General features: G+C 67.3%; 47 protein-coding genes (1 of these 47 cut by a window edge). 21 read left to right on the top strand and 26 right to left on the bottom strand.

What is annotated here, in order from left to right; genetic code table 11:
- Positions 1 to 1,067, bottom strand: a 1,067-nt coding sequence (locus VGV37_RS27165; protein WP_326882943.1) for an IPT/TIG domain-containing protein, incomplete at its 3' end; no start/stop codon positions are given.
- 505 nt (positions 1,068 to 1,572) lie between these two features.
- Here VGV37_RS27165 and thpR point away from each other — a divergent pair.
- Positions 1,573 to 2,109: an RNA 2',3'-cyclic phosphodiesterase gene (gene thpR, locus VGV37_RS27160; protein WP_326882942.1), complete on the top strand. Its 537-nt coding sequence runs from the start codon at positions 1,573 to 1,575 to the stop codon at positions 2,107 to 2,109.
- Here thpR and VGV37_RS27155 read toward each other — a convergent pair whose 3' ends face one another.
- A complete protein-coding gene (locus VGV37_RS27155; protein WP_326882941.1) occupies positions 2,110 to 2,730 on the bottom strand; it encodes a TetR/AcrR family transcriptional regulator in 621 nt (206 codons plus the stop codon).
- A 102-nt stretch (positions 2,731 to 2,832) separates the two neighbouring features.
- Here VGV37_RS27155 and VGV37_RS27150 point away from each other — a divergent pair, with 102 nt between their 5' ends.
- Both VGV37_RS27150 and VGV37_RS27145 read left to right on the top strand, forming a co-directional pair.
- Positions 2,833 to 3,777, top strand: a complete 945-nt coding sequence (locus tag VGV37_RS27150) for an NAD-dependent epimerase/dehydratase family protein (protein ID WP_326882939.1) — start codon at positions 2,833 to 2,835, stop codon at positions 3,775 to 3,777.
- A gap of 75 nt (positions 3,778 to 3,852) precedes the next feature.
- Complete coding sequence (locus VGV37_RS27145; protein WP_326882938.1) at positions 3,853 to 4,833, top strand: hydroxyacid dehydrogenase; 981 nt, start codon at positions 3,853 to 3,855, stop codon at positions 4,831 to 4,833.
- An 8-nt stretch (positions 4,834 to 4,841) separates the two neighbouring features.
- On the opposite strand, the gene VGV37_RS27140 is transcribed toward VGV37_RS27145, so the two are convergent.
- Both VGV37_RS27140 and VGV37_RS27135 read right to left on the bottom strand, forming a co-directional pair.
- On the bottom strand, positions 4,842 to 5,168 hold the full coding sequence (locus VGV37_RS27140) for an NIPSNAP family protein (RefSeq protein ID WP_326882937.1): 327 nt from the start codon (positions 5,166 to 5,168) through the stop codon (positions 4,842 to 4,844).
- A gap of 22 nt (positions 5,169 to 5,190) precedes the next feature.
- Entirely contained in the window at positions 5,191 to 6,342 is a 1,152-nt protein-coding gene (locus tag VGV37_RS27135) for a pyridoxal phosphate-dependent aminotransferase (protein ID WP_326882936.1), read from the bottom strand.
- A 137-nt stretch (positions 6,343 to 6,479) separates the two neighbouring features.
- Between VGV37_RS27135 and VGV37_RS27130 the strand changes: the two genes are divergently transcribed.
- The gene (locus VGV37_RS27130; protein WP_326882935.1) at positions 6,480 to 6,725 is read left to right on the top strand and encodes a hypothetical protein; all 246 of its coding nucleotides are present in this window, start codon (positions 6,480 to 6,482) and stop codon (positions 6,723 to 6,725) included.
- A 98-nt stretch (positions 6,726 to 6,823) separates the two neighbouring features.
- Positions 6,824 to 8,047, top strand: coding sequence for an NO-inducible flavohemoprotein (gene hmpA, locus VGV37_RS27125; RefSeq protein ID WP_326882934.1), 1,224 nt, complete (start codon positions 6,824 to 6,826; stop codon positions 8,045 to 8,047).
- A 276-nt stretch (positions 8,048 to 8,323) separates the two neighbouring features.
- Here the strand turns inward: hmpA and VGV37_RS27120 are convergent, their stop codons facing one another.
- The 4 genes from VGV37_RS27120 to VGV37_RS27105 form a co-directional block, all read right to left on the bottom strand.
- The gene (locus VGV37_RS27120; RefSeq protein WP_326882933.1) at positions 8,324 to 9,148 is read right to left on the bottom strand and encodes a sulfotransferase domain-containing protein; all 825 of its coding nucleotides are present in this window, start codon (positions 9,146 to 9,148) and stop codon (positions 8,324 to 8,326) included.
- 69 nt (positions 9,149 to 9,217) lie between these two features.
- Positions 9,218 to 9,868, bottom strand: coding sequence for a 3-oxoacid CoA-transferase subunit B (locus VGV37_RS27115; RefSeq protein WP_326882932.1), 651 nt, complete (start codon positions 9,866 to 9,868; stop codon positions 9,218 to 9,220).
- Positions 9,869 to 9,887: 19 nt separating this feature from the next.
- Entirely contained in the window at positions 9,888 to 10,598 is a 711-nt protein-coding gene (locus VGV37_RS27110) for a CoA transferase subunit A (RefSeq protein ID WP_326882931.1), read from the bottom strand.
- A gap of 213 nt (positions 10,599 to 10,811) precedes the next feature.
- Positions 10,812 to 12,914: a phosphocholine-specific phospholipase C gene (locus tag VGV37_RS27105; RefSeq protein WP_326882930.1), complete on the bottom strand. Its 2,103-nt coding sequence runs from the start codon at positions 12,912 to 12,914 to the stop codon at positions 10,812 to 10,814.
- A 306-nt stretch (positions 12,915 to 13,220) separates the two neighbouring features.
- Here VGV37_RS27105 and VGV37_RS27100 point away from each other — a divergent pair, with 306 nt between their 5' ends.
- Genes VGV37_RS27100 through VGV37_RS27090 form a run of 3 tightly spaced genes read left to right on the top strand, consistent with a single transcriptional unit; the run spans position 13,221 to position 16,607 of the window.
- Entirely contained in the window at positions 13,221 to 14,168 is a 948-nt protein-coding gene (locus tag VGV37_RS27100; protein ID WP_326882929.1) for a glycosyltransferase, read from the top strand.
- Positions 14,169 to 14,215: 47 nt separating this feature from the next.
- Positions 14,216 to 16,180 (top strand): hypothetical protein, encoded by a 1,965-nt coding sequence (locus VGV37_RS27095; RefSeq protein WP_326882928.1) that lies wholly within the window; start codon positions 14,216 to 14,218, stop codon positions 16,178 to 16,180.
- 7 nt (positions 16,181 to 16,187) lie between these two features.
- Positions 16,188 to 16,607, top strand: a complete 420-nt coding sequence (locus VGV37_RS27090) for a GtrA family protein (protein WP_326882927.1) — start codon at positions 16,188 to 16,190, stop codon at positions 16,605 to 16,607.
- A 117-nt stretch (positions 16,608 to 16,724) separates the two neighbouring features.
- Here the strand turns inward: VGV37_RS27090 and aroQ are convergent, their stop codons facing one another.
- Both aroQ and VGV37_RS27080 read right to left on the bottom strand, forming a co-directional pair.
- Positions 16,725 to 17,159, bottom strand: a complete 435-nt coding sequence (gene aroQ / locus VGV37_RS27085; protein WP_326882926.1) for a type II 3-dehydroquinate dehydratase — start codon at positions 17,157 to 17,159, stop codon at positions 16,725 to 16,727.
- A 104-nt stretch (positions 17,160 to 17,263) separates the two neighbouring features.
- Positions 17,264 to 17,950 (bottom strand): glutathione S-transferase family protein, encoded by a 687-nt coding sequence (locus VGV37_RS27080; protein WP_326882925.1) that lies wholly within the window; start codon positions 17,948 to 17,950, stop codon positions 17,264 to 17,266.
- 247 nt (positions 17,951 to 18,197) lie between these two features.
- On the opposite strand from VGV37_RS27080, the gene VGV37_RS27075 reads away from it, so the two are divergent.
- Both VGV37_RS27075 and VGV37_RS27070 read left to right on the top strand, forming a co-directional pair.
- The gene (locus tag VGV37_RS27075) at positions 18,198 to 18,563 is read left to right on the top strand and encodes a YciI family protein (RefSeq protein WP_326882924.1); all 366 of its coding nucleotides are present in this window, start codon (positions 18,198 to 18,200) and stop codon (positions 18,561 to 18,563) included.
- Entirely contained in the window at positions 18,560 to 19,819 is a 1,260-nt protein-coding gene (locus tag VGV37_RS27070; protein WP_326882923.1) for an RNA polymerase sigma factor, read from the top strand. Before VGV37_RS27075 ends, VGV37_RS27070 begins: the two co-directional genes overlap by 4 nt.
- Here VGV37_RS27070 and VGV37_RS27065 read toward each other — a convergent pair whose 3' ends face one another.
- Both VGV37_RS27065 and VGV37_RS27060 read right to left on the bottom strand, forming a co-directional pair.
- Positions 19,820 to 20,611, bottom strand: coding sequence for an ABC transporter substrate-binding protein (locus tag VGV37_RS27065; protein ID WP_326882922.1), 792 nt, complete (start codon positions 20,609 to 20,611; stop codon positions 19,820 to 19,822). It lies immediately after the preceding gene.
- A gap of 91 nt (positions 20,612 to 20,702) precedes the next feature.
- A complete protein-coding gene (locus tag VGV37_RS27060) occupies positions 20,703 to 23,108 on the bottom strand; it encodes a hybrid sensor histidine kinase/response regulator (RefSeq protein WP_326882921.1) in 2,406 nt (801 codons plus the stop codon).
- 299 nt (positions 23,109 to 23,407) lie between these two features.
- On the opposite strand from VGV37_RS27060, the gene VGV37_RS27055 reads away from it, so the two are divergent.
- Positions 23,408 to 24,169, top strand: coding sequence for an SDR family NAD(P)-dependent oxidoreductase (locus VGV37_RS27055; RefSeq protein WP_326882920.1), 762 nt, complete (start codon positions 23,408 to 23,410; stop codon positions 24,167 to 24,169).
- A 7-nt stretch (positions 24,170 to 24,176) separates the two neighbouring features.
- Here VGV37_RS27055 and VGV37_RS27050 read toward each other — a convergent pair whose 3' ends face one another.
- Both VGV37_RS27050 and VGV37_RS27045 read right to left on the bottom strand, forming a co-directional pair.
- Positions 24,177 to 24,716 (bottom strand): DUF1697 domain-containing protein, encoded by a 540-nt coding sequence (locus VGV37_RS27050; RefSeq protein ID WP_326882919.1) that lies wholly within the window; start codon positions 24,714 to 24,716, stop codon positions 24,177 to 24,179.
- A gap of 6 nt (positions 24,717 to 24,722) precedes the next feature.
- Complete coding sequence (locus tag VGV37_RS27045) at positions 24,723 to 25,058, bottom strand: 4a-hydroxytetrahydrobiopterin dehydratase (protein ID WP_326882945.1); 336 nt, start codon at positions 25,056 to 25,058, stop codon at positions 24,723 to 24,725.
- Positions 25,059 to 25,121: 63 nt separating this feature from the next.
- Here VGV37_RS27045 and VGV37_RS27040 point away from each other — a divergent pair, with 63 nt between their 5' ends.
- Both VGV37_RS27040 and VGV37_RS27035 read left to right on the top strand, forming a co-directional pair.
- A complete protein-coding gene (locus VGV37_RS27040) occupies positions 25,122 to 25,523 on the top strand; it encodes a metallopeptidase family protein (protein WP_326882918.1) in 402 nt (133 codons plus the stop codon).
- A 110-nt stretch (positions 25,524 to 25,633) separates the two neighbouring features.
- Positions 25,634 to 26,176, top strand: coding sequence for a PAS domain-containing protein (locus VGV37_RS27035; RefSeq protein WP_326882917.1), 543 nt, complete (start codon positions 25,634 to 25,636; stop codon positions 26,174 to 26,176).
- Here the strand turns inward: VGV37_RS27035 and VGV37_RS27030 are convergent.
- From VGV37_RS27030 to VGV37_RS27020, 3 genes are read right to left on the bottom strand one after another with little or no spacing between them, the layout of a single operon-like run.
- Positions 26,173 to 26,853 (bottom strand): TetR/AcrR family transcriptional regulator, encoded by a 681-nt coding sequence (locus VGV37_RS27030; protein WP_326882916.1) that lies wholly within the window; start codon positions 26,851 to 26,853, stop codon positions 26,173 to 26,175. The genes VGV37_RS27035 and VGV37_RS27030 overlap by 4 nt on opposite strands.
- A 43-nt stretch (positions 26,854 to 26,896) precedes the next feature.
- Entirely contained in the window at positions 26,897 to 27,286 is a 390-nt protein-coding gene (locus VGV37_RS27025) for a hypothetical protein (protein ID WP_326882915.1), read from the bottom strand.
- Between the two features lie 51 nt (positions 27,287 to 27,337).
- Positions 27,338 to 27,949 carry a uracil-DNA glycosylase family protein gene (locus tag VGV37_RS27020; RefSeq protein ID WP_326882914.1) on the bottom strand — a complete coding sequence of 204 codons (612 nt, stop codon included), beginning with the start codon at positions 27,947 to 27,949 and terminating at the stop codon, positions 27,338 to 27,340.
- 90 nt (positions 27,950 to 28,039) lie between these two features.
- Here VGV37_RS27020 and VGV37_RS27015 point away from each other — a divergent pair, with 90 nt between their 5' ends.
- From VGV37_RS27015 to cobB, 3 genes are read left to right on the top strand one after another with little or no spacing between them, the layout of a single operon-like run.
- The gene (locus VGV37_RS27015) at positions 28,040 to 28,639 is read left to right on the top strand and encodes a GNAT family N-acetyltransferase (protein WP_326882913.1); all 600 of its coding nucleotides are present in this window, start codon (positions 28,040 to 28,042) and stop codon (positions 28,637 to 28,639) included.
- A complete protein-coding gene (locus VGV37_RS27010; RefSeq protein WP_326882912.1) occupies positions 28,636 to 29,667 on the top strand; it encodes an LLM class flavin-dependent oxidoreductase in 1,032 nt (343 codons plus the stop codon). The genes VGV37_RS27015 and VGV37_RS27010 overlap by 4 nt, the downstream gene beginning before the upstream one ends.
- 17 nt (positions 29,668 to 29,684) lie before the next feature.
- Complete coding sequence (cobB, locus tag VGV37_RS27005) at positions 29,685 to 30,443, top strand: Sir2 family NAD+-dependent deacetylase (protein ID WP_326882911.1); 759 nt, start codon at positions 29,685 to 29,687, stop codon at positions 30,441 to 30,443.
- Here the strand turns inward: cobB and VGV37_RS27000 are convergent.
- The 4 genes from VGV37_RS27000 to VGV37_RS26985 form a co-directional block, all read right to left on the bottom strand.
- Positions 30,397 to 31,311 carry a hypothetical protein gene (locus VGV37_RS27000; RefSeq protein ID WP_326882910.1) on the bottom strand — a complete coding sequence of 305 codons (915 nt, stop codon included), beginning with the start codon at positions 31,309 to 31,311 and terminating at the stop codon, positions 30,397 to 30,399. The two genes, cobB and VGV37_RS27000, sit on opposite strands and share 47 nt — an antisense overlap.
- A 49-nt stretch (positions 31,312 to 31,360) precedes the next feature.
- Positions 31,361 to 32,206 (bottom strand): SDR family oxidoreductase, encoded by an 846-nt coding sequence (locus tag VGV37_RS26995; RefSeq protein WP_326882909.1) that lies wholly within the window; start codon positions 32,204 to 32,206, stop codon positions 31,361 to 31,363.
- A 6-nt stretch (positions 32,207 to 32,212) separates the two neighbouring features.
- Positions 32,213 to 33,331 carry an alanine dehydrogenase gene (gene ald, locus VGV37_RS26990; RefSeq protein WP_326882908.1) on the bottom strand — a complete coding sequence of 373 codons (1,119 nt, stop codon included), beginning with the start codon at positions 33,329 to 33,331 and terminating at the stop codon, positions 32,213 to 32,215.
- A gap of 75 nt (positions 33,332 to 33,406) precedes the next feature.
- The gene (locus VGV37_RS26985; protein WP_326882907.1) at positions 33,407 to 34,729 is read right to left on the bottom strand and encodes an aspartate aminotransferase family protein; all 1,323 of its coding nucleotides are present in this window, start codon (positions 34,727 to 34,729) and stop codon (positions 33,407 to 33,409) included.
- A gap of 160 nt (positions 34,730 to 34,889) precedes the next feature.
- Here VGV37_RS26985 and VGV37_RS26980 point away from each other — a divergent pair, with 160 nt between their 5' ends.
- The 4 genes from VGV37_RS26980 (at position 34,890) to VGV37_RS26965 (ending at position 38,475) form a co-directional block, all read left to right on the top strand.
- Positions 34,890 to 35,438: a cupin domain-containing protein gene (locus tag VGV37_RS26980; RefSeq protein ID WP_326882906.1), complete on the top strand. Its 549-nt coding sequence runs from the start codon at positions 34,890 to 34,892 to the stop codon at positions 35,436 to 35,438.
- 187 nt (positions 35,439 to 35,625) lie between these two features.
- Complete coding sequence (locus VGV37_RS26975) at positions 35,626 to 36,642, top strand: substrate-binding domain-containing protein (protein WP_326882905.1); 1,017 nt, start codon at positions 35,626 to 35,628, stop codon at positions 36,640 to 36,642.
- Between the two features lie 73 nt (positions 36,643 to 36,715).
- Positions 36,716 to 37,537 (top strand): alpha/beta hydrolase, encoded by an 822-nt coding sequence (locus VGV37_RS26970; protein WP_326882904.1) that lies wholly within the window; start codon positions 36,716 to 36,718, stop codon positions 37,535 to 37,537.
- Positions 37,538 to 37,686: 149 nt separating this feature from the next.
- Positions 37,687 to 38,475: an SDR family oxidoreductase gene (locus VGV37_RS26965; protein WP_326882903.1), complete on the top strand. Its 789-nt coding sequence runs from the start codon at positions 37,687 to 37,689 to the stop codon at positions 38,473 to 38,475.
- A gap of 66 nt (positions 38,476 to 38,541) precedes the next feature.
- Here the strand turns inward: VGV37_RS26965 and VGV37_RS26960 are convergent, their stop codons facing one another.
- The 5 genes from VGV37_RS26960 to VGV37_RS26940 form a co-directional block, all read right to left on the bottom strand.
- A complete protein-coding gene (locus VGV37_RS26960) occupies positions 38,542 to 39,699 on the bottom strand; it encodes an FkbM family methyltransferase (RefSeq protein ID WP_326882902.1) in 1,158 nt (385 codons plus the stop codon).
- Between the two features lie 74 nt (positions 39,700 to 39,773).
- The gene (locus VGV37_RS26955) at positions 39,774 to 40,982 is read right to left on the bottom strand and encodes a hypothetical protein (RefSeq protein ID WP_326882901.1); all 1,209 of its coding nucleotides are present in this window, start codon (positions 40,980 to 40,982) and stop codon (positions 39,774 to 39,776) included.
- A complete protein-coding gene (locus VGV37_RS26950) occupies positions 40,979 to 43,357 on the bottom strand; it encodes a putative bifunctional diguanylate cyclase/phosphodiesterase (protein ID WP_326882900.1) in 2,379 nt (792 codons plus the stop codon). Before VGV37_RS26950 ends, VGV37_RS26955 begins: the two co-directional genes overlap by 4 nt.
- A 1-nt stretch (position 43,358) precedes the next feature.
- Positions 43,359 to 44,024, bottom strand: coding sequence for a hypothetical protein (locus tag VGV37_RS26945; protein ID WP_326882899.1), 666 nt, complete (start codon positions 44,022 to 44,024; stop codon positions 43,359 to 43,361).
- A 102-nt stretch (positions 44,025 to 44,126) separates the two neighbouring features.
- Entirely contained in the window at positions 44,127 to 45,197 is a 1,071-nt protein-coding gene (locus VGV37_RS26940) for an ABC transporter substrate-binding protein (protein WP_326882898.1), read from the bottom strand.
- A gap of 278 nt (positions 45,198 to 45,475) precedes the next feature.
- On the opposite strand from VGV37_RS26940, the gene VGV37_RS26935 reads away from it, so the two are divergent.
- Positions 45,476 to 45,819, top strand: the 5' portion of a protein-coding gene (locus tag VGV37_RS26935) for a nuclear transport factor 2 family protein (protein ID WP_326882897.1). The gene runs 97 nt beyond the window's last position; 344 of the gene's 441 nt are visible here — the first part of the coding sequence; it begins with the start codon at positions 45,476 to 45,478; its stop codon lies off the right edge, out of view.

The following is a 45,819-nucleotide window of genomic DNA, read 5'->3' as shown; positions in this document are numbered from 1 at the left end:
CCGATGGTGACGGCCGTCGCTCCGGTAAAGCCCGTACCCGTTATCGTGACGGAGGTCCCGCCCAGCGTGCTGCCCGACGTCGGCGAGACGGCGCTCACGGTCGGCGGCGTTACATAGGTGAACAGGCTGTTCGCGGCGTTGGTGCCGCCTGACGTCGTGACCAGCACGCTTGCCGAGCCGGCGGAGCCTGCCGGCGTCGTCGCCGTGATCGAGGTCGCGCTGACTACGGTGACGCCGGTCGCGGCCGTGCCGCCGATGGTGACGGCCGTCGCTCCGGTAAAGCCGGTGCCGGTGATCGTGACGGACGTCCCGCCCAGCGTACTGCCCGTGGTCGGCGAAATGGCGCTCACCGTCGGCGGCGCTACATAGGTGAAGAGGCTATTGGCGGCATTGGTGCCGTTCGTGCTCGTGACCAGCACGCTTGCCGTGCCGGCGGCATGAGCCGGCGTCGTTGCCGTGATCGAAGTAGCACTGACCACGGTGATGCCGGTCGCGGCCACGCCGCCGATGGTGACGGCGGTCGTGCCGGTGAAGTTGGTGCCTGTGATCGTGACGGGCGTTCCGCCCAGCGTGCTGCCTGAACCGGGCGAAATGCTGCTCACCGTGGGCGCGCTGGAGGCCGGCAGGGTGACCTGAATATCGATCGGCGTGCTCGCGGTGCCGCTCTCGCCCGGGTCGATGTAGAGCCGCACGAAATCGCTGCCCGAACCGACCAACTGGGTGATCGAGACGGCGTAGATCGTCCTTTGGCCGTTGACCGCATCCGCGTAGCCCGTTTGGGTAAAGGTATAGTGCGTGCCGCTGTTGCCGACCGCCGTGACGGTTTCGGTCGTGCTGACGACCGTTTCGTTCTGTGTGTGCAGTCCCTGGTCATTGTCGTCGCAGGTACTGCCCGACTGGTCGATGTCGGTCAGCGTGATCGACGGGGTCGATCCTACGGTCGCGAAGACCACCGGATCCGGGGTGATGCAGTTGGCGTTCACGGTGGTGGCGAACGCCATCGAGGGCGAGAGGGCCGCCGTCAAGAGACCGAGGAACAGCAGGACTTGCGGCGAAAGCCCGCGCACGATCCGAGGAAGCATCGTCCGAGCGGGAGAGGGCGCCATCGAAGGGGTGGAAGTCCCGGTACGCGACAGACGCTGTAGGAAGCGCAACATTCTTGTGATCCCTTGGACTGCAATCGGCGGCGATTCGACCCGACGGGGCGAATCAGGTGCTTCCATTCAACCGGACGATGCTCGATCGGCCTTCGCGCAATTTTCTTCGGGATGTCACTCCGCGCCCCCACGCTTGGCGGGCATTCCTTAAGTCCACATTAAGTTTTTTCCACCTCTGCATGCTCTTTTGCCATTCTCCTCTTCCAAAGCACGAAAATGTTCGAGCGATGCCAATTGGTTGGAAGCGCCCGGGCCATATTGGCCGCGAAAATGAAATCTTCGATCGCGAATGGTTTTCCAACCACAGGCTGTCGGCAACCTGAACAGGGTGAGACGGCATCGCCGGATCCGCCCGTGACAAGCGATCGAATTTTTCCCCTTTCCGAGCGCAGCGATTTTCGTGTGTCATGGCGCCATGCTGAGACTGTTCGTCGGCATCGATCTGCCGCCCGAAACCAAGCTGGCATTGTCCGTCATCGCGCAGGGCCTGCCCGGCGTGAAATGGGTCGATCCAGGCAACTACCACGTCACCCTGCGCTTCATCGGCGAGGTCGACGAGGCCATGGCCGCCGACATCGACGTCGCCCTCGCGGAACTGCGCGCGCGCCGCTTTCCGATGCTCATTGCCGGCGTCGATCTGTTCGGCACGGTCGACAAGCCGCGCATCCTCTATGCCGGGGTCGAGCGTTCCGCGGCCCTGGTCGAGCTGCGCGACAAGGTCGGCCAGGCGTTGGGCCGCGCGGGCGTGCCGCCGGAGGGCCGGCATTTCACGCCCCACGTCACGCTCGCGAACATCCGCGCCGGGCATCTGACCGACCTCGGGCATTATCTCGAAGGCAACAATCTGCTGCGCCTGCCGGAGATCGCGGTCGACAGGTTCCAGCTGGTGCGGAGCTATCTGACCCGGGCCGGCTCGCTCTACGAGGCGGCGGCGGAATATCCGCTGGCGTGACTAGGCCAGCATCCCGTCGAGCAGGCTCGCGACCAGCGCGGGCACCAGCACCTCGACCGGCGTTGCCGGAAAGCCCGGACAGGTGAGCTTCAAGCTGACCACGCCGTGGAGCGAGGCCCAGAAGACGTCGGTCAGGACCATCGGATCCGCCGTAGGCGCCAAGTCGCCGGCGGCCTGCAGCGCGAGGAAGCCGCCGGCAATCAGCCCATAGGCCTGGGTGCCGGGATCGTCGGGACCACCGGCCTCCGGCCGGTCGTAGATCGCACTGACGATGGTCGGGTCTACCATGAAGATCAGGCGATAGGTCTCCGCCTGCTCCAGTCCGAAGCGGACATAAGCCTCCGCCAGCGCCTCGATCCGGGCACGCGGCTCGGCCACGCTCGCGACCGGCGTCAGCGCCGCGACAAGGTCGCGGAAGCCGGAGATACAGAGATCGCGGGCGATCTCGTCCCGTCCGGCGAAATGCAGATAGAGCGTGCCCGGCGAATATTCGATCGCCTGGGCGATTTTGCGCATGGTCAGGCCGGCGAACCCGTCGGTCAGCACGATGGCCCGCGCCGCCTCCAGGATGCGCGCGCGCAGATCGGCCTTCTGACGCGCCTTGCGTTCGGAAATCCCCATGGAGATGAATTTAACCCTTGACCGACGGAACCGGCAATACTAAATGAACATCGTTTACTGAACATTGTTCATAAATAGATCGTCGTTCAACAGGAGAGTCGCATGAGCAAGGTCGCGTTGGTCGGTGCCGCCGGTGCCATCGGGAAGAGCATCGCCGCAGCCCTGCGGGCCGAAGGGCGGCCCTACCGGGTCATCGGCCGGTCGCGCGATGCGCTCGACCGGGCATTCGGCCAGGATCCCCTGGCCGAGGTCACGACCTGGAACCCGGCCGATCCCGCCTCCGTGCGCCAGGCGCTGGCCGGCACCGACGCGGCCGTCCACCTGGTCGGCGTGCCCTACGACAAGTTCGAGCAGCACCCGATCGTCATGCGCCAGGTGATCGAGGGCGCCGTCGCCGCCGGGGTCGAGCGCCTGCTGCAGATCGGCACGGTCTATCCGTTCGGGATGGCGCGGACGCCGACGATCGCCGAGGACCATCCGCGCGAGCCGCACACCTATCGCGGCCGCATGCGCAAGGCGCAGGAGGACCTGACCCTGGCGGCCCATGCCGATGGACGGATCCAGACGACGATCCTGCGCCTGCCTGATTTCTATGGGCCGGACGGCGAATCGAGCTTCCTGCACGGTACCTTCACGGCGGCCCTCGCCGGCAAGCGCGCCCTGATGGTCGGCCCGATCGACCGGCCGCACGAATTCGTCTTCACGCCCGATGTCGGGCCGGTGGTCGGCCGGCTGCTGCGCACCGCCGACGCGTTCGGGCGCACCTGGAACCTGGCCGGTGCCGGCGTGATCACCCAGCGCGCGTTCGCCCGCAAGATCTTCGCCGCAGCCGGCACGAAGCCGCGCCTGCTGCCGGTCGGCAAGCGGGGCCTCAGCCTGTTCGGCCTGTTCGATCCGGTGATGAAGGGGCTGGCCGAGATGAACTACCTGGTGACCGATCCGCTGCTGCTGAACGACAACGCGCTCGCAGCGCTGATCGGACCCTTGGCCAAGACGTCGTACGACGAAGGCGTCGCCCGAACCCTGGCGGCCTTGCGGAGCCGCTGAGCAGGCTTGCAGCCGCTGCGGTTGCGACGCCACCCGACCGGCGCTCCTATGGCACGGCAAGAGGGAGCACCGCACATGGGTTATCGGGTCATCGTCACCGCCACGCGTCTGGCCGAACCGGCGATCCGGCGGCTCGAGGGTTTCGGCGCGTCGCTGGAGTTTCTCGACGATGCGCTGACCGAGGAGGTGCTGGCGGCGACCGCGGCGCGCTCGCGGCTCGATGCCATCCTGATGCGCAACAATCCGCCGATCGGCCGGCGCGTCTTCGCGGCGGCGCCCGACCTGCGCGTCATCGCCAAGCATGGCGTGGGATATGATTCGCTCGATGTTGCCGCGGCGACCGCCGCTGGCGTGCCGGTGTTGCTGGCGACCGGCGCCAACGCCTATTCGGTGGCCGAGCATACCATCGCGCTGATCCTGGCGCTCGGCCGCGACCTGGTCCGGCTGGATGGCCGGATGAAGGCCGGCCATTGGGACAAATGGCATTATTCCGGCCGGGAGATCCGCGGGCGCCGCCTGGGCCTCGTAGGGTTCGGCGCCATCGCCCGCCAGGTCGCGGTGCTGGCGCGCGCGCTGGGGCTGGAAGTCCAGGCCTACAGCCGCCGGACCGAGACGATCGACCCGGCACTGGCCCGGCCGGTCGCGACCCTGGACGAGCTCTATGCGACGTCCGACATCGTCAGCCTGCATTGCCCGCTCGGCCCCGACACGCGCGCCATGATCGATGCGGCGAGCCTCGCCCGGATGAAGTCCGGCGCGCTGCTGATCAACACGGCGCGCGGCGGCCTGATCGACGAGGCGGCCGTCACGGCCGCGCTGCATGCGGGGACACTCGCCGGTGCCGCGCTCGAAACCTTCGCGGCCGAACCGCCGGACCCGGCCAATCCGCTGTTCTCGGCGCCCAACCTGATCGTGACGCCGCATATCGGCGCCCACACCGGCAGCGCCGAGGATGCCATGGGCCTGATGGCGGCGGAGAACATCATCCAGGTGCTATCGGGCGGCACGCCGGATCCGGCGAACCTGGTCAACCCGGCCGCGCTTGGGCGAAAATAGCTCCCGAGCTATTTTACGACCGAGAAAGCCGTCGGCTTCAGGAACTGGTTGCTGACGTTTGCGTTGATCGGCCCGTCCCGCTCGCTTTCGTCGCGCGCCGCGATCCATTCCGGGTCGCTCTGGAACGCCGTCCATTTCGCCTCCCGCTCGGCCATGGATTCCCAGGCGACCAGGTAGGTGAGGTCGTTCGCGGACTCGCCCACGACCGTGGTCCAGAAGCCGGCTTGGCGAATGCCGTGCTTGGCCCACAAGCGCAAGGTGTGGTCGGTAAAGCGCGCCAGCAGATTGGGCAGCCGGCCGGGCACGGTGCGATAGACGCGCATTTCGTAGATCATCGACGGCTCCAGAGGCGGAAGATCAGCGTAAAATGGGGATGAGGCGTTCGAGCGCCGGCGCCAGCCGGTCGCGCGAAGCGGCGAAGCAGAGCCGCAGATGCCCCTCACCGCCCAGGCCGAACGCGGCGCCGGGTGCCAGGCCGACCTTGGTCTTGGCCAGGATCTCCTTGGCGAAGGCGAGCGAGTCGGTCATGCCGTCGACCTTGATGAAAGCATAAAACGCGCCATCCGGCGGCGCCACCTGGACCCGGTTCAGCCCTCGCAGCGCATCCAGCACCAGGGTCCGCCCGGCACGGTAGCGCTCCGCCATCGAACGCGCGAATTCCTCGCCCTCGCGCACCGCCGTCACGGCGGCATGCTGGATGAAGGTCGGCGCGCCGGAGATGTTGTACTGGATCAGCTTGCCCATGACCTCGACGATCTCGGGCGGGCCGACGAGCCAGCCCAGGCGCCAGCCGGTCATGGCCCAGGCCTTGGAAAAGCTGTTGACCACCACGACCAGGTCGTCGGGTTCGGCCAGGTCGAGCAGGGACGGCGCCACGGTGCCGTCATAGACGACGCGGGCATAGACCTCGTCGGCGATCAGGTACAGCCCGTGCTGGCGGGCGAACGCCAGCAGCGCCTCGCCCTCGGCCCGGCTCATCACCCAACCGGTCGGGTTCGACGGCGAATTCAGGAAGATCGCCCGGGTACGGCCGTCGCGCGCCCGATCGAGTGCGTCGAGATCGAGCAGGAAACCGCCGTCCTCGCGCCGGGCGAGCGCCACCTCGCGCGGCTCGCCGCCCATGATCTCGATCGCGGCGCGCACGTTCGGCCAGACCGGCGAGACGACCAGGATGTTGTCGCCAGGATCGACCAGGGCCTGGACCGTCAGCATGATCGCCTGCATGCCGGAATTGGTGATCACGACCCGTTCCGGTGCGACCGGTCGGGCGTGCAGGCCGGTCTCGTAGTCGGCGAGCGCCTGGCGCAGCGGCGGAATGCCACGCTCGAACGTATAGAAGGTCTCGCCCGCCTCCAGCGCGCGCGACGCGGCCTCGGTGATGAAGCGCGGCGTCGGCAGGTCACCCTCGCCGAACCATAGCGGCAACACCTCGGGATCGCCCATCCCGAGGACCGCGACCTCCGCGATCAGCGAGGCCTGGAGGTTCTGGATTCGGGGACGGACGGCCATGGAGCGGGATCCTGTTGGGGCGGAGGCCGCGAGCTTAGCCGAACCGGAGGCGGGATCAACCCGTACGCCCGTTGACGCTGGTCCGCCGGCCGCGAATATGCGATGGCTCTCGACCGTTCGCACCGGAAAGACGCTCGATGATCGCACCACCGCCCCGCCGCATGATCCCCTGGTATTTTCGCCTGGGCGCTCTCGTGCTGGCCGGCCTCATCGCAACCTACGTCATCGTGCTCTACGTCTACGGCATCAAGCTGGTCGATCTTGCCTCCAAGCTGCGCGCCGCGCCCGAGGCGCCGGTGATCGCCCATGATCCGCCTCCGCCCCCAAGCGAGCCCGGCGTCGTGACCTTCAGCATCGCTCCGGCCAAACCGCCCGCCCGCTGACGCTCGCGGTGCATCGCAGCCATAAGATATATTATTGATGAATGTTATCGTTGCACGATAAGATGGATTTAGTTTCGATCTTATAGAAGGCACCTCCGATGCTGACCGATAGCCAACGCGAGATCATCCGCGCGACCGTTCCTGCCCTGCGCCAGCACGGCGAGCGGATTACCGAGCTGTTCTATGGCGACCTGTTCGCCGCCCATCCGGCCCTGCTCAACGTATTCAACCCGGCAAACCAGCGGCCGGGCGGCCAGGCCCGCAGCTTGGCCGCGTCGATCCTCGCCTATGCCGCCAACATCGATCACCTGGACCGGCTGGGCGGCATGGTCGAACGCATCGCGCACAAGCATGGCAGCCTGGAAGTGCGGCCGGAGCATTACCCGATCGTCGGCCGGCATCTGCTGGGCGCCATCCGCCAGGTATTGGGCGCGGCGGCCACCGACGCGGTGCTGGACGCTTGGGGCGCTGCCTACGGCATGCTGGCCGACATCATGATCGGCCGCGAAGCGCAGCTCTACGCCCAGGGCTCGGCCGCCGGCTGGGACGGATACAAGACCTGCGTCGTCGTCCGCAAGCAGGCCGAGAGCGCCAGCATGGTCTCGCTCACGCTGGCCGCGGTCGACGGCACGCCGCCGCCGGCCTTCCGCCCCGGCCAATATGTCGGCGTGAAGCTGCGGGTGCCGGGCCAGTCGATCGACCACGTCCGCCAATACAGCCTGTCGAACGCGCCCGGCGGCCGGTTCTACCGGATCAGCGTCCGGCGCGAGCGTGCGCAAGGCATGGCACGGGACGGGCTGGTCTCGAACTTTATCCATGACGGCATCCGCGAGGGCGACACGCTCGCGATCCATGCGCCGACCGGCGATTTCGTACTCGACGAGACGAGCCCGCGACCGGTAGTGCTGCTGAGCGCCGGGTCGGGCATCACGCCGATGATCAGCATGCTGGAACACTTGGCCGGCCCCGCCGGCGGCACCCGCCCCGTCCGGTTCCTGCACGCGACGGTCGCGCGCGCGCAGCACGCGTTCGGCGACCATGTGCGCAGCCTTGCCCGCCAGCGGTCGGGCATCGAGGCGGCAATCTTCTATGAGACCGTGACGCCGGACGATGTACCGGGCGTCCACCACGACGAGCCCGGCCGCCTCGGCGACGGCGCGCTGGCCGCCCGCCTGCCGGCCGAACCGTGCGATTTCTACATCTGCGGGCCGCTTGGCTTCATGACCGCCGTCGAAGGCATTCTCGACCGGCTGGACATCCCGGCCGAACGGCGCCACAGCGAGGTGTTCGTGCCGGATCCGAGTTTCCTCGTGGCGGCTTGAGCTCCTCTCCCCTCACCCACGGAGGCGCAAGACTAGGCACGCATCTTTCCGCTTCAACCGAGATGACCAGCTTTTCCATCGTCATGGCCGGGCTTGACCCGGCCATCGCGGCGCGGCAGTACGATGATTTGGGCCAACAGCGCTCAGGCGGAGACGCGTGGACGCCCCGGCATGACGGAATAGTTTGGTAACTCTCTGAAATATATAACGAAATATGGTCAAGCGCTCCCTGGCGCCTGCGTGGGAATGATGGAGACGATGGAAATCGATCGATCCTTACAGATACCCGAACCGCTCCATCACCGCGCCGTGGTCGCGTTCGATGCGGGCCGCCTGGTCGGGTCGCAGGATGTCGCGCCAGCCGCCGGCCTGTCCGGTCCGGAAGAACCGGTCCGTGTTGGCCGGGCGCTCTTCGAAGCCATGCTGCCGTTCCTGGTCGCTCAGCACGCCGAAGCTGCTGAACCGGACGGCGCGCTCCAGGCGCTCCGGCGCCGGCGGACCACCCAGAAAACGGATGACGCGGCCGAACCGTTCGATCGGATCGGCCAGCAAATCTTCGTAGCGCAGGACCAGCAGCCGCGGGTCGGGCGACGGCGTCCAGCTGACGACATGGTTCGACCAGCTCGAATGCTTCTCGTAGACCTTGCTGTCGGTGCCGCCGACCGCCGCGTCAGGGTCGCCCAGGAACGCGATCGCCGTGTCGAGGTCGATGCCCAGGTGGTGGCCGTAAGAGATCGCGACGTCGCGCGGGTCGCGCAGGAGATAGATGGCGCCCGCGGTCAGTTCCGGCGTCACCAGCGGCACGCCTTCGACATAGCCGACCGCATTGTGCGTCTTGACGAACACCATGCCGGGGAAGGCCGTCGTCAGGTCGCGATGGACCAGCGGCCGCATGCGCTGCACGTCGGCGATCGAATATTGCGAGGCCGGGCGCGGATCGTAGGGCCGGTAGAGCTCGGCCCCGTTCTCGCCGGCCGTGAAATCGGTCAGCCGGTTGATGTCCCACGGTACCGCCGGCTGCCGCAGGTAATTGTGCAGCACGGCCCGGAGCCAGGTATTGCCGGATTTAGGATAGGAAGCGAGCCATAGGAGCTGACCCATCGGATCATTCCGTCAATGGAAAAGGGCCTCGCCGCGGCAAGGCCCCATCCCGTTCCATGATCCCTGGGATCACGCGGCCTTGAGGCTCGACGCCACGGTGTAGGTCGCACCGGTCTTGGTGGCGATCTCGTCGAGCGTCACGCCCGGCGCCACTTCGAGCAGCACCATGCCGCCCTCGCCGATCTCGAACACGCCCAGCTCGGTGATGACCAGGTCGACCACGCCGGCGCCGGTCAACGGCAGGTCGCAGCGGTGCAGCAGCTTTTTCTCGCCGTCCTTCGCCGTGTGCTCCATCAGCACCACGACGCGCTTGACGCCGGCCACCAGGTCCATGGCACCGCCCATGCCCTTGACCATCTTGCCCGGGATCATCCAGTTCGCGAGGTCACCGTTCTCGGCGACCTGCATGGCGCCCAGCACCGACAGGTCGATATGGCCGCCGCGGATCATGGCGAAACTGTCGGAGCTCGAGAAATAGCTCGAGGTCGGCAGTTCGGTGATCGTCTGCTTGCCGGCATTGATCAGGTCGGGATCCTCGTCGCCCTCATAGGGGAACGGACCCATGCCCAGCATGCCGTTCTCGCTCTGCAGCTGAACGGTGATGCCGTCGGGAATGTAGTTCGACACGAGCGTCGGGATGCCGATGCCGAGATTGACGTAGAAACCGTCCTCGAGTTCGGCCGCGGCGCGCTGCGCCATCTCTTCGCGGGTCCAGGGCATGTCGTTTCGCTCCTTGCGCTCAGGCCGCCGCGCGCGGACGGGTGGTGACCTTCTCGATGCGCTTTTCATAGTCGGCCGGCAATTGCACGATCCGCTGCACATAGATGCCGGGCGTATGGATATGGTCGGGATCGATCGAGCCGACCGGCACCAGCTGCTCGCATTGCACGACCGTCACCCGGCCGGCGGTGGCCATCATCGGGTTGAAGTTGCGCGAGGTCTTGCGGAACACCAGGTTGCCCTCGGTATCGGCCTTCCAGGCATGGACGATCGCGAGATCGGCGACCAGCCCGGTCTCCATGATGTAGCGCTCGCCGTTGAAGCTGCGCTCTTCCTTGCCCTCAGCGACCAGGGTGCCGACGCCGGTCTTGGTGAAGAAGGCCGGGATGCCGGCGCCGCCGGCGCGAATGCGCTCGGCCATGGTGCCCTGCGGATTGAACTCGAGCTCCAGCTCGCCGGCGAGATACTGCTGGGCGAACAGCTTGTTCTCGCCGACGTAGGAGCTGATCATCTTCTTGATCTGGCGCGTTTCGAGCAGCAGGCCCAGCCCGTCGCCGTCGACGCCGGCATTGTTCGAGACCACGGTCAGGTTCTGGATGCCCGACGCCCGGATCTCGCGGATGAGCGTGTTCGGCACGCCGCACAGCCCGAAGCCGCCCGACATGATCATGATGCCGTCCTTGAGCACGCCCTCGAGCGCGGACTTGGCGTCTTTGAAGACCTTATTCACGAAACATTGCCTCGCTGCATTGAGGGAAGCCGAAATCCCGTTCGGAGATCCAATAGTTCAGGACCTCGACGATAACGGCTTAGAAGCCTCCGGCCGCCCTGTCAACGACGGCCGTAGCGGCACCGGTGCATCGAGGCCGGCCCGGCGCTCCGTCCTGGGAGTGAGGCACGCGAGGCCGGGGAGTGTGCCCTTCCCGGCCTCGGTCGCGTAGGCTCAGATGCCGGGTCGATGCCGGCGACGATCGGCACCGATCGCGGGATCGCTCACGCTGTCGCGGCCGGTTTCGACATGGCCGGCCAGGTGGCGCAGGAAGCCTTCGTCACCCGCGACCCGGACCGTGAAGTCGTACCAGCCGAACGAGCCGGCCAGCGGCCAATAGCGGCCGACGCTTTCGCCGGGCGTCAGCACCTGGGCGAAATCCTGGCCGGTATAGGCGTTGGTCAGGATCACGCGACAGGCGGCATGGCCGCGGTTGGCCAGGACCAGCCCGTGACCGCAGCCGGCAGCATCGTAGCTGGAGCCGACCTCGATGATGCTGGGCGTCCGGCCCGAAACGCTGCCCTTGAAGCGGCGGAAGAAGCCGTTCGGCCCGTAGACCGACAGGTCGTAGCCGCCGGTCCCGATGGCCCAGGCATCGGAAATCGCTTTGCCCGCCTCGACCGTGTAGCTGCGCGGCGCGACCGAGGCGTCGGCGGAGCGCACCTGGAAACAGGCACCCGCCGCACCGGAATTGGTGAAGCGGATCTGCACCCTCGCGGTCGCCAGATCGACCTGGCCATGGGCATCCAGCTCGTACGGCAGGGCACGGGCGCGACGCAACCCGTCTTCCTGGGGCGGCACCGACTGATCGGCCGGCGGCACCGGGACATAGTCCGGATGCCGCACGGCGTCCGGCGGCACATAGGCGGCAGTGCTGGGCAACGGTGCCGGCGCCCCGTTGGGATTGGCGAAGTCGAACGCGCTGGTCAGGTCGCCGCACACCGTCCGGCGCCAGGGCGTGACGTTCGCCTCGGGCAGCCCGTCGCGGCCGGAGCCGAAGCGGCGCTCGACGAAGCGGATGATCGAGGTATGGTCGAACACTTGCGAACTGACCCAGCCGCCCTTGCTCCAGGGCGACACCACGATCATCGGCACGCGCGGCCCGAGCCCGTAGGGGCCGGCCGGATAGGTTGCGTTGCCCGGGAAGATCTCGTTGGTCGTGGCCACCGTCGACAGGCCCTCGGCCGCCGACGCCGGCGCATAGGGCGGCACCATATGGTCGAAGAAGCCGTCGTTCTCGTCGAACGTGATGAACAGCGCCGTCTTGCTCCAGACCTCCGGGTTCGCGGTCAGGGCATCCAGCACCTGGGACACGTACCAGGCGCCATAGTTCGCCGGCCAGTTCGGGTGCTCCGAATAGGCCTCCGGCGCCACGATGTAGGACACTTGCGGCAGCTTGTTCTGGCGCACGTCCTGGCGCAGCTGATCGAACAGCGTGCCGCCAGCCGAGATGTCGGTGCCGACCCGGGCGCCCTGGTACAGCGCGCTGCCGGGCAGCGCATTCTGGTACTGGTGGAAATACAGCAGCGAATTGTCGCCGTAGTTGCCGATGTAGGGATCGTCGCCGGTCCAGCCCCAGGAGCCCGCCGCATCGAGCCCGTTGCCGACGTCCTGATAGACCCTCCACGAGATGCCCGCCTTGGTCAGCACCTCCGGATAGGTCGACCAGCCGTAGCCGGCCTCGGCATTGTCGACGACCGGCCCGCCGCCGCTGCCGTCGTTGCCGACCCAGCCGGTCCACATGTAATAGCGGTTCGGATCGGTCGGTCCCATCAGCGAGCAATGATAGGCGTCGCAGATGGTGAAGGCGTCGGCCAGCGCGTAATGGAACGGGATGTCCTGGCGCGTCAGGTAGGCCATGGTCGTGGCCCCTTTGGCCGGCACCCACTGGTCGTAGTTGCCGTGGTTGAACGCCGCATGGGTGCTGGACCAGTCGTGGGCCAGGTCCTCGATGAACTGCAGCCCCAGGTCCGGTGCGGTCGGACGGAACGGCAGGATCGTGGCGGCGCCATCGGGCTGATGCCAGACCGACTGTCCCGAGGCCAGGCGCACGGCGCGCGGATCCTCGAAGCCGCGCACGCCGCGCAGCGACCCGAAATAATGGTCGAACGAACGGTTCTCCTGCATCAGGACGACGATGTGTTCGACATCCTCGATCGTTCCGGTGCGATGGTTCGCCGGGATCGCCATGGCGCGCCCGATGCTCTCGGGCAGTGTGGCCGCCAGGGCGGTACCGCCCAGGACACGAAGGAATGTGCGGCGATCGCTGGTCGTCATGGCCGTCGAGCCTCCCGCATATGGTTAACACAAAGCGAATTTCGCCCTGTATAGCCACGCGGAAGGTCAATCCGGCGTAGCTTGTGTAACAACCCTGCGGTGGATTTGCGACAGCGATGCGACAGTCGGGCTTGGGCAATCCCAAGGCGGGCATGGTGGCGTATGACCTGCCGGTGCTATACGCGGTAAAATCAGGCGTGCTATATCGCCGCCGAATGCTACCGCACTCATTTCCAGGCCGGGCGGCTCAAAAATGAAAACCACTCGTGGCCGGCACCTGGCGGCAGAGTCGATTGGACTTCGCGGATGATCATCGCGGTCCTTTTGCCTTGCTATCAAGAGGAAGCGACGATCGCGGAGACGGTCGCCGCGTTCGCCAAATCGTGTCCGGACGCCACGATCTACGTCTATGACAACAATTCCACCGATCGCACCGTCGAGCGTGCATTGGCGGCCGGTGCCGTCGTTCGTCATGAATCCCGGCAGGGTAAAGGCAACGTCGTCAGACGGATGTTCGCGGACATCGAGGCCGACGTGTACGTGATGTCGGATGGCGACACGACCTATGACGCCTCCCGCGTCGGCGATCTGATCGATCTCGTCGTCCGGCAGAAATTCGACATGGTCGTCGGTGCCCGGGTGCCGCAGGACGAAGCGACCCATCGGGCTGGCCACACCTTCGGCAACGCCCTGTTCAATCGGATCGCCGACTGGCTGTTCGGCAGCGAATTCAAAGACATCTTCTCCGGCTATCGGGCATTCTCCCGCCGGTTCGTCAAATCCTTTCCCGTGATCACCGACGGCTTCGAGATCGAGACCGAGTTGACCGTGCACGCGATCGACCTGCGGGTGCCGGTCGCGGAAATCCCGATTCCGTTCGGCAAGCGTCCGGATGGCTCGAGCAGCAAACTGCGGACGGTGCGCGACGGCCTTCGAATTCTTTGGGTACTGGTACTCCTGGCGAAGGAGGTGCGGCCGTTCGCCTTTTTCGCTTTCTGGGCCACTCTCGGGGCGGCGGCCTCGATCGTCCTCGCCTATCCGGTCGTCGCCACCTTTCTCGAAACCGGACTGGTGCCGCGCCTGCCGACGGCAGTGCTGGCCATGGGCGTGGCGCTCCTCGCCTTCCTCAGCCTCGCCTGCGGCATCGTGCTCGACAGCGTGTCGCGGGGGCGGCACGAGACGAAGCGCCTTCGCTATCTGGAAATCCCAGCACCGCCCGGGAATTCCCAATTCGTTCCGAAGAAGGGAACATGACCGACCTGTGACGCAGCGCATAAGGATGGTCGATCAAGGTCGATGAGATGCCCGAGATTCTTTTTTCCGGTTTGACGGTTTATGGGGCGGTGGCCGCCGTTTTCGCGGCGATGGTCGGCGTGGGAACCTTGCCGGCGCTGCTAATCGAACAGCAGCAGATGAACCGGCATTTGCGTCTACCGCTTTTCGTCGGCGTTGGATGGGGACTGGTCGCGATCGTCTCGGCCGTCGTCGCCATTTTCGATATCCACCAGAACTGGCCGGCACGTGGCTTATTGTGCATCGGCCTCCTGCTGCTCGTCCCGTTCGGCGGGGCCGACCGAAAGCGGCAACAGCGGCAATTGCTCGGTGATCTCGTCATCCTCCTGATCCTGGTTGCCCCCATGGGGCTGCTCGTCGCCGCGACTCCGGCGGTGGCGTTCGACGAATTCGCACAATGGCTGCCCAACACGCGCTATCTCGTCGAACATTCGCGCTATTGGTTTTGGCCCGACTGGCTCGGCGCCTCCAGCAAGCCCGGCTACCCGAATGCATCCGTTGTCGTTGCCTTGCTCGCGAACAAGTTGATCGGCCCCACCATCGAGGCGCCTTTCAAAGTTTTCGCCGTACTCCTCCTGGGCGGGTTCGGAGCGGTCCTCGCAAGCCTCGCTCCGGCGGCGGGCATCGCCGACGCATCGCGACCCAGGCGGGCTCCCCTGCTCGCGCTCATGGCGCTCGCCGGCGGGATCCTGATCTCTTTCATCGATCCTTTCGTCGACCCCCGCATCAGCCTGACGGCCTTGGCGGATACGTCGACCGCAGTGATCCTAGCGGTCGCCGGGCTCACCGCCTCTTTCGGCATCGGTGCCGCCCGGCGGCGCGACGATTCCGCTGCAACCGGCTGGTTTGCATGGACGGGTCTGCTCTCCTTGACGCTCGTGATGTTGCGAACGACCAATCTCGTCCTGGTCGGCGGCCTTTTCATCGCCATCGGCTGGCTCGTGGTGGCGGCCGGAGGCGGCTCCCGGAAGCCGTGGCTTCGGTGGAGCGGTGTCGTTCTGGGGCCGCCGGCCGCCGGTGCATTGGTATGGAACTGCTATCTGCGGGCCGCACGGATCGGCGCGGACATGTCGCCGAGGGCGATGTCCGAATGGGACTGGACGGCTCCCTTGACGGTGATCCGGGTATTCCTGCTGAATCGATTGAGCGGGAACATCGCCCTCGCCGGGGGCGCTGCACTCCTGGTCGGCGTGACGCTGTTCGGAGGCATCGCCGTCTGGCGCCGACTGGATGATCAAGTCACCGAAGCAAGCGCTCCTTTTCGTATTTTGCTGGCGCTCACGGGAATCGTCAGCGGCATCTTCGTTATTTTCCTGCTGTGGACCTATACCGCCGTATTCAGCGCCGAGGAGGTTGCACGCGCCGCGTCGCTCTGGCGGTATCTGACCGAACTGGGGCCGCTCGTCGTGATGGCCGCCTGTGGCGTGGTCCTGAAACTGTCGACGCGTCGTCACCGGACCGGGCCGGGATGGTGGCCGCTGGCGATCGGGGGCGCGGCGTGTCTGTCGGTATTGGCGCTTCCGGTGGTCGGTCGGAACTACTATGGCCTGGCGTGCCGCTATCCCGATGTCATTGCCGCGCGTCTTGCGGGCAGGCAACTCGCGCTGCCCTTGCAGGGCTTCAGGACCAGCGCCGCCGATACGGCGTCGCGCGTAGCCGTCGTGAACCCTACCATGGGAGACTGGATGGCCTATGCGATCGCCTTCGACCTGCGATGGCCATCGTCAGACAAGCTGGTCCAATTCCGACGGCAGGACGAAAGCCTGGCCGCCACTGAGGCCTGGGCGTGGGACCGCGGATTGGACGCTCTCGTCGATTTGACGCCGCTCGACCGGTCGGACTTGCTCGCCCGACCGATCGTTCCCCCCGTGTCCCTGCTCGGGAGACCGGCAGCGAAGGGAGAGGAATGGAAGATTCTGGCGACGACCAAGCCCGAGCCATTGCCCCCGTGCTCGCCGTTCCCGGCTCGATAGTGTCCCCATGAACGAAGAGAGCGCCCGCGAGCGCCCCTGGTTCGCCCAATTCGCCCGCTTCGCGCTGGTCGGCGTCGTCGGCTTCCTCGTGGATACGGGATGTCTTCTCGGCTATCTCGCCGTTCTGCCGGACCATTTCCTCGACGGTCGCGCCATTTCATATCTCGCCGCCGCAACGACGACCTGGTTGCTCAACGCGAGCTTCACCTTCGGTAGGACGGCGGAGCCCCGGCTTCGCCAATGGGGGCGGTTCGTCATGTTCAACCTAACGGGCGGCGCCGTGAATTATGGCGTGTATGCCGCTCTGGTCGTGACGCAGCGCCCGATCGCAGCCCACCCCGTCATAGCGGTCGCCCTAGGCTCCCTCTGCGGTCTTGGTGTGAATTTCATGGTTTCCAGGCATTTCGTCTTCGGGGGCGAGAAGTAAGCTATTCGGGTGATCGCCGGGAATGCCGTCAGCGCGGTTCGCCAATGAAATTCCGAGCGGGCAACCACGCCCGGCGCGCTCCCGCCAAACCCGCCCCCACCGGCCCTACGACGCACCTTACCCGATCAACCGCCCCAGCCGTTGCAGCGCCAGGGGATAGCCCTGGGTTCCGAAGCCCGCGATCACGCCGGTCGCGACCAGCGAGACGTAGGAGTGGTGCCGGAATGCCTCGCGCTTGTGCACGTTCGAGATGTGCACCTCGATGATGGGTAAATCGCAAGCGTTGAGCGCGTCGAGGATCGCGACCGAGGTGTGGGTGAAGGCCGCCGGATTGATGACGATGCCGGCGGCGATCTCGCGCGCCTCGTGGATCCAGTCGATGATCTGGAATTCGGCGTTGCTCTGGTGGAACCGGATCTCAAGACCGAGTTCGGTGCCGACCCGCCGGCATTCCGCCTCGACGTCGGCCAGCGTCTCGTGGCCATAGATCTCCGGCTGGCGCTTGCCGAGCAGGTTCAGGTTCGGTCCGTTCAGGACATAAACGATGCGCATGGCGCTTCTCCCTGGAGGTCGATGGCACGGGACCTTCCGCCCGACCTCGACTGACGGGTTCATCGCTGCACCGATCCGGAGCAGACCGCAACCCTCCGTTCCCGCTATTGCGGAAAGCCGTGTTCCTCCTTCCACTTCCGGATCATGGCGAAACCCTCGGCGATCGTCGGCGGCGCCGTGGGGCGCGCATACATCGCCGCGAGATAGGTGCGCAACCGGGGCGCGTCTTCCAACAGGTTTTCCAGGTTGGCCCAGTCCAGCAGATAGGCGGCATTCAGGTCGGCGACCGTCAGGTGGTCTCCGACGAAGAATTCGCGATCCTGCATGTGGTTCTCGATGACATCGATCATCGCCCTGCCGTCGCGCGTCGCGAGTGCCACCTCTTCCGGGCGCCTTTCCGCCGCCTCATAGATCCGCGTATGCAGCGCGATGCGCCACAGCGGCAGCTCGATCTCGGTCACCAAGAAGAATATCCAGCGGTACATCTGGGCCCGGTCGGCCAGCGAGGTCGGGATCAGGCCCTTGCCTGGATATTTCTCGGCGAGATAGAGCGTGATGGCCACGGATTCCGTCAGCACGACATCACCGTCGACCAGCACCGGGATCTTTCCGGCAGGATTGAGCGCCCGGAAGTCGGGTCCACGCTGTTCGCCCGTCCCCAGATTTACCGTGACGACCTCGCACTCGATGTCCAATTCTCTCAGCAGCCAAAGCACGCGAAGGGCTCGGGATGGCACCGTTCCATATAGCTTCACCGGGTATTCTCCTGTCCCTGCGGGTCGCCGGGGCATCCGGGCAACCGGGGATGACGCCCTGGTCGCACCGCGCTGCGCCGTTTCGACAGCGGGCACGAAAAAAATCTGCCTCCTGTCGAATTCCACCCGTGCCGACCGACAAGGCGTGTTCGAAGCCCGAGCCGGGAGTTCCCGCCATGCGCCATGCCTGCCTGATCTGTTTCGACCCGTGGAAAATGTTCGCCCAGAGTCCCGACGCCATCGCGGTCCCGAGCGATACCAACCCCCACAAGGAGTTTCCGCCGTGCGCTATGCCTGCCTGATCTATTTCGACCCCCGGAAAGTGTTCGACCAGAGCCCGGAGGCCACCGCGGTCCTGCGCGACAGTGGCCCCTATAACGAGGAATTGCGGGCCAACGGCCACATGGTGACGGACCAGGCGCTGCAACTGCCCGACCAGGCAATGACCGTGCAGGTGCGTGACGGGAAGATGTCGGCGACCGACGGCCCCTTCATGGAAACCAAGGAGATGCTGGGCGGCTTCATCGTGATCGAAGCGCGCGACCTCAACGAAGCCGTGCGCCTCGCGGCGGGCATCCCGTTGGCCAGATTGGGCTTCGTCGAGGTGCGGCCGGCCGTCGACTACAGCAAGCCTCGTCCGGTGCTATGAACCCGGCCGGCGCGCGCCACGCCCTGGAGGCGGCCTACCGCACCGAGGCGCGGCGCGTGTTGGCGACGCTGATCCGCCTGTTGGGAGGGTTCGATGCGGCGGAGGAGGCCTTGCACGAGGCCTTCGCCGCCGCAGCCGAGCGATGGCCGCGCGACGGCGTGCCGGCCAGTCCCTATGCCTGGCTGGTCTCGACCGGACGCTTCAAGACCATCGACCGCTGGCGCCGACAGGCCCGGCTGACGGATCTCCTGCCCGAGTTGGCGGCGGTGACGGACCTGTCGCCGGAGATGATCATGGCGGAGCCGATCCCGGACGACGAGTTGCGGCTGATCTTCACCTGCTGTCACCCGGTCCTGGCGCCGGACGCGCGCATCGCGCTGACCCTGCGCGAGGTGGCCGGCCTGACCACGGAGGAGATCGCCCGGGCCTATCTGGCGCCCGCGCCGACCATCGCCCAGCGCATCGTCCGCGCCAAGGCGAAGATTCGCGACGCGGCGATCCCCTACGAAGTCCCGGCCCCGGCCGCGCTGCCGGCGCGGATCGAGAGCGTGCTGCAAGTGGTCTATCTGGTCTTCAACGAAGGGTATGTGGCGACCACGGGACCGAGCCTGACGCGGGACGATCTCTGCATGGAAGCGATCCGGCTGGGACGGCTGGTGGTCGATCTGCTGGACGATCCCGAAGCTCTGGGCCTGCTGGCCCTGATGCTGCTGCATCAGGCACGGCGCGCCGGCCGCGTCGATCCGGCCGGCGACCTCGTCCTGCTGGAGGATCAGGATCGGTCGCTGTGGGACCGCGACCGGATCGCCGAAGCCCAGGGGCTGATCGAGCGGGCCCTGTCGTCACGCCGCACCGGGCCCTACCTGCTTCAGGCGGCCATCGCAGCCCTGCATGCCGAGGCACCGAGTACCGGCCAGACCGACTGGCCCCAGATCGTGGCCTTGTACGACGTGATGCATCGCCTCGACCCGTCGCAGATCGTGGCCCTGAACCGCGCCGCCGCCCTTGGCATGCGAGACGGGCCGGAGGCGGGACTCGCCGCTATCGAAATGGTGATCGGCCGGGGCGACCTCGATGGCTATCACCTGGCCCATGCCGCGCGGGCAGACATGCAGCGCCGGCTCGGCCGCATCGAGGCGGCGCGGAGCTCATACCGGCGCGCGCTGGAGCTGACGCGCCAGCCGGCCGAGCGTCGGTTCCTGCAAGGGCGCCTGGATCGGCTCGGCACCGTGGCGATCGAACCCGAACGACCATGATCAAGGCGCGGCCGGCGCCACGGTCGCATCGCTCTGGCCGCTCGCCCCCAGTGCCTTGGCGACGAATCCCGACTCTTTCATGTCCTCGACGAAGGCGCGCAGGAAGCGGAACCCGGCCTCCCGTCCCTTCGGCGCGCCCATAGCCTGGGCGATTTCCATGAAGCGCCCCGGCATGACGCGGACGTCCGCATGGCTCTTCGCATAGCCGGCCAGAGGCTGCCTCACGCCTGCCAAGGCGTCGACCTGCTGCTGTTCCAGCAGGGCGGTCGCCGCGGCCGAATTGGCGGCGCGGACGATTTCGGCGTGCTTCAGCGACCGGGTGAGGAACAGGTCATAGGCGCTGTCCTTGGCGACACCGATCCGCGTACCTTGACGATCGACCTGGTCGACCTGATGGAAAGGCGAGCCCATCGGCACGAGATAGGTCCCCTCGATCAGGACATAGGGCGCCGTGAAGTCGATGCCGGCGGCGCGCACGGGATCGACGGCGAGAAAGGCCACGTCCCAGGCATCGGCCTTCAGCGCTTCGAACACCTGACCCGCCTCGGTGAACGGCACGAGATCGACCGGGATCCCCAATTGACGGCCGAGTTCGCGGGCCAATGCCACCGAGACGCCGCCCGGCGCGCCCGTCACCGGGTCCTTCTGTGCCAGCACCGGGTTGCCGAAATTGATCGCGGCACGCAGCCGGCCGCTCGGCGCCAGGTCCTTGGCCGCGTCGGACGAGGCAGCCTCGGCAGTGGCGCAAGTCGCCAGCAACAGGCCGGTGACCGAGGCGATGAGCTTCAGCATGATCCCCCACGAAGGTTGCGATCGGGTCGACGGCGCAGTCGGGCCGGTAGCGAAACGATATTCAGCGCCACCGGATCCGTCGAGTCCAGGATCACCGCCTTTCGGTCTGCCGGCCGAACCAGTGGCCGACCCGTGCAACCAGTTCGTCGAGATCGAGCGGCTTGGAAAGATAGTCGTCCATCCCGGCCTCCAGGCACCGCTCGCGGTCGCCGGCCATGGCATTGGCGGTCATGGCGACGATCGGCAGCGCAAGGCCCTGGTCGCGCAGACGCCGGGTCGCCTCGAACCCGTCCAGATGGGGCATCTGGACATCCATCAGGATCATGTCCCATTCCTCGCGCGCGACGGCATCGAGGGCCTGCAGCCCATCGCCGGCGAGACCGACCGTGTAGCCGGCGTCGCGCAGGACTTCGACGGCCAGCACCTGGTTGACCTCATTGTCCTCGACCAGAAGCACCCGGCCGCCGCCGTTCATCGCCGGTCGGGTCGATATGGGTGCCGGCGCCGGCGGCTCTTCCGTCCGGGCGCCGTCGCTCATGACCCGGGCAAGGCACTCGACGAGCGCCCGGTGCCGAACCGGCTTCGTCAGGGTGGCGTCGAAGCGGTTGCGCGCCCGCTCCGCCTGCATCGGCCGATCGACCGACGAGACGAGAACCTGCTTCGGCTGATGCCACTCCACATGAAGGCGGATGGTTTCGCCCAGATGGTCGCCGGTCATGCCCGGCATGTCGTGATCCAGCAGCACGATGTCGAAAGGACGCCCCTCTTCCTCGGCCCGGCGCAGTGCCGCGAGCGCGCTGGCGGCGTCCGAGGCATCGTCCACCGCGATGCCTTCGTCGGAGAGCCGCCGGTGGAACACGACCCGGTTCATCTCGGTATCGTCGACCACCAGTACGCGCAGCCCCGCCAGAATGGCGGAATCGACGAGGCTGCGGCTCGACGCCCGATCCCCGTCCGGCAGGGTCACGCCGATGCGGAAGATCGTGCCGCCGCCTGGCCGTCCCTCCGCGGCGATGGTGCCGTCCATTAGGTCGAGCAGCTGTTTGCTGATGCTGAGGCCGAGCCCGGTCCCGCCGTAACGGCGGTTGACCGAGCTGTCGCCCTGCTCGAACTTGTCGAACAGGCGGCCGGCCAGCGCCGGGCTGATGCCGATGCCGGTATCGGCGACGGCGATCGTGATCCGGGTCAGGCCCGGCCCTGCCCGCTCGCCCGAGACGCTGATGGAAACGGCGCCCTGACCGGTGAACTTGATCGCGTTGGCCAGCAGGTTCAGCACGATCTGGCGCAGGCGCGTCGGATCGCCGCGCACGACCTGCCGCGCCGCCGCATCGATGAAGCAGGACAGCTCCAGGCCCTTTTCCCGCGCGCGCGGCGCCATGAGTTCGATCGGTCCCTCGATGACCTCGGTCAGGTCGAAATCGATCGTCTCCAGTTCCAGCCGCCCGGCCTCGAGCTTGGAGAGGTCGAGGATGTCGTTGATCAGGTCGAGCAGGATTTCGGCCGACTTGCGGACCGCCTCGGCGAAGCGCCGCTGCTCCGTATCGAGGCCGGTGCGCAGCAGCAGCGTGTTCATGCCGATCACGCCATTCATCGGCGTGCGGATCTCGTGGCTCATGTTCGCCAGAAATTCGGACTTGGCCCGGTTGGCCGCATCGGCCAGCCGCTGCGCCTTTTCCAGCGCCTGGGCCTGGTCGCCCAGCACTGCGTGCGCGGCGGCGAGCCGCCCGTAGAGCGCCAGGGTCTGCAACAGCAGGACGACCAGCACGAAGCCCGATGCCAACAGCCCGTAGATCCGCCCGGCATAGAAACCCAGGTCCCAGCGGCTCTGGTTGAACACCAGCGACAACGCCACGTCGAAGATCCAGGCGACGACCGCCACCATCAGCCACAGATCCAGTACCGAGCGGGTCCGCCGCCGCAGGACCAGCACGGTCGCCAGCGCCGCGAAGCCGAGCAGCCATTCGGTCGTGTAGGACCAAATCATGGCCCGGGTGTATTGACCGCCGGCAAGGATCACCGGCAGCAGCCCCTCGCCGACGGTCGCCAGGAGGACCAGGGCAACGACGAGGATCGGAATGCCGATGACCGCCGCCAGGATGGCACGGCCAGGACGCGGCGTTCCGGCGCCGGGCCGGGCCAGCACGGCATAGGCGATCACGGCGAGGAGAAAACCCGCGTGCCAGAACAGGTAGAGCCAGGCCGTGGTCTGAACCCCGGCGCCCAGCAGCCCGGTGGGCGCGAACAGTCCCGGAAAGCTCATCATGTGCGCGACGGTGATGAGGGCGGTGAACAGATAGCCGGCGCCGAGCGCCAGCAGCGCCGGGGCGCGCTGCATCCGGAACTGGCCGAACAGCAGCGCCGCCGTCAGCAGGTCGTTGATGACCAGCGCCGCTTCGTAGATCGGAATGAAAGCAGGCTGGGGCGCCAGCAGCAGCCTTGCGAACGGCAGGCAGGCGGCGAAGACGGCGACCGAGACCAGAACGACGCCGAACGCCATCCGGGTCTCCGCCCGGGACGGCGATGCCGTGGATAGAAACATCAGCTGGTCGCGGCCCATCGACCTCGTCTCGTCTCTTGTCTGCAACGAACCGACGGTCCGCCGTTCATTCGTTCCTATCGCAGCAGATAACGGAGAGAGTTGTAAATGGGAACCGCAAACCGGCGCCGACCGCGCGAGCAGGGGCTCAGGCCACTTCACGAAGTGGCCACGGCACCCGGCATTTGCTATGAGCGGTCCGAAGGTGTGGGACGGCGACGTCCCGGGCCAAAGAAATCCATAGGGCAAGGAACATCCGCATGCAGATCCAAGGACAAGCCGCCATCGTCACCGGCGGCGGCTCGGGCCTCGGCGCCGGGACGGCGCGGGCGCTCGCCAAGGCCGGCGCCAAGGTCACCCTGTTCGACGTCAACCTCGACGCGGCCAAGGCGGTCGCGGCCGAGATCGGCGGCCATGCGGTCGCGGTCGACGTCGCCGACGCGGCCTCGGTCGAGGTGGGATTCGCCGACGCCCAGGCGAAGCACGGCATCGCCCGCATCCTCGTGAATTGCGCCGGCGTGGCACCCGCCGCACGCATCGTCGGCAAGAACGGCCCGATGCCGCTCGCCGATTTCTCGCGGGTCATCAACGTCAACCTGATCGGCAGCTTCAACACGCTGCGCGTGGCCGCGGCCGCCATGCAGACGCTCGACGCGCTGGACGATGGCGAGCGCGGCATCATCATCTCGACCGCATCGGTCGCCGCATTCGAAGGCCAGATCGGCCAGGCGGCCTATGCGGCGTCCAAGGGCGGCATCGTGGCACTCGCACTGCCGGCGGCCCGCGAATTCGCCCGCTTCGGCATTCGCGTCAATACCATCGCGCCCGGCCTGTTCGGCACGCCCCTGCTGCTGAACATGCCGCAGGACGTCCAGGATAGCCTGGCGGCCAGCGTGCCGTTCCCGAGCCGTTTCGGCCTGCCCGAGGAATATGCCCGCCTGGCGATCCACATGATCGAGAACACCATGATCAACGGCGAAGTGGTCCGGCTCGACGGCGCCATCCGCATGCAGCCGAAGTAACCGATCGTCAGAGTCCGGCGAGCGCCCCCAGCTTCAGGATCGTGTTCCAGTTGCGGCCGGTCGCCGGACCCAGCTTCGCCTCGATCTTCGGTCCGGTCAGCTTCGACCGTCCGATGCCGTCCGGATAGACGACATAGGCCTCGGCACCCGAGGCCCGCACCCGCTCCGGTCCCGTGATCGCCGCCTGAAGCGCCGTGACGGCCGAGGCCGCGGGCGCGGTCTTGAGGAATTGCACCAGCAGATGGCTCGGATCGTCGGCGGCTTCCTGCGCAAACGGGTTTCGCGCGATGATCTCCGCCCATTCCTCAGCACTGCGCACGAAGAAGCCGATGGTCAGACCCAGCCGTTGCGCGGCGGCGGCCTCCAGACGTTTTTCCAGCGCGGCCCCGGCCGGTTCCTTCGTCTGGAAGACCAGGTTGCCGCTCTGCAGCAGCGTCTGCGGCTCGTTCAGGCCCAGGTCCCGGGCAAGATCGCGCAGGTCCGCCATGGCGACCCGGCTGTTGCCGCCGACATTGACCGAGCCCAGCAGGGCGACGTGGTAGGTCATGGCCGCTCAGCCGAGCGCGTCGATCGCCATGGCCAGCGCCACGTCGCGGGCCGAGAGCCCATCCACATCGTGGGTGGTCAACAAGATCTCGACCTTGTTGTAGACGTTCGACCATTCCGGGTGATGGTCGGCCTTCTCCGCCAGCAGGGCGACACGGGTCATGAAGCCGAAGGCCTCGACGAAATCGCCGAACCGGAAGGACTTGCGGATCGCGTCGCGCTCCGCCACCAGGCTCCAGTCGGCCAGTTCGCCCAGCGCCGCCTGCCGTTCCGCATCCGTCAGTTTTGCTACCATCCGTCTCGTCCCTTTCTCGTCCCGGCGGGGTGCGGCATCTTGGCCCAGCGCATGGTCGTCGCCATATCGCCAGGATCGTCGTCAGCACCGTCAGTGAGAGCCGCCTTTACCATGCCCGACGAACCAATCCTACCGCCCAGCCTGGATGATCTGGAAAGCCTGGCTCGCGAAGCGTTCGAGGGCATCCCGCCGACCCTTGCCAGCTTCGTCAAGGACGTCGAGATCCGCGTCGATGATTTTCCCGACGAGGACACCGAGCGCGAGATGGGGCTGGAAAGCCCGTTCGACCTGCTGGGCCTGTATCGCGGCGTCGCCCTGCCGAACAAGAGCGTCAGCGCCACCGCGTCCGACCTCGACCGGATCTTCCTCTATCGTCGACCGATCCTCGACTATTGGTGCGAGACCAACGAAGATCTCTACGACATCGTCCGCCACGTACTGATCCACGAAATCGGCCATCATTTCGGGTTCTCCGATGCCGACATGGACCGGCTGGAGGGCGAAGCGGAGTAAGCGGTGGCCGCACCGCACCCTGCGGCATGGAGTCTGCAATTGAATTCCTGAGATCCCTCTCGCCCGCCGAAAGCACAGGGTCCGGGGATCGAACGACGAAGGATTCTGCGATGCTGGCAACGATGATCCCGACCGACGCCGCGAGCGAGGACAGGACGCTCCTGGGACCGGAGCGCACGCTCTACAGCGTCTCCTTGCCAGCCGATGAGATGCCCGAGGATCGGCTGACCAGTATGCATCGCAAAGTCCTTTCCTATTGGCGGGCCAAGCGCGGCGCCTTCGCTGCACCGCGCCGGAGCGACATCGACCCGTGCGACCTGGGAACGGCATTGCCCCATCTGGTCCTTTGGGAGATCGATGGCGTGCCCGACTACCGCTGCCGTCTGGCGGGAACCAACGTCTGCGAAAACCTGATTGGCAATATGCAAGGCATTCTGCTGGGCGACCTGCCTTGCCCGCTGTTGCCCGAAACCCGCCGCGAGTTCGACGCCGCACGGGACGACGGTCTGGTGACCCTCGCCGAACGCACTTTGAACTGGCTCGGCCGGCCGCTGATCTACTATCGCCACCTGCTGCTGCCGTTGGTCGACGACGTCGGCCACTGCCATCAGTTGATGAGCGTGCTGACCTTTCACAAGACGGCCGAGAACTAACGCCGATCATCGTCGGCGATCGCGCGGCATCCGTCGAGGAACACGCGCACGGCGAAATCGGCCCGTCGGTCGAGGGCATCCTGGTCCGGCGTGGGCCCGATGCCGAGCATGGCGCGGCGATGAATGCCGCCAATCGCCAGATGCAGGAACTGCTCGGCCGCAACGTCCGGATCCTCGATCCTCACGCGGCCCGCGGCGTGCTGTTCCGCCAGAAACCGGGCAAGCATCGCCTGGATGCGGGCGGGACCATTTTCATAATAGCCCTGGGCCAGATGCGGGAAAGCGCGCGCCTCCGCCTGGATCATGGCCGACAGCATCAGACCTTCCTGGTTGACTGCACCAGCGAGCACGTGCCGGGCGTAGGCGCGCAGGGTGCCGGGCAGCGCGTCGTCCTCGACCGCGACCTCGCCCAGGACATCGAACCATCGGTCGAAAAGGCGGCGCAGCACCGCGCCGAACAGCGCGGCCTTGTCGCCGAAGCGCCGGTAGATCGTCTTCTTGGCGATGCCGGACCCGCGGGCCACGGCTTCGATCGTGGTGGCACCATACCCGTGGCTGAGAAACGACTTGGCGGCGACGTCGAGCAGATGTTCGAGCCGGCGCGCCGATTCGGCTCGGGTCGGCCGGCCGCCGGTCCGGGCCCGGGACGCGGAGATCGTGACGCGCTGTTCACCCATGACGCAAACATGCGGCCGGCGATCGTCGGGGACAAGGCCGAGCTTAAGGACCGAGCGTGCCGTCGACACGACGCCGCAAGGCCTGCCACGGCTGTCCCGCGGCCAGCGGGACAATGTCGGCATCGAAGTACCGGACCGGCGATGGCGCAAACGCAAACCGCGCCGCCAAGGCTGCATCGAGCCTTGCCCGATCCGCCGCTTGGGCAGCTTCGTCCGGCAGCGGCACGAGCCAGAGCGGCGGCAAGGTCGGCGGTGGGATCGCCGGATCGGCATCGTCGGGCTGACCCGGCAGAATCAGATGCGAACTGTCCGGCGGCGAAATCACAGTCTCGTCCGGCTTCATGATCGTAGTGCTGCCGGCCTGGTCCTGTGCCCAGGCGGACACGGCGGCCATCAGGGACATGCCCCCGACGATTGCAACCAAAGCCCGCATGCCGCCCCCGTCCGTTTTCCCTCCAACGGAGGAGACGGCCGTTTCATTCCATCAGGGATTGTCGTCGCCGAGCACCGCCTGCACGCGGGCGCGCAGCACCGGCAGCAGGTCTTCGGCGAACCAGGGATTGCGTTTCAGCCAGCCGGTGTTGCGCCAGCTCGGGTGCGGCATCACCAGGCGGTCCGCCGGTTGCTCCCGCCAGGCCGCGACCCGTTCGGTGACGCTCTGCCGTCCGCCACCCGGCAGATAGACCCGATGGGCGTGCAGGCCGATCAGCAGGGTCAGCCGGACTGCCGGCAACAGCGGCAGCACCTGCTCGTGCCAGCGCGGCGCGCATTCCGGCCGCGGCGGCAGATCGCCGCCATGGCGATCGACACCTGGATAGCAGAAGCCCATTCCCATGATCGCCACCTTGCTCTCGTCGTAGAAGGTGGTGCGATCGATGCCCAACCACTCGCGTAGCCGGTCGCCGCTGCGGTCGTTGAACGACAGCCCGGTCTCATGCACCCGCGTACCGGGCGCCTGGGAAATGATCAGCAGGCGGGCGGTGGCGCTCGCCCGGATGATCGGCCGCGGCCCGCGCGGCAGATGATCGGCGCACAGCCGGCAGGCACGGATATCGGCGAGAGTCTGGGCGAGATCGGCAGTCATGGCATGGCGCATATGGCATCCCGGCATCGGCGCTTCTAGGATGGCGCCGCGCACGGCTGGGAAATGGCCAGGACATGCGAGACGCCCCAAAGGAGAGAATTCTTGCCGGACGCCAGTGCCACCGATATCGCAGCCACCCTCGCGAGCGCCCTCGGCGACGATCCGTTCTACTGGTCGATCACCGAAGGCTTTGGCGATGACGAGGCCGCGCGGACCGATTGCCTCGATCGATATTTCCGGCTCTCGCTGGCGGAAGGTCACGAGGTCGGCCGGGTCGTGATCGCCGGAGACGACGGAGCCGCGATCTGGGTTCCGCCCGGGGATGAAGCCGTGCTGGCGGCCGCCCGCGCGCGCAAACACGCCGCCTTCGCCGACCTGCTCGGCGCGCAGGGCTTTTCGAACTACCGGCGCATCATCGATTTCATGGACGCCAACCTCGTGGCCGGGATCGCCGAATCCGCCTGGTATCTTTCCATCCTGGGCGTGGCGACATCCGCGCGCGGTCGCGGCCTGGGCGGCCGACTGCTGGCGCCGACGCTCGCCGAAGCCGACACCCAGGGCGCCGCCTGCTATCTCGAAACCTTCAATCCCTTGAGCCTGCCGTTCTATGGTCGGCACGGCTTCCGGCCGTCGGAGCCCATCGTCGAGCCCGTGACGGGCGCACCATATTGGGCGATGGTCCGGGCGGAGAAATCGTCATGACGCAAGTGCTGGAACTCGGCCTCGACACGTTCGGCGACGTCACCACCGGACCGGACGGGCGCCTGCTCTCCCATGCCCATGTCATCCGGAACGTGGTCGACGAGGCGGTGCTGGCCGACGGCCTGGACATCGACTTCTTCGGAGTCGGCGAGCACCACCGGGCGGACTTTGCCATCTCGGCGCCCGAGGTCGTGCTGGCGGCGATCGCTGGACGCACCCGGCAGATCCGGCTGGGTTCGGCGGTCACCGTGCTGAGCTCGGACGATCCGATCCGCGTGTTCCAGCGCTTCGCCACCCTGGACGCCGCCTCGAAAGGACGCGCCGAAGTAATCCTGGGCCGCGGCTCCTTCACCGAATCCTTCCCGTTGTTCGGCTTCGACCTGTCGCAATACGAGGAATTGTTCGAGGACAAGCTCGACCTGTTCGCGGCGCTGCGCGGGCAGGATGCCGTGACCTGGCAGGGCAAGACCCGCCCGCCGCTGACCGGTCAGCGGGTGTTCCCACCGGTCGAGGCCGGTGCGCTGAAGACCTGGATCGGCGTGGGCGGCAGCCCGGAATCCGTCGTCCGCGCCGCCCGGTATGGTCTGCCGATGATGCTGGCGATCATCGGCGGCGACCCGGCCCGGTTCCGGTCCTACGTAGACTTATACCACCGCTCCTTCGCGCAGTTGGGCCAGCCTGCACCGCCGATCGGCGTCCACTCGCCGGGCTACGTCGCCGAGACCGACGAGCAGGCGCGCGCGGAACTCTGGTCGGACTACAAGCAGATGCGCGACCGCATCGGTGCCGAGCGCGGCTGGCCGCCGATGGGCCAGGCCGAATTCGATCGGGAGGCGGATCAGGGCTCGCTCTATGTCGGGTCGCCGGAAACGGTCGCCCGCAAGATCGCCGCCACCGCGAGGACGCTCGGTCTCGCCCGGTTCAATCTGAAATACAGCGCAGGCCCGTTGCCGCACGACAAGCTGATGCGCAGCATCGAGCTCTACGGCAGCAAGGTGATGCCGCTCGTCCGCGACCTGCTGGCCTGAAGGGAGGACCCGGGACCATGCGCTCGATCGTCATCCTGACCGGGGCGGGCATCAGCCGGGAATCCGGGCTCGCGACCTTCCGCGACGCCGACGGCATCTGGGCCAAGGTGCGCATCGAGGACGTGGCGACCCCCGAGGCGTTCCGGGCCGATCCCGCCCGGGTCCAGGGTTTCTACAATGCCCGGCGCCGGCAATTGCTGGATGTGGCGATCCAACCCAACGCGGGCCACCGGGCGCTCGCCCGGCTCGAGCGGGAATGGCCGGGCGACCTGATGCTGGTCACCCAGAACATCGACGACCTGCACGAGCGCGCGGGCTCGCGCCATGTCCTGCACATGCATGGCGAGTTGCTGAAGGCGCGCTGCACCGCGTGCGGCCGGGTCGTGCCGGTCGCCGAAGACCTGACGCCGGAGCTCGTCTGCGCCGGCTGCGACAGCGCCGGCACGCTTCGGCCCCAGGTCGTCTGGTTCGGCGAGATGCCGCTGCACATGCCGGAGATCGAGGCAGCCCTGGCCCAGGCCGACCTGTTCGTTTCGATCGGCACGTCTGGGAACGTCTATCCTGCCGCCGGCTTCGTCGCAGACGCGCGCCGCGCCGGCGCCCGCACGATCGAACTCAATCTCGAGCCCTCGGAAGGCGCCAGCCTGTTCGACGAGGCCCGCTACGGGCCGGCGGGAACATTGGTGCCCGCGTTCGTCGATGACCTGTTGCGGGGGGACCGGACCGGGCCTACCGCAGCACCGCGGCGAGCGCGCGGAGATAGTCGGCCCGGGTGACGGGATCGAGCCACTCCAGATAGAAGGCGTCCCAGGGGCGATCCGGGCCGGCGGCATCGATCAGCCGGTCGATCGCGGCGATGACGGCCAGGCCGATCGGTCGCTTGGAGCAACCGATGTAAGCGGGAACCAATCCCGTGCTGCCGGCGATCGGCCGGCTGAGGTAGGACAGATCCGCCCCGCCCAGCTCGCTGAGGAAATTCGTCTTTTCCGGATTGCCCTCGAGCCGGCTCGCCCACCATCGCGCCTCGATCGGAAAGCCGATGGTCCAGTCGAAGCGACCGCTCGCCAGCATGTCGAAATGCCCGGGGCCGCGGATCGAGACCAGGCTGGCGCTGTCGCCCGGGCGCTTCTGCGCCTCGGCCATGGCCCGGTCGATGCCGCTCGAATAGGAGCGGCCCAGCTGCAAGCTGCCGACGAACGATTTGTCGGCCAGCAGGGCCGGCAGATCGACCTCACCCTGGCCGTTCAGATGGGCGGTGAGCGCCGCCGACCGCTGGGCGCTCACGATCAGCTGGTTGGGCAGGGTCCAATAGACCGGGCGCGAGAACTGGGTGTCGATCTCGCGTTCCGACGTCTTGAACATGGCGCCGCCACAGATGCCGTCAGCGGCCGCGAGCATGTCCTGCAACCTCTTGGAATTCGCGGTGATCACCTCGTGCCGGTAATCGGGCAACCGCGCCAGGAACCAGTCGAGCGTCTCGTCCGCATAGCCGCGCGGCCCAGCACGAAGGGTGATGTGGATCGGCGGCGGGACGGCCATGACCCAGGTCAACCGCGGCTGCGCCTGGTCGTCCGCGCGCGCCATCCCGGACGGGAGCAACGCCAGCGCCGACAGGGCAGCCGCGAGGAAGCGCCAACCCGTCATGCCGCCCGTATGCTCCGAAATTCAAGGGAAGTGATATATTAGCTGGTACTTATGCCCAAGCCGGATCGTCCGGGCCACCGATTTCGAACGCGCGCGGCGAAATACCCAAGCGCCGGCGCATCTCGCCGACGTCGTAGGCCTTGTCCTCGACCAGGCGACGCAGGCTGCCGCCGAGCCCGGAGAGCCTCGGCACCAGGGTCAGCAGCCGGCCCAGCGCCGAGAACAGCCAGCCAGGCACCGTCAGGATGACGACCGGCCGGCCGATGCCGCGGGCGATCGTCCGGACCATCGCCCCATAGCTGATCGGCGCCGGACCCGCGATGACGATCGGCGAGCCCGGGGCCTCATCGCGCAGGAGTGCCGCCGCGAGCGACGCCGCCACGTCGGCGATATGGATTGGCTGTACCAGGGTCTGCCCGCCGTCCGGCAACGGCAGGAAACGCGAGCGGCGCAGCTTCGCCGCCAACGCATCAATGACGCTACCGCCGCCGCCATAGATCAGACTGGCCAGCAGCAGGACGCTCGGCATCGGATACTGGGCCAGCAGCACTTCGGCCCGCCGCACATGCTCGGCCGTCGCATCGGGCACCGCCGAAAAGCGCCGGGTCGAGCCCATGAGGACCAGCCGTTCGGGCAGCGGCACCGGCAGGGCGGCGAGGATCGCCGGCACATGGACGGCATTGGTGCAGCTGACCACACGGTCCGCATCGGCGAGCGCCGCCCGCAGCGCCGGCCCATCATCGAAATCGGCTGCCCGGCGTGTGATCCCGCCGGGCAGCCGGGCTAGTTTGGCCGGGTCACGGCCGACGGCGACGACGTCATGCCCCTCGGCCAACAGATGCCGAACGAGCGCCTGTCCCAATCGCCCGGTTGCCGCCAGTACCGTGACCCGCATGCTCGCTCAATCCGCCAAGACCTCGTCCGGCACCAGATAATGGTATCCCAAGGCCTGAGCAACGGCTTCGTGGGTGATCCGGCCGTGGGCGACGTTGAGGCCGGCCTTGAGATGGGGATCGTGCTTGAGCGCGCGCTTCCATCCCCGGTCGGCCAGCGCCATGACGAACGGCAGGGTGGCGTTGTTGAGTGCCACGGTCGAAGTCCGGGCGACCGCGCCCGGCATGTTGGTGACGCAGTAATGCACGACGCCGTGTTCGACATAGGTCGGGGCGTCGTGGCTGGTCGGACGCGAGGTTTCGAAACAGCCGCCCTGGTCGATCGCGATATCGACCATGACCGCGCCCGGCTTCATCTGGCGCACCATGTCGCGGGTCACGAGCTTCGGGGCCGCCGCACCCGGGATCAGCACCGCGCCGATCACCGCATCGGCATCGATGACCGAGCGCTCGATGTTCTCCGCCGTCGAGAACAGCGTGTGCAGCCGGGCGCCGAATTGCATGTCGAGCTCGTTCAGGCGCTGCAGCGACCTGTCGATCACGGTCACATGCGCCTCCATGCCCATCGCCATGCGCGCGGCATTGGTGCCGGACACGCCGCCACCCAGAATGACGACCTTGGCTGCCGGCACGCCCGGAACGCCGCCCAGCAGCATGCCGGCACCACCCTGCTGGGTTTCCAGGCAATGGGCCGCGACCTGCACCGACATCCGGCCGGCCACTTCGCTCATCGGCGCCAGCAGCGGCAAGCCGCGGCGCACGTCGGTCACGGTCTCGTAGGCGATGCAGATGCTGCGCGACTGGATCAGCGCCTCGGTCTGCTCCTTGTCGGCGGCCAGATGCAGGTAGGTGAACAGGATCTGCCCGTCGCGCAGCATGGCGCATTCGCGCGGCTGCGGTTCCTTCACCTTCACGATCATGTCGGCGGCGGCGAAGATCTCGTGCGCCGACTCCGACAGTTCGGCGCCGACCGTGGCATAGGCCTCGTCGGAGAAGCCGATGGCGGCGCCGGCGCCACGCTCCACCATGACGCGATGGCCGTGATGAACCAGTTCGCGCACGGAACCGGGCACGAGCCCGACCCGGTTTTCGTTGATCTTGATTTCTCTGGGTACGCCGATCAGCACGATCCGTCTCCTCCCGGTGGATCCTGGACGGCCGTCTCTCCGCGCGTTCGCGCTGTTCCGAGGGATACCGCGCGATCAGTCGATGTCGCGCAGTACCTTGGCGAGAAGGCCGAACATCTCGTCGATTTGATGCTTTTCGATGATCAACGGCGGCGAGAGCGCGATGATATCACCGGTTGTCCGGATCAGCAGCCCCTGCTCGAAACATTTCACCAGCGCCTCGTAGGCCCGGGCGCCGACCTTGCCCGGCCGCGATTCGAGTTCGATGCCGGCGACGAGGCCGATGTTCCGGATGTCGATGACATGGGGCAGGCCCTTCAGCGCGTGGGCCGCCTCTTCGAAATAGGGCGCCAGCGACGCCGAGCGCTCGAACAGCCCTTCCTCGCGATAGAGGTCCATCGTGGCGATCGCGGCGGCAGACGCGATCGGGTGGCCGGAATAGGTGTAGCCGTGGAACAGCTCCATGGCGTTGTCCGGCCCCTGCATGAAGGCCTGGTAGATCTTCTCGCGCGCGCCGACCGCCGCCATCGGCACCACGCCGTTGGTCAGGCCCTTGGCGAGCGTGACCATGTCGGGCAGCACGTCGAAATGCTCCGACGCGAAGCTGGAGCCCAGGCGGCCGAAGCCCGAGATCACCTCGTCGAAAATCAACAGGATGCCGTGCTTGTCGCAGATCTCGCGCAGGCGCTTCAGATAGCCCTTGGGCGGCACCAGCACGCCGGTCGAACCCGCGACCGGCTCGACGATGACGGCCGCGATGTTGGACGCGTCATGGAGGGTGACGATCCGCTCCAGTTCGTCGGCCAGATGTGCGCCCCAGGCCGGCACGCCGCGCGAGAAGGCATTCTCGGCCAGGTTATGGGTATGGGGCAGATGGTCGACGCCGGTCAGCAGCCCGCCGAAGAATTTGCGGTTGTTGACGATGCCGCCGACCGAGATGCCGCCGAAGCCCACGCCGTGGTAGCCGCGCTCGCGCCCGATCAACCGGGTCCGCGTGCCCTCGCCGCGCGCCCGATGGTAGGCGAGCGCGATCTTGAGCGCGGTGTCCACAGCCTCGGATCCGGAATTGGCGAAGAAGATCCGGTCGAGATCGCCCGGCAGCATCGCAGCCAGGCGCGATGCCGCCTCGAACGCCTTGGGATGGCCGATCTGGAAGGTCGGCGCGAAATCGAGCTGGGCGACCTGGGCCTGCACCGCCTCGACGATCTTCTGCCGGCCATGGCCGGCGTTGCAGCACCAGAGCCCGGCGGCACCGTCGAGCACCTTGTGCCCGTCGGCCGCCACATAGTGCATATCCTTGGCCGAAACCAGCAGGCGCGGCGCCGCCTTGAACTGGCGGTTCGCCGTGAACGGCATCCAGAAGGATTCGAGATCGTTCGGCATCGCGATTTCGGACATGGCGGCGTGCACCTGAAGGAGACTGGACCTGCTGCCATTGTCAGAGCTTTGCCGCCAATGGGACAGGCTATTTCTTTGGCCGATCAACCGCTTGAAATCATTGAGCCCGACCCTGTTTTCGTTAAATATGTTGAACAGTCGAAACAGAGGGGCCGCCGCCATGAGCGACGACGTCGGTATCCGCCTCGGCGCCATCAGACGGCTGCACGGCCTGTCGCAACGGGCGCTGGCGCGCAAATGCGGCGTGACGAACGCCACGATCTCGCTGATCGAGAGCGGCAGCGTCAGCCCGTCCGTAGGCTCGTTGAAGCGCATCCTCGATGGCATTCCGATCGGCCTCGCCGAATTCTTCGGCTTCCCGCTGGCCGACCAGGAGCGCGTGTTCTTCGCGGCCGACGAACTGGTCGAGATCGGCGAGGGCGGCATCTCGTTCCGCCAGATCCTGCCCGACCTCAAGGGCCGCGCGCTGCAGATCCTGCACGAGCGCTACCAGCCGGGCACCGACACGGGGAAAGTGCTGCTGCACCACGAGGGGCAAGAGGGCGGCGTGATCATCCGCGGACGGCTGGAGGTCCAGGTCGGCAACGACAAGCGGGTGCTGGGGCCCGGCGACGCTTATTATTTCGAAAGCAACAAGCCGCACCGCTTCCGCAACGTCGGCGACGAGGTCTGCGAAGTCGTCAGCGCCTGCACGCCGCCGAGCTTCTGAGAGCGGCCGGCATCGGGGCGCGGCGCTGGTACCGTCGCCATATCCGCGCTAGCATGCTGCCCGGCTACCGAAGAACCGGCGAAAAGCGGGCATGAAGCCGATGCGAGGGGAAATGACCCGAGCGAAGCGGCCACGGGATGGAACGTTCGAAGCATCGTCGCGCCTCGGGCGCGCGGGCCGTCGATGGGTGTTTCTCGGCTTTTTTTCCATCCTGATCGGACCTCCCGCCGCTGCCCAGGAATGGCACGGGCCGACCACCGGCCCCGCTGCCGCCCCGGGTAAACGGATCGTCGTCGTCGCCGAGAATATGCGGAACGATGGGATCGGCGGGATCGTCGCGGACTTGAACGAGGCGGCCGGGGTCCTGCAGTGGCATATTGTCACCCTCGATGCGGCAGGCGATGAGGCCAGGCTGGCCGACGCCTTGCGCATCTCGGTTTCCGGCGATGTCGGCGACGGCACGGCAGCCGACGGCGTCGTGCTGGCCGGCCTCGATGCCGTCAGAGGCATGCCGGACTATGGCGACGCCGCCCAGGAACGCGCGCTTCCGCTGGTCGGTTGGCATGTCGGGCCCAGGCCCGGCCCGGTGCCGAGCACGCCGGTCGCGATCAACGTGACCACCGACCCTGCCGCGGTCGCGCGCCTGGCCGCCAAAGCCGCGATCACCCGGTCGAACGGCCGTGCCGGCGTCGTCATTCTGACCGACTATCGCTACGCGATCGCGGTGTCGAAGGCGCGCGGCATGGCCAACAGCATCAAGGCCTGCGGGCAATGTACCCTGCTGGAGCTCGTCGATGTGCCGCTCGCCGACACCGCGACCCGCATGCCCGTCGAGATCGCCCGGCTGATGCAGCAGTATGGCGGAGAACTGACCGACATCCTGGCGATCAACGACCTCTATTTCGACGATGCGACCGCCGAGCTGCAGCGCGAAGGCATCGCACCGGACCGGATTTCGCTGATTTCCGCCGGCGACGGCAGCCCCAGCGCGCTCGATCGGATCCAGCGGGGCTACTACCAGACCGCGACCGTCGCCGAGCCCTTGGCGCTCCAGGCCTGGCAATTGCTCGACGAGTTGAACCGGCTGATGGCCCGCCAACCCGTCAGCGGCTTCGTCGCCGACCCCATCGTCGTCACCCGTACCGACCCGGCGCCTGCGGTCGCAGATTTCCGTACGATCTATCGGCGGATCTGGCAGCGCTGACGCCCCCCCTTGCATCGCGCGCCGCGCCGACCGAACCTTGGGATCGGATCAGGACGCTTCAGGGACGGCACACATGGGTTTGTATCGGGGCATGGATCGCGATGCGCTCGGGCGCGGCTACAACAATGGCGCGGCGGTGCCGGACGTGCTCGACAAGATGGCGGATTTCGCCCGGCGCAGTGCGGCGGTCTACGACAGCTTCGACGTGAAGCGCGATCTGCCTTACGGCGCCAAGCCGCGCCAGCGGCTCGACTGGATCCCAGGCCCGCGCGTCGGCGCGCCGACCCTGGCCTTCATCCATGGCGGCTATTGGCAATCGCGGGCAAAGGAGGAATTCGCCCATGTCGCCGCCGGCCCGCTCGCGCGCGGCTTCAACGTGGCGCTGATCGAATACTCGCTGGGACCCGATGCGCGCATCGGCGCGATCGTCGACGAGATCGGCCAGGCGGTGGATTTCCTGGCGTCGCATTTCGCCGGCTGGGGGGCCGACCCGAGGCGCCTCTGCCTGTCCGGCCACTCCGCCGGCGGCCATCTCGCCGCCAGCCACCGCGCCCACCCGGCCGTGGCCCTGGTGCTGGGCATCAGCGGCCTCTACGACCTGGAGCCGATCAGCCTCTGCTACCTGAACGACAAGCTCGACCTGATCCCGGAGGAGGTAACGCTGCATAGCCCGGAACGGCATGTCGGGCCGGGCGTCAGGACCCTGCTGACCGTGGGCGCAATAGAGCTGCCGGAGTTGATCCGCCAGACCGGCTCGTATGCGGGATTGTTGCGCGACGGCGGCGAGACCGTCGAGGAGATCGCGGCACCGAACCACGACCATTTCACCGTGCTAGAGACCATCGCCGTTCCGGACGGACCGGCGCTCGAAGCGGTCGCCCTGGCGTTTTCCTGAGGCGGCATGAGCGACCGTCCCGACTTGCCCTGCCCGGTTCGCCCGGCGCATGATCTGCGCCCGCCTTGCGGGTCGGACCTAGCAAGCCGAAGCGACCCGCCGGGACGGCGACGGCCTCGACGAGGCCAAACGACGAAGAGGATTGGACGATGGATCTGGGTCTGACGGGCAAGCGCGCCCTGGTCATGGGCGGCGGTCGCGGCATCGGCCGCGGCATCGCGACGGCCCTGGCGGCCGAAGGCGCCTCGGTCGCGATCGTCTCGCGCAATCGCGAGGCCCTGGAGCGGGCGGCGCTGGAGATCGGCGACAAGACGGGCGCACCGATGATGGCCGTCGCGGCCGACCTGGGCGACCGCGCCAGCATCGCCAAGGCGTTTCACCGTATCGCCGAGGCGTTCGGCGGCGTCGACATCCTGATCAACAATTCCGGCGGTCCGCCGCCGTCCGGCGCCGCCGGCATCGCGCCGGAACAATGGCAGACCCAGTTCGAGGCGATGGTGCTGAACGTCATCGGCCTGACCGACCTGGCGCTGCCCGGCATGCGCGCGCGGGGCTGGGGCCGGGTGCTGACCGTGGCCTCGTCCGGCGTCATCCAGCCGATCCCGACCATCGGCATGTCGAACACGTTGCGCTCGGCGCTCGTCGGCTGGTCCAAGACCCTGGCGGGCGAGGTCGGCAAGGACGGCGTCACCGTCAACATGCTGCTGCCCGGCCGGATCGCGACCGAGCGCGTCGCCCAGCTCGACAACATGGTCGCCGGCCGCCAGGGCAAGCCGGTCGAGGAGATCGCCGCCAAGGCCGCCGGCGACATCCCGGTCGGCCGCTACGGCACGATCGAGGAATTCGGCGCGGTCGCCGCCTTCCTGGCGAGCGACAAGGCGAGTTACGTCACCGGCTCCATGATCCGCATCGACGGCGGCGCCACCCGATCGATCTGAACCCTCGAGCATCGTCGTGAGATCGGAAGCCCGGACAACGGTCCTCCGCCTCGCGCCGACGCACGATCAGACGGCGTAGACGACAGTGTCGGTCATCCACGGCGAATAGTGCCGCAGGAACAGGCGATACTCCGGCCGGATGGCGAGAATGGTCCGCGGGATCTGCAGAAGATCATCGGCGAGGTGATACGCGCACACCGCCAGTTTCGGGGCGCAGCGGCGGATAGTGTCGCGCGCGCCGTTCAGCGCCGGCACCTCGGCGCCCTCGATGTCCAGCTTGATGAGGGTCGCGTCGTCGATGCCCCGGTCGTCCAAGGCCACGACCGGCACCGTGATGGTTCCGGCGGTGCTGAGGTTGCTGCCGAGCGAGCCGTCGCTGCGGAAGGACAAGCGGGTCGTCTCGGACCAGAGGCCCGCCTCGACCAGCGTCAAATTCGACCGGCCCGCAAAATTGTGGCGCAGGGCCGCGGCACTCTGTCCGTCCGGCTCGAAGGCGTGGATATGGGTCGCCTCCCCACCGGTGAACCGGTCGAAGGCCCGGATCGAATCGCCGTCGAAGGCACCGCCGTCGACCAGGATTTCCGAGTGCGACAGCGGAAAGATGCCCGAACCGAAATACATCTCGTCGTAGTGAAAACGCACCATGTCGAGCCAGTGGCGTGACCAGGACAGCCGGTGGAGCAGCAGGCAATAGTAGGTCCTGAGACTGAGCTCGTCCGCGAACCGGTCCAGGTGCGGATTGGCATGCGCCAGGGTTTCGATCGTTTCCACGACACCGTGGGCCCGGCCGTGGGACAGCAGTCCCTCGCGCCGCATCGCCTGGAACAGACTCAGCACCGGCACGCCGGCCCGCGCCGCCAGCGCCGCGAAATGCGCGACGGCGCCGTCGCTGGCGCAGCACATGACGGCGACCAGATCGGGCGCCCGGTGAGCCACGTCGAGGAACGCTGCGTCGCCGACGAACTCCCTCTCGTAGCGAGCCTCGCCGATGCGGACATTGTCGACCAGGGCGACGACGTGGTGTCTCTCCACGAGATGCCGGACGAACTCCTGCGGGAAGGCGGCGCCGGCGCCGAGGAGCGCAACGGGACGCCCCTCCAACGCGATATCCCGTGTCTCCGGCGGCTCGAGCAGTCGCCCGTCCTTGATCTCGGCGCGTTCGTATCGATCGAGCAGTCGGTCGACCTCCGCCTTGAGTTCGTCGACCGTACAAGCGCTGGTCAAATCGGTTCTCCCCTTTGGGCCGGGAGGCCACGATAGCCTATCGATGGTCTCTTGCCGACGGGTTGAAGCGCCGATCAGAAGAACAGGCGCGCAGCCAGTTGGAATTGGTCGTCGACCGAGCGGGGCGCCAGGCCTGTGCCAAGGCGGGCGTTGCGCGTACTGTCGATGCGCAGCGCCTCACCGGTCAGGCGCAGCCAGTCGAGCGGCCGCCAAGTGACGGCGAGCGTGCCGGCCATGCCGTGTTCGCCGAGGTTCCTGTCGAAATCGTCGTTGAAGCCCCCGGTGCCGAACCGGTCGATCCGCCCGGCGACGCGCCAGTCGTCCCGCTGCCAGCCGACCAGCACATAGGCGGCATAGAAGTGGGTCGTAGTCGAGCCAACCGGGTCGTAGGCGACGCCGGTATCGCCCAGCATACCCTGGGCGAGGAAGGTCAAGTCGTCCAGCTCCGACCTGGCGCCCAAGCTCCAGAATCGGGTATGCCATGGCTTGTCGTGCAGGCTGGCGTCGAGATTGGCGTCATTGTCGTAGCGCAGCACCGAAAGCTCGCCGTAGGCCGGCATCTTCCAGGTGGCACCGGCGTACCAGCCGGGGCGATTGTCGTCCTCGTCGAAGGTGCGGCTGGTCGATTCCGGTCCGAACAGGTTGGGCAGGCGCACCCGGCCACCCAGCGGCGTGATGGTGTCCGACAGGTTCCAGCCGCTGGACGCGAGCAAGGTGCCGGCAGCGCTGTTGACCCCGAAGATCGCAGCCGTCGCCGTCAGCATGCCGGCATCGCCACGCCATTCCAGCGTCGGCTCGACGCCGATCGTGCGCAGCTCCTCGCCAACCCAACTGTTGATCGCCGAGGGCGTCACGGTCCAGGGACTGGTCCAGCCGACGCCGGTGCCTTCGAGGGAGATCGGCGGGAAGAACGCACCGGCCTTGACCGACCAGCGCCAGGCGGTGGTCGAGACCGGCCGATAGCGCAGATACGCCTCGTCGGCCCCGACGATGTCGCGCTGCCCGGGATCGTAGCGCAGGTCCAGCACCCCCGTCAGGGCCGGCGTGATCTGCACCCATGGCACCAGGACGACGCCGCCGGCTCCGGGCTCGAACCGGCCGCCGCCGTAGCGCAGCTTGCCGAGGCCGCCCTTGATCCAGCTCTGCTCGTCGCCCGGCTGGACCAGGCGGCCGTCCACGAAACCGTCGAGGTGAAGATCGTCGAGATCGAACGCCTGCGCCTGATCGGCCCCTGTCGCGAGAAGCCAGATGGCGAGCCCTGCCGCTCGCCACCGATCGGTCATGACGCTTCCTGCAGCCGCTTGCCGCGCCAGCGCGCGTCATTCAGGAAACGGTTGAAGACGTCGGCCGGCATCGGCTTGGCAATGTGGTAGCCCTGGCCATGGTCGCAGCCGTAGCCCGCCAGCAGCGCCAGGGTCGCCTCGTCTTCGATGCCCTCCGCCGTGACGCTGTAGCCCAGGCGATGGCCCAGCTCGACCACGGACTGTACGATCGTGCGGTCGTCCGGCGTCTCGGCCAGCTTGAGGATGAAGCTCTTGTCGATCTTGAGCTCGCGCACCGGCAGCCGGCGTAGATAGCTGAGCGAGGATTGCCCGACGCCGAAATCATCGACCGACAGCACCACGCCCTGATTTGCCAGCCGGCGCAGGACGGCGATGGCCGTGTCCGGCTTGCCCATGATGGCGCTTTCGGTCACTTCCAGCACCAGGTTGTCGGCCGGGACGCCGTGGGTCGCCAGCAGGTTCGCCACCCGTTCGGGCAATCCTTCGTCGGCGAGATCGCGCACGGACAAATTGATCGCGATCTTGAGCGCGAGGCCCTTCTGCCGCCAGGCCGCAGCCTGGGCGATGCCGACGTCGAGCACCCAGCGGGTCAGGCGCTGAATGTTGCCGGTCTCCTCGGCCAGGCCGATGAACGTGTCGGGTGGGACGAAGCCGCGCTTGGAGTGGCGCCAGCGGACCAGCGCCTCGGCCCCGCTGATCCGTCCGGCGGCCAGGTCGAGCTTCGGCTGGTAGAACAGCTCGAGGGTATTCTGATCCATCGCTTCGCGCAGGTCGCTCATCAGCGACAGATGGTCGGCCCGATGGGGATCGATGGTGGGATCATAGACCGCCACGCGGGTTTCCGACCCGATCGCCATCATCAGCGCCACATCGGCGTGCAGCAGCAACTCCGCGGTCGACTGGCCATGGACCGGCGCCAGCGCGATGCCGACGACGGCGGCGCTATCGATCGTCAGGTCGCCCTCCTGGTACGGCCGATCGAACAGCTGGGTGATCCGTTCGGCCCAGGCACGGACGGCATATTCGTCGAGGCCCGGCAGGAACAGAGCGAAGGACCGCTCGCCCACCGCCCCCACCTGCACGCGGCCGGCCTCGGCGATGAGCGCGGTCAGGCGTTCGCCGGCGTCCCTCAGCAGCCGATCGCCGATCTCGCGGCCGACGGTGTTGACGATTTCCTGCAGGCGGGCAAGGCCGACGATCACCAAGGCGCCCGACATGTGCCGCGCGGCCAGCACGGGGGCGAGTGCCGCCTCGAATGCCGACCGGTTCAGCAAGCCGGTCGTCGGATCGTGGGCCGCCTGGTGGCGGATGCGCTCCTCGCGCTCGCCGATCGCGCGCGCCATGCTGCCGAGCCCGGCGCTCAGCTGGCCGATCTCGTCTTCCTGGGGCAGCAGCGGCGGCGGCGTATAATCTCCGGCCTCGAACCGCCGCGTCGCGGCGGCGAGCAGTTCGACGGGCCGTGCGACGCTGCGCGCGACCAGCATGGCGCCGGCCAGCGCCAGAATGAGGCCCAGCGCCAGCAGCACGCCGATCGCGACCATGATCGGCTGATATTGCCGCAAGGCCTCGTCCAGCGAATAGCCCAGCACCGCCACGACGCGCGGGCTGCCGCCCGGCGTGGCGAGCGGTGCGGCCAGCACCAGTTCCTCGTTGCCTTGCACGACGGTCTGCAACGGACCGGCGGGCAATGCCGCGCCGGGTTTCGGCAGATGATCGAGCAGCAGGGGCGCAGTGCCGGCGACCGGCCGCCAGGCACCCCCGTCCTCCAACGTCAGTTCGATTGCCTTGGGCAGGGCCGCCAGTCCCTGCAGCTTGTTCAGCAAGGCGTCGTTCAGCGGCACGCAGACCGCGATGAAGGCGATCGGCACCGGCGCCTTCACCGGCACCACGACCATCCAGAAGGCCTGGCCGCCGATCGCGACGACCGATGCGCCCCGCCCGCTGACCGCGGCGGCGTCGATCATTCCCGGAAAGGCGAACGGCACAGGCGAAGCCGTGTCACCGGGCTGGGCGGTATCGACCTCGACCGCACCGTCGAGGCCGACCAGCATCATTCGCGCGGCGCCGACTCGTCCTCCATGGTTGCGGAGCGCCGACAACACGGTCTGGTGTTCGCGCTGGGCGATGGCCTGACGCAGCGCGAAGTCGAGCGCCAGGACCTGGACGTCGGACGCGACCTGGGTGCCGATTTCGTCGAGCTGGCGCACGAACAGGCCGGCGGCATCGGCGAGCTGGCCCTTGCCCTGTTCGATCAGGGTCGCGCGGGTGAAGGTGTAGACCGAGGCTGCCGTCAGCGCCTGGACGAGCACGAGGGTCGTCATCAGGAAGACCGTCAGACGGCGGCGAAAGCCCATGCGGCGTCCGATCCGGGTCATGCTAGTAGAGCCCGTGTTCGTGATCGCGGTGCGGCGGCGCCATCAGCGACAGCGTGCTCGAAAGCTCCGCGCCGCCGTCCGGAACCTGGATGGTCTGCGCCGGGAGCGCGGCCGACGGCCGGAGCAGCGGATGCCAGATCCGCGCGCTGTAGCTGCCGGGCGGCAGATCGGCGATCATGGCATGGCCGTCGCGATCGGTCTGCGCCACGAACGGCGTGTCGGCGACATAGACGAAGGCCGTCATGAAATCGTGGATGTTGCAGCCGATGGCGGCAATGCCGGGCGCATCGAATGCGACCGGCGCGGAACTGTCGCCGGGACTGAGCACGAACTCGAACTGCTTGATCGGCGAAAAGGAATAGACGTGGTGGCGCGTCTTGTCGCTGTTGCGGAAGACCACCGTTCCACCCTTCGCCACGACGACGACATAGGGCACGAAAGTCTCGTCGCGCTGATCGACGACCGCCGTCGCGCGCGACGGCACCAGATCGGGCGACGGAACCGCGGTGTCGGCCGGCACCAGCGTGACCACCGCGTCGGCGACCGGCTTGCCGTGCTCGTCGCTGACCCGGGCCTGCACCTGCGCGGCATCGGCCGGGCGCACCGCGGGCACGAGCGCCAAAACCGGCAGCCCCAGCAGCAGGACCAGGCCAAAATTCTTGTTCATACGCAAACCATCCATCGCGACGAATTCGGCAGCTACACAACCTTCGCGAACGACAGTCGAAACCCCTCCAGCTTTCACATTTCGGTGTTCGGAGGCACCAGGTCAGCCAAGCACGGCCGGCAGGGAGAAATCGTAAGGTCCACGCGCACCGCTCAGATAATGCGAAAAACGTTGAAATCTTATTGCCGACCAGTCGGATCCGTCATATCGCCCGACCCAGCTGTCGATATTGCTGCGATCGAGCGCGCCGAACGGCACGGATTGCGAGAGTCCGCCGGGCACTTCTGCGAAATCCAGGCCCTCGTGATAGTCGCGCAGCAGAACCAGCGCCCAGCCGCCGAGCAGGAAATGGCCGCCGAGGCTGAGCTCCAGATGGCCGGACTGAATGGCCGCGATCGCGTCCGACGACCAGTTGAGCCCACCGATGAAGATGTCGCGTCCCGGCCGGCGGCCGCGCTGCAGTGCCACGTCGAGCGCGCCGAGCGCGATCGGATCGTTGGCGCACCACACGATGCTGGTCTCCGGATAGCGATCGAGCAGTCCGGCGGCGCGCTGCCGCCCTTCCTCCCGCGTCCAGTCCGAGGTGAGCACCTGGCCCAACGTCAGACCGGCGATCCCGGCCGTGGCTTGACGCAGCCCGATCTCGCGGTCGGCGGCCGCGGGCGTCTCCACGTTGCCGTTGATGCCGACGACGTGAAGCGGCGCCCCGGCGCGTTTGGCGGCCGCGATGAGGCCGCGTGCGATCTCCGACCCGGCGGCAACATTGTCGGCAAGCAGCTCGCCCAGGAAATTCGGGAACTTCTGCCGCGGGCCGCCGTAGCGCGCGACCTCGTCGCCGACGAAGCCGTTGAACACGATCAGGCATCGGAGCGCGCGCGCCAGGCCGGCCTCCAGGATCGGGCCGGCGCTGTGCTGTTCGTTGCCGACCAGCAGATAGTCGCCAGGTTCCGCCACGGCAATCCGTTCGAGCGCGACCTGTTGGGTGTAGAGCACCGAACGCTCGCCATAGACGATGTCGAGATGGATGGCGAGATCGGCGGCCGCAGCGCGCATGACCGCACTGACGCTGACCCAGAAATCTTCATTGGACCGGCCGGGATTGACGAAGATCGCCCGCATCGGGCGAAATGCCGCGCCACGGACGAGGCCCGGCGACAACGCAAGCGATGCCACTCCCGCGAGCGCTCCGGCCAGAAACCGCTGTCGCGAAATCTGCATCTCGATCCCAGCCCCGTAACGCTCGCCCCGGCCGCAAACATACGGCAGCACGCCGTCATCATCAAAGCCGGATTCTGGACGGCCGCCCGAAGGGCCACGGCTGGAGGAACGAAGATCTCAACCGAAAGCTGCGCTGAGGCCTTTTTGGAAGCTGCCGACTGAGGTATCGTGCCGCTCGAACCCTGGGACGACGCGACCGTCCGCTGGAAGAACGTATCGGACGGAGAAATCTCATGTCGCCGAGAAGCTTGATTGCGCTCGCTTGTGTGCTGGCCGCCGCTACCCCTGCCCTGTCCGCCGCGTCGGCACCGACGGCAGCAGAGAGAATCGCGAAAGCACGCTTCGAGACATTCAATCGCCACGATCTGGAAGCAGTGGTGGCGCTCTATGCGCCGGACGCCGTACTGACCTCGCCGGGCTTTTGCCAGGATCGCATCGGGCTCGCCGGCGCGCGACAGGCCTATGCCGCCCTGTTCCAGACGGTTCCCGATATCCAGGACCAGGTGACGGCGGTCGTGATCGACCGGGAGCATATCGCCATACAGTTCGTCGCCCGCAGCACGAGACCCGGCGCGGC

The organism is Aliidongia sp. (assembly GCF_035943795.1).
Lineage (GTDB): Bacteria > Pseudomonadota > Alphaproteobacteria > ATCC43930 > CGMCC-115725 > Aliidongia.
This window is presented reverse-complemented; position numbering and strand designations above follow the sequence as displayed.

Excerpts from the sequence above, each read along its gene's own strand:
- VGV37_RS26985 (WP_326882907.1), bottom strand. The coding sequence starts at position 34,729 with ATGTCCGAAATCGCGATGCCGAACGATCTCGAATCCTTCTGGATGCCG.
- VGV37_RS27080 (WP_326882925.1), bottom strand. The coding sequence starts at position 17,950 with ATGCCCCGGCGACCCGCAGGGACAGGAGAATACCCGGTGAAGCTATAT.
- VGV37_RS26955 (WP_326882901.1), bottom strand. The coding sequence starts at position 40,982 with ATGACCGATCGGTGGCGAGCGGCAGGGCTCGCCATCTGGCTTCTCGCG.
- VGV37_RS27090 (WP_326882927.1), top strand. The coding sequence starts at position 16,188 with ATGAACGAAGAGAGCGCCCGCGAGCGCCCCTGGTTCGCCCAATTCGCC.
- VGV37_RS27040 (WP_326882918.1), top strand. The coding sequence starts at position 25,122 with ATGCCCGACGAACCAATCCTACCGCCCAGCCTGGATGATCTGGAAAGC.
- VGV37_RS26995 (WP_326882909.1), bottom strand. The coding sequence starts at position 32,206 with ATGCGGGTCACGGTACTGGCGGCAACCGGGCGATTGGGACAGGCGCTC.
- VGV37_RS27120 (WP_326882933.1), bottom strand. The coding sequence starts at position 9,148 with ATGGGTCAGCTCCTATGGCTCGCTTCCTATCCTAAATCCGGCAATACC.
- VGV37_RS27145 (WP_326882938.1), top strand. The coding sequence starts at position 3,853 with ATGGGTTATCGGGTCATCGTCACCGCCACGCGTCTGGCCGAACCGGCG.
- VGV37_RS26950 (WP_326882900.1), bottom strand. The coding sequence starts at position 43,357 with ATGACCCGGATCGGACGCCGCATGGGCTTTCGCCGCCGTCTGACGGTC.
- VGV37_RS26970 (WP_326882904.1), top strand. The coding sequence starts at position 36,716 with ATGGGTTTGTATCGGGGCATGGATCGCGATGCGCTCGGGCGCGGCTAC.
- VGV37_RS27100 (WP_326882929.1), top strand. The coding sequence starts at position 13,221 with ATGATCATCGCGGTCCTTTTGCCTTGCTATCAAGAGGAAGCGACGATC.
- VGV37_RS27020 (WP_326882914.1), bottom strand. The coding sequence starts at position 27,949 with ATGCGCCATGCCATGACTGCCGATCTCGCCCAGACTCTCGCCGATATC.
- VGV37_RS26945 (WP_326882899.1), bottom strand. The coding sequence starts at position 44,024 with ATGAACAAGAATTTTGGCCTGGTCCTGCTGCTGGGGCTGCCGGTTTTG.
- VGV37_RS27135 (WP_326882936.1), bottom strand. The coding sequence starts at position 6,342 with ATGGCCGTCCGTCCCCGAATCCAGAACCTCCAGGCCTCGCTGATCGCG.
- VGV37_RS26965 (WP_326882903.1), top strand. The coding sequence starts at position 37,687 with ATGGATCTGGGTCTGACGGGCAAGCGCGCCCTGGTCATGGGCGGCGGT.
- VGV37_RS27065 (WP_326882922.1), bottom strand. The coding sequence starts at position 20,611 with ATGCTGAAGCTCATCGCCTCGGTCACCGGCCTGTTGCTGGCGACTTGC.
- VGV37_RS27140 (WP_326882937.1), bottom strand. The coding sequence starts at position 5,168 with ATGATCTACGAAATGCGCGTCTATCGCACCGTGCCCGGCCGGCTGCCC.
- cobB (WP_326882911.1), top strand. The coding sequence starts at position 29,685 with ATGCGCTCGATCGTCATCCTGACCGGGGCGGGCATCAGCCGGGAATCC.
- VGV37_RS27050 (WP_326882919.1), bottom strand. The coding sequence starts at position 24,716 with ATGACCTACCACGTCGCCCTGCTGGGCTCGGTCAATGTCGGCGGCAAC.
- VGV37_RS26980 (WP_326882906.1), top strand. The coding sequence starts at position 34,890 with ATGAGCGACGACGTCGGTATCCGCCTCGGCGCCATCAGACGGCTGCAC.
- hmpA (WP_326882934.1), top strand. The coding sequence starts at position 6,824 with ATGCTGACCGATAGCCAACGCGAGATCATCCGCGCGACCGTTCCTGCC.
- VGV37_RS27115 (WP_326882932.1), bottom strand. The coding sequence starts at position 9,868 with ATGCCCTGGACCCGCGAAGAGATGGCGCAGCGCGCCGCGGCCGAACTC.
- VGV37_RS27010 (WP_326882912.1), top strand. The coding sequence starts at position 28,636 with ATGACGCAAGTGCTGGAACTCGGCCTCGACACGTTCGGCGACGTCACC.
- VGV37_RS27155 (WP_326882941.1), bottom strand. The coding sequence starts at position 2,730 with ATGGGGATTTCCGAACGCAAGGCGCGTCAGAAGGCCGATCTGCGCGCG.
- VGV37_RS27070 (WP_326882923.1), top strand. The coding sequence starts at position 18,560 with ATGAACCCGGCCGGCGCGCGCCACGCCCTGGAGGCGGCCTACCGCACC.
- VGV37_RS27095 (WP_326882928.1), top strand. The coding sequence starts at position 14,216 with ATGCCCGAGATTCTTTTTTCCGGTTTGACGGTTTATGGGGCGGTGGCC.
- aroQ (WP_326882926.1), bottom strand. The coding sequence starts at position 17,159 with ATGCGCATCGTTTATGTCCTGAACGGACCGAACCTGAACCTGCTCGGC.
- VGV37_RS27150 (WP_326882939.1), top strand. The coding sequence starts at position 2,833 with ATGAGCAAGGTCGCGTTGGTCGGTGCCGCCGGTGCCATCGGGAAGAGC.
- VGV37_RS27030 (WP_326882916.1), bottom strand. The coding sequence starts at position 26,853 with ATGGGTGAACAGCGCGTCACGATCTCCGCGTCCCGGGCCCGGACCGGC.
- VGV37_RS27000 (WP_326882910.1), bottom strand. The coding sequence starts at position 31,311 with ATGACGGGTTGGCGCTTCCTCGCGGCTGCCCTGTCGGCGCTGGCGTTG.
- VGV37_RS27105 (WP_326882930.1), bottom strand. The coding sequence starts at position 12,914 with ATGACGACCAGCGATCGCCGCACATTCCTTCGTGTCCTGGGCGGTACC.
- thpR (WP_326882942.1), top strand. The coding sequence starts at position 1,573 with ATGCTGAGACTGTTCGTCGGCATCGATCTGCCGCCCGAAACCAAGCTG.
- VGV37_RS27025 (WP_326882915.1), bottom strand. The coding sequence starts at position 27,286 with ATGCGGGCTTTGGTTGCAATCGTCGGGGGCATGTCCCTGATGGCCGCC.
- VGV37_RS27055 (WP_326882920.1), top strand. The coding sequence starts at position 23,408 with ATGCAGATCCAAGGACAAGCCGCCATCGTCACCGGCGGCGGCTCGGGC.
- VGV37_RS27035 (WP_326882917.1), top strand. The coding sequence starts at position 25,634 with ATGCTGGCAACGATGATCCCGACCGACGCCGCGAGCGAGGACAGGACG.
- VGV37_RS27130 (WP_326882935.1), top strand. The coding sequence starts at position 6,480 with ATGATCGCACCACCGCCCCGCCGCATGATCCCCTGGTATTTTCGCCTG.
- VGV37_RS27060 (WP_326882921.1), bottom strand. The coding sequence starts at position 23,108 with ATGGCGTTCGGCGTCGTTCTGGTCTCGGTCGCCGTCTTCGCCGCCTGC.